Raw genomic sequence first — 56,934 nt, 5'->3', positions numbered from 1 at the left:
TGTCGGGGCGAGGGCCGCAACCGAGCCTGGGTGCCGGACGAGGGCAACGCTGACGCCGAGCTCGTTCATGCTCAGCAGGAGGTTCAAGGCGACCAAGGCGACCGCGTAGATGCCGAAGTCCTCTGGCGCAACGATGCGCGCGATGACGATGCCGGTCAGGAAGGAGCCCAGGCGTCCGACCAGGGTGTTCACCAGGCTCCAGCGCAGCCCATTTCGCACTTTCCGCTCAAGGAAGCCGGCGGTCTCGCCCGGGCGGTCGTCAGCGGGGTCCTCCACGACTCAGACCAGACGCTTCAGCACGTCGACGACCCGGATCTGCTGGGCCTCGGTCAGGTGGGGGAACATCGGCAGCGAGAGGAGCTGCGCAGCCGCCCGCTCGGCCACGGGGAAATCGCCCCTGGCCAATCCGAGGTGCCGGAAGGCGCCGGTCAGGTGAATCGGGGTCGGGTAGTGCAGCGCCGCGCCGATTCCTTCCGCATGGAGTCCGGCGAGGATGCGGTCGCGGTCCTCGACCCGGACGGAGTAGATATGCCAGTTGTGCACGTTCCCCGCGAGGGTGACCGGCGTTCGCACTCCGTCGACGTCGGCCAGCAGCTCGTCATACCGTCGTGCAGCCACCCGACGAGCCTCGTTCCAGGCGTCAAGCCTCGCCAGCTTGGACCGAAGGACAATCGCTTGGATCGAATCCAGCCGGGAATTGAACCCGAACTCGTCGTGCACGTACTTCTCGGTGCTGCCATGACTTGCGATGCGTCGCACCCGGGCGGCGAGATGGTCATCGCTGGTCAACACCGCACCACCGTCGCCGGCGGCGCCCAGGTTCTTGCCCGGATAGAAGCTCGTGCCCGCAATGCGGGACAGAGAGCCTGCGGGCCTTCCGTATCGAGTCGCGCCCTGCGACTGGGCGGCATCCTCGATCACGACGGCACCGTGCCTGCCCGCTACCGGCAGGATCTGGTCGACCGGTGCAGTCTGCCCATACAGGTGGACGGCCATGACGGCCGCGGTCTCATCCGTGATCGCGCGCTCCACCGTGGCCCGGTCGAGGAGGAGGGAATCGTCATCGACGTCGGAAAATCTGACCGTGGCTCCCGCACGAAGCACCGCCTCCGCCGATGCGATGAACGAGTTCACGGGCACCAGGACTTCACGTCCATCGACGATGTCGAGCGCCCGGAGCGCGAGCTCGAGCGCATCCGTCCCGTTCCCGACACCGATGCAGTGGGTCACCGCGCAGTAGGCCGCGAATTCGGCCTCGAAGGCGTCGACATGCTTGCCTCCGATGAAGGTCGCGCGCCTGAGAGTGTCGACGATCGCGGTGCTGATTTCGTCAAGGATCTCCCCCTGTTGCGCGACGAGATCGATGAACGGTACAGGGGCCGTCAGCGTTTCCACCGGAACTGCACTGGTGAGGACAGAATTCGTCATCGGGAGACGCTCCTTTCTGATTGAAGCTGAATGGATGCCAGGGAGTTGAAGTCGTCGCTCACGACCCCGCCGAGCCGGCGCCTGACCTTGCGCCGCATTTCGTAGCCGGTCACTGACAGATAGGGCGCCAACAGCCGGGATGGCGCACGGGGACTGGCCTTGCTGCGTGCTACCGCTCGAAGATAGAAATCCTCCAGGAGTTCGGCTGCGGCCGGGAGCCCGTAGCGGGACTCGACCGTGGCGCGCGAAAACGACCCCAGTTCAGCCCGGTGGTCTGCGTCTTCGAGCAGGGGGCGGAGCAGCCGGCCGAGCCTCGCGGCACCATCGCGCTCCTCGCCGGGGGCGCCGATGCCGAACCAGCCGTTCTCGGTGAAGCCGCTCAGCGAATCGGGCTCGAGTACCCGCCAGAATCCCTGTTCGCCCTGGACGATGAGGGGTTTCGTGAAGGCCATCGACCTGAGCGCTGAGCCCCCCATCCCAAGCGCAATGTCGGCCGCGTCGTAGACCGGGCGCGGATCGACGAGGGTACCCGTGAGCAGCACGGCCTGTGTTCCCGCTGCCGTGTTGGCGCGGAGCGCGGCGGCCTCGACCTCCGCACGGATCGGCCCGTCCCCGGCGATCACGAGCGTGACCGGGAACTCACGGGCGAGCGCACCGGCCGCCTCGATGGCAGTGAGGATGCCTTCCCGCTTGAGCTCCTTGGCCAGCCTGGTGACCAGGGAGACGACCAGGGTCTCGGGGGCGATCCCCAGTCGACGCTTCGCGGCAATCTGGTCTACCGGCCGATCATGCTCGGTATCCACCGGCGGCTCGAGCAGGATGACATCGGCCCGGTGGGCGCGTTCCGTCCGCAGGATCCTCTCCGTGCCGACGGTGAGCGGCAGCCAACTCGGCAGGAATGGCGCCACCGACATCGACATCACTGTGCACACGGCCGGCACGCCCAGCTTCCGGTCGGGCCCGAAGAGGGCTTCCAGAGCCGTCGGCCACTCGAATCCATGCACGACGTCGGCGTCCGCCGCCTCGACGACGGCACACAGCCGCTTCATCACGGCGAACGACGGGCGGATCCGAGGCAACGGCGCAAGCTCGTAGCGCAGTCCGCGCTCGGTGACCAACTCCACGAGCGGGCCTGGTGGACAGAAAACCGTCAGCTCATGGCCGCGCTCGCGCAACGCGGTCGCGATGTCGATCGCGTTGCGCTGGCTACCTCCGAATTCCATCGAATGCGGATAGATCACTATCCTCATGACCACGCCCCAGATCCGACAGCCCTGGGCGAATCGACCGGGCTGTCCGGCGTGGGCCGGCGGGATATTGGTCGAGCCGGCACGTTGAGCCAGGTTTCACCGGCCGGGACGTTCTGGAGAACGACCGCGCCCATACCGACCGTGGCCCCCCGGCCGACTTCGACGCCCTGCCGGACGGACGCGTTCATTCCGATGTAGCTTGCCTCGCGGAGCACGACGGCCCCCCCTAGGGATACTCCCGCGGCGATGGTGACAAAGTCGTCGACCACGTTGTCGTGCGTGAGCGTGACATTTGGCATGACGACGACATGGCGCCCTACGCTGACGTTGGCGGTCAGGACGACGCCGGCCAGCACGATGCTTCCCACGCCGACACGATTGCCGGTCGGAACGTGAGCGGCGGACGAGACGAAGGTGGCATACCGGTCGTCACCGACCCCCAGCCCGGCGAGGCGCTCGACCAGCCTCCGACGCCCCTGACCGGAGCCGACGCACACCAGCAGATCCGCTCCGTGCAGCACCGCGCGGTCGATCCCGCCGAGGATGGGGATGCCGGCCAACCGTCCCCCGTGGCGGGTGGAATCATCGTCCAGGATGCCGACAGGCCGGTACGCGTCTCCGAGGTCGGCCAATATTTCACGCGCCAGACCGCTCGCCGCCAGCAGCAGAAGGTCCTTCATTTCAGACCGTGCTTGGGGCAAGCGAACGCACGGCGGCGCGCACGGCGGCGATCACCCGGTCCTGGTCCGCGATCGTCAGCTGATGATAGAGCGGGAGGATGAGGGTGTTGTCCGTGAGGTGTTCCGTGACCGGAAGTGCGAGTCCTCCTGTGTCCCGGTCCCGGTAGGCGGGCTGGCGGTGGGCCGCCATGATCCCGCGCCGACCGGAGATATCCGCCGCCGCCAAAGCCTCGAGGACGCCATCACGCCCACCGGCCGGGCCTGGCTCTACCTCGATCCAGAACGACTGAAAGTTGCCCTGACCCCAGTCGGGGTCGCCCACACAGCGCACACCAGGGATGTCGGCGAACTCCAACGTGTACCGTGCGGCCAGTTCCCGGCGTCGTCGCACGATCTCGGCGAGCCGGCCGAGCTGTACGAGACCGATGGCCGCCTGCAGGTCCGTCATCCGGTAGTTGAACCCGATCTCGTCGTATTCCTCGGCGGGCGCCAGCACGCTTCCCTGTCGATCGCTCGCCGACACGCTCATGGAGTGTTCCCTCAGCCGCCGCGCTCGCGCCGCCCACTCACCGTTCGAGGTGGTCAGCATCCCCCCTTCCCCCGTGGTGAGCAGCTTGCGCGGGTGGAAGGACCACGCTGCGAGAACGGCCCCGGAGCCGACCGGCCGGCCACGGTAGCGTGATCCGGCACCGCAGGCGGCGTCTTCGATCACCACGATCCCGCGGGGGTCGCACAACTCGCGAATCGGGTCGAGGTCGACGGGCACCCCGCCCTGGTCGACGACGATCACGGCCTTCGTCCTGGAGGTGAGGGCGGCCGAGAGCGTTTCCGCAGTGACGTTGCCGGTCACCGGGTCCACATCGGCGAAGACCGGCCGGGCGCCCAGGTAGGTGGGGGCGTTCGCGGTGGCGATGAAGGAGAACGACGGCACAACGACGTCGTCGTCGGCCTCCACTCCGGCGACGATCAGGGCGAGATGCAGCGCCGTGGTGCAACTGGATGTGGCCACCGCGAAGTCGGCCGCCATGACCTCGGCGAAGGCCGCTTCGAACCGCGTGACGCGCGGCCCCTGAGCCACCCAGCCGGACTCGATCACCTCGGTCACCGCGAGGATCTCTTCCTCCCCTAGCCATGGTTTCATCACGTTTATTCTGCTCATGATGCGACCAGTGTGCGTCCGGCGGCGATCTCCGCACGGAGCGGTCGCCACCACCTGACGAGTTCGCGGAGCCCGTCGGCGAGGGACACTGTCGCGTCGAAACCGAGGTCATGGCGTGCCGCCCGCACGTCGGCGAGTCGCCGAGTGACGCCGTTGACCGCACGGTCCGGCCCGTGTTCAACGGGCAGGTCCGAATCCATCGCTTCCAGGAGCGCCTCGGCCAGGCCGAGCAAGCTCGTTTCCGTACCACTGGCGACGTTGTAGACGCCGTCCGTGACGGTGCTCGTCGCTGCGAGCAGATTGGCCCGAGCGATGTCCGTGGTGTACACGAAGTCCATGGTCTGCAGCCCGTCGCCGAAGATCAACGGCGGCTTCCCGTCCGCGATACGTTCCATCCAACGCACGAGCACCTCGGTGTACAAGCCGTGCACATCCATTCGCGGTCCGTAGACGTTGAAGTAGCGCAGGGCAACGTAGTCGAGCCCGTTCATGGCGCGGAAACTGCGAAGCATCCCCTCGTTGAAGGACTTGGCGGCGCCGTAGAAAGTGTCGTTGTTGTGGTGGTGGTGACGTTCGGAGGTGGGGAAGGTTTCGGCCAGGCCGTAGACGGATGCACTCGACGCGGCGACTAACTTGCCCACTTTGTTCGCCACGGCGGCCTCGATCACGTTGAAGGTCCCGTCGACGAGCACCTCGAGTGCAAGCCGAGGTTCCTCGGCGCATTGGGTGATCCTGATCGCTGCCTGATGGAAGACGACGTCCATCCCCCGGGTGACCCTGCCCACGACCTCCCGATCTCGGATGTCGCCCCTGACGAGCTGCACCCGTCCGGTCTCGAAGGCATCGGCGAGATTCGCCTCCCGCCCCCGGACGAGATTGTCCAGGACGGTCACGTGCGCGACGCCGGCATCGAGAAGTTGGTCGACGATGGTCGATCCGATCGTTCCCGCGCCGCCGGTCACCAGGACCCGTGCCCCATTGAGTGTTGTCATCAGAACTTCCCGACCGGCACGCGGTCTTCATTCAGTGCTATCGCGGCCCCGTTGGCCGCCAGACTCCCACTTGCCGCTTCCAGGACGGACAGTACACGCAGCCCCGCCTCGCCGTCGGTGCGAGGTGGACGCCCCTCTCGGATGCTCTCCGCAAACTCCGTCGCCATTGCCCCGAGAGCCTCACGCTCGGGCAACGCGGGCGACCAGGTGTCGCCAAGCCGATAGGAGATCGTCGCGGCCTGACGCTCGGCGCCGTCCAGTGCCTGCAGTTCCAGGTCGACGCCGCGGTCATAGACGCTGAGTCGTTGCTGCGGGTTGAGGTCGTCCCAGACCAGGGTCCGTTTGGTCCCCCCGACGATCATCTGGCGGATCTTCGTCGGACTCAGCCAGTTGACGTGCACATGGGCCATTGCGCCGTTGGGAAGCGGCAGAACGAGGTAGCCGATGCAGGACTTTCCGGACCCCAGAGGATCCGCACCGTTGGCCGAGACGCTGAGCGGTCGCAGCCCCCCGGGCAGGATGAAGTCGATGATGGAGAGGTCGTGGGGTGCGAGATCCCAGAACACGTCGACATCGGGTTGGATGAGGCCGAGGTTGATGCGCACCGAGTCGATGAACAGAATGTCGCCGAGGGCACCCTGCGCGATCAACTCTTGAATCTTCAGGACGGCCGGCGTGTAGCAGTAGGTGTGATCTGTCATCAGGACCAGGCCGCGCTCCGCGGCGGCGCGAACCATGTCACGCCCACGAGCACCGGTGTCCGCGAGTGGCTTCTCGACCATCACGTGCTTGCCCGCGCTGAGGGCGGCGCGGGTGATGCCGTGGTGGGTGCGCGCCGGAGTCGCGATGGCGACCGCGTCGACGTCATCGGAGGCGAGCAATTCGCTGAGTGAAGTCACCGCGCGAACCCCGCCGACCGTGTCGGCCAGTTTCTCGGCTCGATCGTGGTCGAGGTCGCAGACCGCCACCAGGTCCCAGTCCGGGCTGTTGCGGAAGTTCCGGGCCAAGTTTGGCCCCCAGTAGCCCGCTCCGATGACGGCGATTCTCAGCTTGGTATTCATCCTTGCCCCCAATCGGATTGTGTGCTGCCGGTGGTTGTGGAGTCTCGTTCGTGCCTGACTGGTTCGCTACGGCGTGGGGACGAAGTGCACGTCGACCCAGTAGTTGTGGCTGGCGACCCGATCCGGGAAGCCGGTCGAGTAGCTGTAGGCGCCCCCAGACGCGACGGTGGAGAGCGACCCGTTCGCGACCGACGCCGCAAGCCCATTCAGGTCGATAGCGTAGGAACCCGAGTTGGCGTAGTAGCTTGCGCGGTACTCGACGCCGGCCTGGATGGCGACGGGAGTCGCAAAGTAGAGGTCCTGCCATCCGCTCGCCGTCGCCGGGGCGAAGGTGCCCGTTGCCAGAACGGCACCGGTCGGGGACCACAGAGCACCCTGGTGGGCGCCCGTGTCGGTCGGACCTCGGTAGTAGCGGATGCCGGTGATGGTTCCGGTGGTCGACGCCATGAACCGCACTCCCAGCTGAACCGACCCCGGGTCTGCCCAGGAAAGGTTCGTCGGCGTGCTCGTCGACGAGAAGATCGACACGCCGGGGACGGGTGTCGGCGGCGGGGGCGGCGGGGTCACCGCGAACACCAGATCGACGAAGTAGTTGGTGGCGTTCCAGGAATAGGTGGGGAACCCTCCGGCGGCGCCGTACAGGTAGCGCCCATTGCCGCTCACCGGCGCCGTGAGCGGACCGCTGGTCTTGGCCTGGCTGAAGTACGCCGGAGTGGAGGAGTATCGTCCCTGCGGAGCCAGATAGGACACGATGTAGCTCTGTCCGGCTGACAGGGCGAGCGGGGTGCTGAGCTGCGCGGTCTGCCATCCGCTGGCTGTTTCATTGGCGAAGGTCACCGACGCCAGTCGCACGCCCGCCGAGGACCAGATGGACCCGGTGTGAGTGCCGTCGTTGCCGGCCCCCTTGAAGAACCGGATCGCGGACACTGTGCCGTCCTGCGACGGAGTGATGGAGACACCCAGTTCCACCGCGGAGGTGTCGCCGGAGGCCGAGAGAGAGGTGGGGACATCACTGCCGAACAGACTGTATGTGGTCGCTTGCCCACCGGCCGCAGCAACGGTGAACGACCAGGTCTGAGTGGCGAGCGCGATCCCCTGGGTCGAGGTCACGTTGCTCAGGCTCACGTTCACGGTGGCACCGTCGGGCAGGGGCTGCGCCGGCGTGAGGGTGATCGTCATGCCGTCGCCGGATAGCGCGGTCGTCCCGGCGATGGGCGTGCCCGCTCTGTTCGCGGTCAGAGAGAACCCGGTCTTGACGGCCGTGGAGAGTCGGGCGGCGATGGCAGACGCGGGGGCGACGCCCGTCGCACCGTTCGCGGGAGTCAGGCTGACGACCGTGATCGGGTCGGGGGCACGATTGAAGATGACGTCGACGAGGTAGCTGGTCGATGACCGCGAGGATGGGAAGGCATCCGCGTAGACGTACGAACCGGCGTTGGGGCCGGCGACGAGCGGGCCCTTGGTGATGCCCGACCCGCTGAAGACCCCCGGCGATGCCGAATACGTTCCGAGGGGTGCACGGTAGGACGCGATGTACTCGGTGTTCGGGGTGATCGTCACCGGGGTGCCGAAGTTCACGGTCTGCCAGCCGGAGGTACTCTCGCCGGTGAACGTGGCCGTAGCCAGCTGGGTGCCCGTGGACGTCCAAAGCGTCCCGATGTGGGTGCCGGTGTTGCCGGCGCTCTTGTAGAACCGAACGCCTGAGATGGTTCCAGCGGCGGTGCTCGAGAAACGAACGCCCAACGTCAGCATCGCGTTGTCAGAAACCTGCAGAATGGTCGGCACCGTGGCGTCGGTGAAGATACTGCACGGGCAGAGTCCGTCGGCCGCAGGTGGTCGCACGGTCGTGAATGTCCAGGTTCCGCCGGATGACAATGACAGCCCCGCGGTGTCCTTGGCGGTCAGGGTGACGGAATACGTGACGAATCCGTTCAGGGCAGTCGACGGCGTGAACGTGGCCGTTCTGGTGGCGGCGGTGTAGCCGCTGCTGCCGGCCACGGTTGCACCCAGCTGATCGACGAGCTTGAAGCTGATCGAAGCCGGGTCGGACTCCTTGGACAACACGGCGCTGATGGTCGTGCCCATCGGCACACTCGATGAGCCGGGCAAGGGCGACTGTCCGGTGGCCACCAGCGGTGAATTGTCGGTGGCGTCGAAGATGGCATCGACGAAGTAATTGCCCTGCCGGTAACTGTCGACGGGGAATGACCCGTTCGTGCTGTACACGCCCGCGGGCGCGGCGCCGAAACCGCCGGCGACGCCGAGGGGCGCACTGGTGACTCCGCGGTAGGACCAGTAGTACGACGCTGCCGCATAACGGCCCTTCGGCGCCGAGTAGGACACCGTATAGCTGGTTCCGGTCGTCACCTGCACCGCGGACGTGAAGGTCGCGCTCTGCCACCCGGAGGCACTCTCGTTCCCGAACGTCACCGTTGCCAGGCGCACGCCGGTCGAACTCCACAGGGACCCCGTGTGGGTTCCGGTGTTCGCCAGGCTCTTGTAGAAGCGCACCCCGGTGATGTAGCCGTTCTGGGTCGGCGTGAAGCGCAGCCCCAGCTCAACGGCCGACGTGTCGCCGGAATCCGGCAGGGAGGGAACCTGGGCTCCGAAGACGGAGTACGGTCCGGTGCTCGTGATCGCGACGAGCGTCGGAGTGGCCGGTCGGTTCAGGCTGTCGTCAATCGCGCGCACCTGGATGCTCTGCGCACCGACCCCGCGCTGGAGGTAGCTGTAGGACCACGTGGTGCTGCCGGTCGCCGGGTGCCAACTGGCACCTGCGTCGGTGGAGACCTCGACGCCGGCGACGACGCCGCCGGCATCGGCGGCCGTGCCGTTGAGGGTGACGGATGTCCCGTTGGCCACCGATGATCCCGACGCCGGCGAGGTCACGGTGACCGTGGGTGCTGTCGTGTCCGTGGTTGCGGTTGCCGCGATGAGTGCGTTGGAGAGCGTGGTGGGCTGGGCGCCCATGTCCGCGAGGAGGTTGACCTGTGCCTGTTGCATCCGTAGATCCGCGGCCGCGCCTGCACCGTCGTGGGTCTGGTCGAGGCCCCAGGACCACTGGATGCTCCCGGCCGAGAACACGAGTGCACCGCTGGCCGCGCGGTACATCGTCAGGTGGTGCGTGGTCGTTCCTGCGGCGACGGTGTTACCGAAGTCCTGCAAATATTCGGGTACGGCACCGGTGGTGGTCGACAGCCGGATCTGGCCGGCGGGCCGGAATCCGTTGTCGAGGTCTTCGTTGGATTCGTAGCCGATGGTGTGCGGGGCGAGCGCCGCGGTTGTCCCAGGGGCGAGACTGGTCAGACTGGTGTTCCGCCACAGTCGATTCTTGCCCTCTGCCGCCGACACCGTCACCGGAAGGTCGGAGAAGTTCGACTGGTACAACGTGCCGGACACCGCGTTTTCGGGCAGGCCGGCCCCGTTCGCCTGCGACGCGAAGCGAGGGTCCCGCCAGGTTCCCGTCCATTGAGGCGACGGGTCGATCTTGGCGCTGTCCTTGGTCTCCTTGTAGGTGACGAGGGTGCGGTACGGCGTGGCGCCCGCAACCGAGGGCTCAAAGCGCGTGCGCCAATAGGCCTCGTTGCCGGAGAGGAACTGCAGGTTCACCCCCGCGTCTCGCGCGGCCTCGATGTTGGCCCGCTGAGCACCGGACCAGTACTCATCGTGCCCGACCGAGAGGAATACCTTGTGGTTCAGCAGGGCAGAGCCGAGTCGGTCCGTGTCCACGTTGCTGAAGTACGAGACGTCGTAGCCGTTCTTCTCCAGAAACCGCACCAGAGGGTATTCACCGCTGAAGTAGAAGTCCCGGCCACCGCTCACACCACGGGTGGTGAAGGGGCGGTTGTAGCTGACCTTGTAGGCGCGACCGACCGGCCCACCCTGGTACAGGCTGGAGCCGCCGTAGTTGTTGTAGGCCTGCCAGGTCGAATCAGAGGTCTGGAAGAGCACCGCCGAACGGCTGGCCTCGTTGCGCACGACGAAGGTGATGTGACTCTGACCGCCGGTGTCGGTGCGGGTGAGCAGCGCGAAGTAGACTCCGGAGACGGCGTCGGCCGGTACCGGCCAGGAGGCTGAGACCGCCCAGTTGCCGCAATCGTACAGGCCCGTCGACGCGTCACTCAGGCACGCCGGTTGCGTCTGGGGCAGAGCAGCCGACGGGGTGACGCTGGCAACCTTGCGCGCACCGAGACCCTGGTACCAGCCGGTCCGATAGATGTCGACCGTGTAGGCCCGCGCACCGGTGAGCACCTTGAAACCGACCGTCGTGCCGACGTTGACGCTGATGTCGGTTGAGAATCCCTGGATCGTGGCATCGCCCGAATCGTTGATGTCCCAGACGGTGGGGCTGGTCCCCGGGAGCGCATTCTCGCAGACGATCGGATTGGCGGCGACGCCGCATCCGGTTGCGGCCGTCGCCGGGGCGGAACCCGTGAAGACGGCGACGACGAGCACCACAGCCATCAGGAATGCACTCGCGGTGAAAGATGTCAGTCGTTTCACCGGCGTTCGGGGCGCCAGCGTTTCGTGGAAGAATCCACTTTTCAAGGTCGACACACGTACTCCCAGGCATCCCGGGTGGCTGTGGCCGTTCGGGTAACGACCGCCGTTGCTGGACTCCGTCGGGGTAGCTAGGCGAAGTGGATGCCGATCCAGCAGGTGTTCGCGGAGACCGACGGAGGGTAAGTGCCGACGGTAAGTTGAGTTCCGCTCACAACACAGACAATGCCATAGGTCCGGGATACCCACACACCCCCATTCGGGGGCTAAATGGGGGGCCTAGAGTTCGGCGTCGCCGGCAGCAAAGGTATCGCAGGCGCCGGCGCCCTGTTCCAGGCCGGTGCTGAACCAGCGCTGGCGCTGTTCGCTTGAGCCGTGGGTCCAGCCCTCGGGGTTCACCTGGCCCTGGGTCGCGGCCTGGATCCGGTCGTCGCCGACCGCAGAGGCCGCGCTCAGGGCATCCCTCAGCTGCGCCTGGGTGATCGGCTTGAGGAAGGTCACCCCGTTGTCGTCCGTGTTCGTCGTGGCCGCGCCGGTCCAGGCGCCGGCGAAGCAGTCCGCCTGCAACTCGACCCGCACCGAATTGGAGGCAGCGCCGGTCTGGCCGTCCTGCGACTGGGCCAGCACGCCGGTCAGGTTCTGCACGTGGTGGCCCCACTCGTGGGCGACCACGTACATCTCGGCGAGCGGCCCGCCGGAGGAACCGAACCGGGTGCGCAGGTCGTCGAAGAATGCGGTGTCGAGGTAGATGGTCGCATCCGGCGGACAGTAGAACGGGCCGGTCGCGGCGGATGCTGCGCCACAGCCGGTGCCGGTGCTGCCGGTGAACAGCGCGACCGGCTGCGGCTGCTGATAGGCGACGCCGAGCCGGGGCAGCTCCTGCGCCCAGTAGGTGTCGAGCGAGGCCGCGGCACCCTTCATCCGGCATTCCACGTCGGCGTTCGCCTGCGCGCCGGTCGTGCACTCGGCGAGGTTGGAGACGCTTCCCGGCTCGGCGGCCGGCTGACCACCGGCGAGGCCGGTCAGGTCGGCGCCGAGGAACTGGGACAGCAGGAACAGGGCGATCACGCCCAGCCCGCCGCCGCCCACGGCGATCCCCGTGTTCCGGCCCCGTTTGCTGACCCGGCCGCCGCCGATGTTCGCGTTGTCGTTGAACGTCATGAGTAAAAAGTTACAGCGCGAAGCGGTCCGTCGCCTCAATGATCGCGTCCAGGTTTCCGGGCTCGTCGAACGTGTGGCCGGCGTCGGGGATCAGGCGGAAGTCCGCCTCCGGCCAGGCCTGGTGCAGCTCCCAGGCGGTGAAGGCCGGGGTGCACATGTCGTAGCGGCCCTGCACGATCACGCCGGGGATGTCTTTGAGCCGGTCGGCGTCGCGAATCAGCTGGTTCGGCTCGAACCAGCCCCGGTTGGTGAAGTAGTGGTTCTCGATCCGGGCGAAAGCGACGGCGAAGGACGGTTCGGTGAACCGGGCGATCGTCTCGGGCTGCTGGAGCAGGGTGATCGTCGACGACTCCCAGGTCGACCAGGCGACTCCGGCCCGTTCCCGCACGGCCTGGTCGGGGTCGTGCAGCAGCCGGCCGTAGGCCTCGATCAGGCGGCCGCGCTCGTCGACCGGCACCGGCGCGATGAACTCTTCCCAGAGGTCGGGGTAGATCGCGGCGGCGCCGCCCTCGTAGAACCAGTCGAGTTCGACCGGCCGCAGGGTGAAGATCCCGCGCAGCACGAGTTCGGTGACCCGGTCGGGGTGGGTCTCGGCGTAGGCGAGGGCGAGCGAGCTGCCCCAGGACCCGCCGCAGACCAGCCACCGGTCGATGCCGAGGTGCTCACGCAGTTTCTCGATGTCGGCGACGAGGTGCCAGGTCGTGTTCGTGGCGAGGTCGGCATCCGCTTCGCTCGCGTGCGGGGTGCTCCGGCCGCAGCCGCGCTGGTCGAACAGCACGATGCGGTACTTCTCAGGGTCGAACACCCGCCGCTGCTTCGGGCTCGAGCCGCCGCCGGGTCCCCCGTGCAGGTAGACCGCCGGCTTGCCGTCGGGGTTGCCGGATGCCTCCCAGTAGATGGACTGTCCGTCACCGACCTCGAGCATTCCGGTTTCGTAGGGTTCGATCTCTGGATAGAAGGTGCGCATTCCCTGAGCCTATTGGCCGCACCGGGCCGGAGCGAAACCGCGGATGCCGCCGGCTACTCCGTCGCAGCATCCGCCCGTCGCCGCATCCGCCCGTCGCGGCATCCGTCGCCGCGCCCGGTTCGGCAGCCCGCGCCCGCCGGCGCGGGCTGCCGGCGCGGCCTCGCCGTGCGCAACCGGGCGCGGCGTCAGCGGCCGACGAGACCGAGCCGGTAGGCGAGGATGACGACGTGCACCCGATCGCGCAACCCCAGTTTCGCCAGGATGCGCCCGACATGGGTCTTCACGGTGGATTCGGAGAGGAAGAACCGTTCGCCCAGCTCGGGGTTCGACAGGCCCTCCGCGATCGCGAGGAACACCTCCCGTTCCCGCTCGGTCAGCGCGCCGAGTCGGGAGGCGTCGTCGTCGTCCACGGCCGGCAGCTTCGACCCGAACAGCTCGAGCATGCGCCGGGTCACCCGGGAGGAGACCGACGCGTCGCCGGAGGCGACCGCGCGGATCGCCGCCGTCAGCTCGCTCGGCTGCGCGTCCTTGAGGAGGAACCCCCGGGCCCCGGCGCGCAGCCCGCCGAAGGCGTACTCGTCGAGGTCGAAGGTGGTGAGGATGATGATCCTGCTGTCGGGGTGGGCCGCGCTGATCTGCCGGGTGGCCTCGATGCCGTCGATCCCGGGCATCCGCACGTCCATCAGGATGACGTCGGGCAGCACGCTCGCGGCGAGCGTGATCGCCTCCGCGCCGCTGCCTGCCTCGGCCACGACGGTGAAGTCGTCCTCGGCCTCGAGCACCATTCGGAAGCCGGTGCGGAGCAGGGCCTGGTCGTCGACCAGCATGATCCGGGTCTGCGTCATTCCGGTCGGCGTCATTCCGGTCGGGGTCGTTCGGGCCTGGGTCATTCGGCTGCCTCCGGTTCGTCCACGTCCATCACGGCCCGCACCTGCCACCCGCCGCCGCCGGGGATCGCCCCGGCCTCCACCGTGCCGCCGTAGAGCGCGGCGCGTTCGCGCAGCCCGATGAGGCCGCGCCCGGGCGGCTGGGCCGGGCCCTCGACCCGGCGCCGGCCGTTGTCGGCGACGACGACCTCGACCCGGCCGGGCGTCGACGCCACGCGCACCGAGACGAGCGTGGCCGCGGCCGCGTAGCGCAGCGCGTTCGTCAGGGACTCCTGCACGATCCGGTAGATCGTGAGCTGCAGGCCCGGGTTCGCCGGGATCCGGCCGGTGAGTTCGAGCCGGGCCGGGAGCCCCGCAGGACGGAAGGAGTCGACCAGGTCGACCAGCTGGTCGGCTCCCGGCTGGGGGTTCAGGGGCGCATCCACTGACGCCGGGTCGGCCGGGTCTGGAGCGTCACGGCCGTCGTGATCCGCCGTGTCGGCCCGGTCGGCCCGGTCTGCCGGGTCGGCCCGGCCTGCCGGACCGGGCGGGTCGGCCCGGTCGGCCCGGCCTGCCGGACCGGGCGGGTCTTCGGCCAGCACCCCGAGCAGCCGGCGCATCTCGGTCATCGAACTCCGGCCGGTGGCGGCGACCTCGCGCAGCGCGGTCCTGGACCGTTCCGGGTCCTTGTCCAGCAGCGCGTCGGCGCCGTCGGCGAGCGCCACCATGACCGAGAGGCTGTGCGCGACGATGTCGTGCATCTCCCTGGCGATCCGCCCCCGTTCGGTGACCCGGGCGAGCTGGGCCTGCTGGTCGCGCTCCCTGGCCAGCTGGGCGGCCAGGTCGACCAGGGCGGCGACGTAGCGTTTGCGATCGCCGATCGTGACGCCGAGGAGAGTGGCCGCGAGCATGAGGATGGCGTACTGGCCGGCCACGCTGGGCCAGGCCGCGTAGGTCGCGCCATCGGCCAGGTACGCGCCGAGCGCCGCGACACCGACGCCGGCGATCAGCCCGAGCCAGGCGCTCCGCACGCCGCGGTAGACCGCGACCGCGTAGAGCGCGATCAGAACGGGCACCGTGTCGCCCTGCCCCTGGCTCGGGAAGGAGGCGAGCAGCCCGGCGCAGGTGACCCCGAGCACGAGCAGCGGGGCGTGCCGGCGGAAGAGCAGCGCGGCGGTGAGCAGGGCGGTCACGACGGCGGTCACGACGACCGCGGACAACCGGGCCGGGCCGCCGGGCGCCGCCAGGTCGATCAGCACGGTGATCGTCATCGGCACGAAATACCCGGCGGCGACGAGCGAATCGGTCAGCCACGGATGCCGCGCCCAGAACCGCCGGGCGACACCGGGCGGTGTGGGCAGGCGCAGATCACCCCCGGGTGGCCGGGAAGGCCGCCCGGGGGTGAGCTGCGCGTTTGTCATTCTGTGGACTCTACGCGTCCCGCCGCTTCAGCAGCACCGCTGCGCCGACCAGGCCGGCCGCGAGCCAGCCGAGAACGACGAGCAGGTCGACCCACCATTCGATCGGCACCTGGCTGAACGACATCAGCCCGAACATGTTGATGCCGGCGTTGGAGACCAGGTAGGGCAGCAGCGAGGTCGCCCACGCGGCGGGGATCATCTGCAGCACGATCGGCACAAGCAGCACAATGCCGAGGACGACGGCGATGCCGCCGGCGCCGCTGCGCACGATCGTTCCGATTCCGAGGGCGAAGACCGCGATCAGGCCCAGGTAGAGGGCCCCGCCGAGCACCGGGAAGAGCACGGCCGGATCGAACAGGCCGGCGTGCAACCCCTTGCCGGAGAGCACGGCCGAGGAGACCAGGTAGGACCCGACGGTGCTGACCAGGCCGACCAGGAAGGTCGTCACGAACAGCACGGCGGCCTTCGCCCAGAGGGCAGGCAGCCGGTTCGGCACGGCGGCCAGGGTGGACCGGATCATGCCGGTAGAGTATTCGCCGCTGATGGTCAGCACGCCGAGGACGGCGACGATCAGCTGCCCGAAGAACACCCCGAAGGTCGAGGCCTGGGCCACGAAGGTGGCCTGGTTCGCGGCCGGCACCATCGAGACGTCGGCGCCCTGCAGGTCCAGCGAGGCGGACATGATCGCGGCCAGTCCGAGGGAGAACACCACGAGCAGCGCGTACGACCAGACGGTCGAACGCACGCTGCGCAGTTTGATCCACTCCGAACGGATGAGGCCTGCCGCGCTCAGCCGGATGGCCGCCGCGTCCTTCCCCGGGCCGGACGGTGTCGCGTTCGGAGCGGCCTCGGGGGCGGTGGGCAGTGTGGTCGTGGTCATCGTGCTGCCTCCTGCAGTTCCGCGGAGCCTCCCGTGCGGTACTCCACCTCGTTGTGGGTGAGGGCCATGTAGGCGTCCTCGAGCGACGCGCCGATGCTGGTGAGCTCGTGCAGCACGATCCCCGCGGCGGCGGCCTGTTCGCCGATCTCCACGGCGGAGATGCCGGTCACGTCGAGCGTGTCCTGCTCGCCGGCCGTGACGGTCACGTCGGGCTGGGCGAGCAGGGTGGCCAGGCGGGTGGCCTGCGGGCTGCGCACCCGCACCGTGTTGCTCCCGGAGCCGCCGATGATGTCGGCGACCGGGGCATCCGCTATCACGCGTCCCCGGCCGAGCATGATCAGGTGGTCGGCGGTGAGCGCCATTTCGCTCATCAGGTGGGAGGAGAGGAGCACGGTGCGCCCCTCGGCGGCGAGGTGGCGCATCAGGCGACGCACCCACTGGACGCCCTCCGGGTCGAGGCCGTTGACCGGCTCGTCGAGGATGAGCACGGCGGGGTCGCCGAGCAGGGCCGCGGCGATGCCGAGGCGCTGCCCCATGCCGAGGGAGAAGCCGCCGACCCGCTTGCGGGCGACGGAGCCGAGCCCGGTGAGTTCGATCACCTCGTCCACCCGGCCGGCGGGGATGCCGTGGGTGGCGGCCAGGGCCAGAAGGTGGTTGCGGGCCGAACGGCCGGTGTGCACGGCCTTCGCGTCGAGCAGCACGCCCACCTCGCGGAGCGGCGCCGCGTGTTCGCGGTAGTGCTTGCCGTTCACGGTGACCGAACCGGCGCTCGGCCGGTCCAGCCCCACGATCATGCGCATGGTGGTGCTTTTGCCGGCTCCGTTCGGGCCCAGCAGGCCGGTCACCTTGCCGGGCTGCACGGTGAAGTCGACCGCGTCGACCGCCGTCTTGCTTCCGTAGCGTTTGGTCAGGGACTGTGCCTGGATCATCCGTCTCCTCGTTTTCGTCGCGGGGCCGTTGTCGCGTATCTGACAACGGCTACCAACGACGCTACGGGCGACGGATGCGGCGCGCATCGGCCGGGCGGCCCCACCTGGGCCGCCCAGCCTCGTACCTGGGTACGACCTGCTACTTCTTCTTCGCCGCCTTCTCGGGGGCGGGGGCCTGCCCGGACGCCCGCAGGGTGCGGTAGTAGTCGCGGGCCTCGTCCTGCCGGTCCTTCTCGGCGCCGCTGGCGATGCTCGATCGGAGGTGGTCCTGGCTGTAGCCGAACGCGTCGACGAGGTCGATCGCGTGCGGACGCAGCCGCGCGATGATCCGGTCGATGTAGGCCGTCACCGACTGGGCGCGCTGCGCCGAGAGCCTGCCGTTGATCAGGTACCAGGCCAGGTGCTTCTCGACCAGGCCGAGCCCGAAGAGGTCGCGCAGCCAGGTGAGCACCTGCCGGTTGCCCTCGTCTTCGGTGGCCTCCACGGCCTGGGTGAACGCCTCCCACTGCAGCAGCTCGCCGTGCGAACGGGCGGCCTCGATCAGGGCGTCCTGGTACGAGTTGAAGAGAGCGGCGGCTTCCTTCGCCGGGAGCTTCGCGGCCGGGCGCAACTTGCCGGCGATCTCGCCGATCATGGTCTCGACCCGGTCGGTGAGCAGCTCCCGCTGCACATTGGTCTCCCGGAGGGCGCCGACCGAGCGGGCGGTCGAACCGAAGTCGGACACGGCCTGCGCCAGCGTGCGGAGTCCGGTGCCGTGGTAGGCGCGGTCCGCGGCCTGGGCCACGACGTAGCGGGCGAGCACACCGGTGCCGGCATGGGCGAACTTGCGGCTGTAGTCGGTGAGCAGGCGCTTGGCGACGAGCTGCAGCAGCACGTTGTTGTCGCCCTCGAAGGTGGCGTAGACGTCGAGGTCGGCCCGCAACCCGACGAGGCGGTTCTCGGCCAGGAAACCGGCCCCGCCGCAGGCCTCGCGGGCCTCCTGGAGGGTGTCGAGGGCATGCCAGGTCGACAACGGCTTGAGAGCGGCTGCCAGGGTTTCCAGGTCCTGGCGGTCGGAGTCGGTGTCGGCCGTGCCGCTGAAGACCTGGTCGAACTTGACCAGGAACTGGTCGTGCGCGAAGGTCTGCGCATAGGTCGTGGCCAGGCGGGGCAGCAGGCGGCGCTGGTGGCGCTGGTAGTCGAGGATGACCTCTTCGTCGGTGTCGCTGCCGGCGGTGAACTGGCGTCGCTGGCTGCCGTAGGTGATCGCGATGGTCAGGGCCATCGCCGAGGCCTGGGTGGCGGCGCCGTCGAGCGAGACGCGCCCCTGCACGAGGGTGCCGAGCATGGTGAAGAAGCGACGCCCCGGGCTCGCGATCGCGCTGCTGTACTTGCCGTCCACGGCGACGTCGCCGTAGCGGTTGAGCAGGTTCTCCCGGGGGATGCGCACCTGGTCGAAGTGCAGCCGGCCGTTGTCGATGCCGTTGAGCCCGCCCTTGAGGCCGTCGTCCTCGCCCCCGATTCCGGGCAGGAACGCCCCGGTCTCGTCGCGGAGCGGCAGCCAGAACGCGTGCACGCCGTGGTTCACCCCCTGGGTGATCAGCTGCGCGAACAGCACGGCGGCGACGCCGTCCCTGGCGGCGTTGCCGAGGTAGTCCTTCCACGCCGCGCGGAACGGGGTGTGGATGACGAATTCCCGGGTTGAGGGGTCATACGTCGCGGTCGTGCCGATGCTGGCGACATCCGACCCGTGGCCGGTCTCGGTCATCGCGAAGACGCCGGGGGTCTCGAGCGTCATGATGCCGGGGAGATAGGCGTCGTGGTGCTTCTTGGTGCCGAGGTGCAGCACCGCCGCACCGAACAGGCCCCATTGCACGCCGGCCTTGATCTGCAGGCTCGGGTCGGCGGTGACGAGTTCCTCGAAGCCGGCGATGTTTCCGCCGTGGTCGTCCGAGCCGCCCAGGTCCTTCGGGAATGCGCGGTGCACGTGACCGTTGGCGGCGAGGATCTTCAACTGGGCGAGCACGCGGTCACGGTGCTCGGTCATCGACTGGCCCTCGATCCGGTGCAGGTCGGGGCGGGCGGTGAGTTCGCGGGCGAGCACCCGCACATCGGCCCAGGTGCCGAGCAGCTGGCGGTTCAGTGCGGCGATGTTCACGGTCGGGGCGCCGGGGTGACCGGCCACCGTGACCGGGCCGGTGTCGACGGCCGGAGTGGCCGGGGTTCCGGTCGTGTTGAGGGCGGTGTAGCGCTGGGCAGTGTCAACCATCATTGGTCCTTCGTCTTCGCGCGGAATTTTATTACACGCTAGGTCGAGGACCGGGCACACGGAAATGGTGCGTGACGGGGCTACAACAAAGCGTGCTGGCCCCGGCATACGTCTTGTAGGAATCCACAGCCGTATCACGCTTGGAGTCGGGCTAATCCACAAACGACCGTGCTCGGCTGTGACCGCCAGGGCCCTCTTCCCCGTCGAATTCGACGGAGATATTCCCGAAAATGCGGCTGCAGACCCCAAGAAACCGCCGAATCCTCAAAATCTCCGTCGAATTTGACGGGGGGCGAGGGGCGAGGCGGCGGGGATGTTCGCGGCGGACGGGTTACGACGGGTTACGGGCGATGATGTGGAAGACGTGCCAGTGCCTGGGACCTATCGCCGACTGGCCCGGGCGGTCGTCCTCGACGAGGCTGTGGATCTCCAGGCCGGCGAGCAGCGACTCGACCTCGGCCCGGTCGTGGAAGTTCATTTCGGCCCGGCCGGCCCAGTCGTCGTGCGGCCCGAACAGCTCACCGGCGAACCAGGCCCCCGGTTTTAACGCGGCACGGATGTCCGCCCAGAGCCCGGGGAACGCGGCCGGGTCGCAGAACGGCAGGGCGAAGCCCGCGTAGACGAGGTCGGCGGGAGGGAGCTCGGGCAGGTCCTCGAACCGGGCCTGGCCGAAGGCCAGCCGGCCCAGCTCCGCGGGGTGCAGGCCCCGCTGCACGAGGTCCTTCGCGCCGGGGTCGGCGTCGAACGCCAGGACGCGCCAGCCGGCCCGGAGCAGGTGCCGGGTCTCCGTGCCCTCGCCGCAACCCAGGTCGATCGCGGCACCGGCCGGGGTGTCCCCCCGACGCCGAAGGGCCTCGACCAGCACCGACCGGGCGGACCGGCCGGCCTGGGCGTCGTAGTAGGCAGGCCAGTCCATCGGCCCGGTCCCCGTCGGCTCGGCACCCATCGGCCCAGCACCCATCGGCTCGGCGCCCATCGGCCCAGCACCCATCGGCCCGGCACCCATCGGCCCGGCGCCCATCGGCCCGGCGCCCATCGGCTCGCTGCCCGTCGGCTCGGCGCCCATCGGCTAGGCGCCGGCCGTGACGACCTCGAGGATCGCTGCCCCGTAGGAGTCGAGCTTCTTGGCGCCGACTCCGGAGATGCCGTCGAGGTCGGCCAGGCTGGTCGGCCGGGTCGCGGCGATGGCGAGCAGGGTCGCATCGCCGAAGATGATGTACGCGGGCACCCCCTGCTCCTTGGATTGCACGGAGCGCCAGGTGCGGAGCGCCTCGAACAGGGTTTCCTGCTCGGGGCTGAGGTCCGCGGCGGCGGCCTTCGCCGCGCTCTTCCGCGCGCCGGCCGCCGGGCGGGCGGCCCGTTCGGGTTCGGTGCGCAGTTCGACGGTGCGGCGCCCGGCGAGCACCTCGGCGGCGGCATCCGTGAGCACGAGCGTGCCGTATTCTCCGGAGGTGGCGAGGAATCCCTGGGCCAGGAGTTGGCGCACGACCCCGCGCCACTGCTGGTCGCTGAGGTCGGCGCCGATGCCCCAGGTGGCCAGCTGGTCGTGGCCGTGCTGGGTGGTGCGCGGGGTCACCTTGCCGCGCAGGATGTCGATCAGCTGGCCGGCGCCGAAGCGCTGGTTGCGCTCGCGCAGGAGGCGCACGACGGTGGAGAGCAGCTTCTGCGCGGCCACGGTGCCGTCCCAGCCGACGGGGGGCTCGAGGCAGGTGTCGCAGTTGCCGCAGGGTTCGCTCGGCTGGCCGAAGTAGCGCAGCAGGTTCACCCGGCGGCAGCTCACGGTCTCGCAGAGTGCGAGCATGGCGTCGAGGTGCGCGGACAACTTGCGCCGGTGCGCGAGGTCGCCGGGCGACTCGTCGATCATGCGGCGCTGCTGCACGACGTCTTGCAGTCCGTAGGCAAGCCAGCCGGTCGACGGCAGGCCGTCGCGGCCGGCGCGGCCGGTCTCCTGGTAGTAGCCCTCGACCGACTTCGGCAGGTCGATGTGGGCGACGAAGCGAACGTCGGGCTTGTCGATGCCCATCCCGAACGCGATCGTGGCGACGATGACGACGCCGTCTTCGCGGAGGAACCGGGACTGGGTGCGGGCGCGGAGGCCCTGGTCGAGGCCCGCGTGGTAGGGCAGCGCGTTGACGCCGTTCTGGCGCAGGAACTCGGCGGTCTGCTCCACGGTCTTGCGGCTGAGCGCGTAGACGATCCCGGCGTCGCCCTGGTGCTCGGCGCGGATGAAGGCGAGCAGCTGCTTGCGCGGTTCGGCCTTGCCGACGATGCGGTACTGGATGTTCGGCCGGTCGAAGCTCGCGACGAAGTGGCGGGCCTGGCCCAGCTGCAGACGGGTGGTGAGTTCCTTGTGGGTGGCATCCGTTGCCGTGGCGGTGAGCGCGATCCGCGGCACGTCGGGCCAGCGGTCGGCCAGTTCGGACAGGGCGAGGTAGTCGGGCCGGAAGTCGTGCCCCCATTGCGACACGCAGTGCGCCTCGTCGATGGCGAAGAGCGCGATGGTGCCGCGGTCGAGGAAGCGTTTGGTGGCCTCGGAGGAGAGCCGCTCGGGGGCGACGTAGAGCAGGTCGAGGTCGCCGGCAAGATAGTCGCGTTCGACCTGGCCGCGGGCAGCGGAATCCTGGCTCGAGTTGAGGAACGCGGCGCGCACGCCGACCGCGGTCAGGGCGTCGACCTGGTCCTGCATCAGGGCGATCAGCGGCGAGATGACGATGCCGGTGCCCTCCCGCACGAGCGACGGGATCTGGTAGCAGAGGCTCTTGCCGCCGCCGGTGGGCATCAGCACGACCGCGTCGCCGCCCCCGATGACCTGGTCGATGATCTGCGCCTGTTCGCCGCGGAACGAGTCGTAGCCGAAGACCGTGCTCAGCGCTTCCGCGGCCGTGGCGAACTTCGCGGTGGCCCGACGGGGCGCGGCTACCGGGGGGCGCCCGCCGGAGGCATTTTCGGCCGAGCCGGATGCCCCGGTGAACGCGGCATCGGCGTCGCCCTCCGGCGGGGGCGGGGCGTCGAAATCGTCGGGTGGTTCGAACTCGTCAGGATCCCACGGTATTTCGGCGTTCCAACTCACCCGGCAACTCTACCTGCGACCTCCGACGGACTCCTCCTCCTCCTCTTCCGCTTCCGGGCCGGCGGCCGACGTCCGGCCGCGCCGGTTGACCACGAGCAGGGTGGCGCCGATGGCCAGGACGACGGCGCCCAGGGCGCCGCCGATCCAGGCCAGGTCGCCGAGGCCCGGGCCGGCCGGCGCGGAAGCGGGTGCGGTGGCATCCGCCCCGGTCTGCGCCGTGCCGCCGCAGCGGGGCAGCGCCGGTGACCCCTCGGCCAGTTTCTGGCCGGCGGCCGGCTGCCAGCTGAAGGTGTAGTCCTTCGACACCGCGTGCCCGTCGGTGGAGACGACCTGCCAGATCACGGTGTACTCCCCCGGCTGGCCGAGCTGGGCCGTGGTTTCGATGCTCGGCCCGAACAGGGTGACGCAGCCGTCGCCGTAGTAGAGCGGGGTGGCCGCGCCGGCAGGGCCCCGGATCGCCATGGCGTTCCCGGAGCCCTCGCTGTGCAGGTCGAGCAGCTGGTCGTTCGTCGTCACCGTGAAGGTGCCCGGCTGCTCGGTCACGATGGCGCCCTCGGCCGGCGACGAGCCGACCGGATAGTTGTGCGCGAAGGCGGGCGCGGCGGACCCCCCGACCAGTGCCGCGACGACGGCGGCGGCGCCGAGCACCCTGACCGACCAGCGGCGGTTCCCCGCGCCGTGCGTCTCCCTGTTGCGTCGCATGGGTCGAGCCTAGACCGACCGCTTGGTGCGTCGCCCGGTCACGGCCAGCACGATGCCGATCGCCCCGACGACGAGCCCGCCGACTCCGAGCACCCGGGCGAGCACGTCGTCGCCGGCGGCACCGGCCGACGTCGCCTCGGCATCCGTGGCACCGGCCGCATGGCCCTGCTCACCGCCTGCGACGGCGGCCGTCACCGCGACGGACGGCGCCGGATGCTCCGGCTCGGCCTCGCCCTCCACGGCGTGCTGGTCCCAGGCCGTCGACCCGGTGACACAGGTCTGCTGCACCGGGAACTCCAGGGTCTGCCCGGCCGCGTCGGCCGGGAGCGGCACGCTGAGGTCGAAGGTGGTGCGCCGTCCGTCTTCCATCGGGGTGATGGCCGTGTAGACGACCCGGCCGATCCGGGTGCTGATCGTGTTTCCCTCCGCGTCGGTGATCGGCTTGGCCAGGTCGACCGAGGTCTTCGCCACGGTCCAGTCGGGGTTGACCGTGGGGGTGACGCTGACGACGCTCTCCGGAATGCTGATGCTGATGCTCGTTGTCGGCGAGCCGTCGCAGCCGTGCGGCAGCGCGAAGCTGAGCACGGCGTGGGAGCCGGCCGCGGTGGACGACGGGTCGATGTCGAGGTGCGCGCTGGCCGCGAGCGGGGCGGCGAGAGCGAGGAAGGTGCCGGCGGCGAGGGCCGACGCGGCGAGGGCTGTTTTCTGGAACTTCATGGGGTGTCCTTGCTGTGGGGCGCGCCGGCGGGAACGCAGGACGAGGCCTGCAGAGGGTTCGGCGCGGTGGCGCAATCGGTCTGGTCTTGACGATGTCCGACGCGCGGGGCCGACTAGACGGGAGCGTCAGGCAGGCAGCGTCAGGCGGTCAGCGTCAGGCGGGCAGGGAGACCGGCGGGCCACGATGGCGCATGACCGAGAGGAGCACTCTCAGGTCCCGGGGCGTGAAGACCCGGGCGGTGGTCACCATGCGGCGCGGCGACCGCGGCGGCAGCACGAGGGGGTGCTGCGCGAAGAGCGCACGGATGATCGGGCACGCGTTCTCGAGGAGACCCCAGAACGCGCGTTCACCGAAACGGAGGGCGAGGATCGTCACGGCGGCGGCGGCGAGGTGGGCCAGCCGCATGGCGATGCCGTCGGCGGGGCCACCGGCCATTGCGCCGGTCATGGCGCCGGAGCCGAGGCGTCCGGAACCGGGCGCGGCGAGCAGCGCCGGGTCGGCCAGGACGGCGATCCAGCGGTGGTCGTGCGGCGCGGCGGAGGGCGTCGCCATCGCACCGCCCGAGCCGCCGAGCGAGAACAGGCCGTGGAAGATCAGCTGGCTGGCGAGCACGGACAGGCTCACCCGCCAGAGCGAGAGGGTGCGGCCGGCCAGTCCGACGCAGACGATGCCGGCGAAGGCGAGGGACAGCGCTACGGGCACGAGGCCGGGGCCGGATCCGCCGCCGAGGGTGTGTGAGAGCGCGGCGACGAAGGTCGAGAACAGGGCGGCGATCCAGCCGCGGGCGAACCGTGCCCACCGTGTGGTCATCGTCGCCCCCTCGGCCCGTTCGCTCCCACCCTACCCGGCGCCGGACGGCGGGCAGGCGGGACGGCGGGCAGGCGGGACGGCGGGCAGCCGGGCAGGCATCCGCCCCGGCTCCGCCGCCGCTCGCTAGGCTGGGCTTCTCATGCTCACCGCGGGACTCGGCCTCATCGGGGCGCTCATCTTCGGCAGCGCCGACTTCCTCGGCGGCCTGGCCGCGAGGCGGATGAGTTCCATGCTCGTGACCGCGGTCGCCGCGGCATCCGGTCTGGCCGCGCTGCTCCTCGCGCTGCCGTTCGTCGGCGGCGTCTGGTCGCCGCAGGCCGTGTTCTGGGGCGCTCTGTCCGGGGTCAGCGGCGCCATCGCCATCTCGCTCCTGTACGCCTGCCTCGCGATCGGGCCGATGAGCATCCTGTCCCCGCTCACCGCGGTGGTGTCCGCGGTGGTGCCGATGGCGGCCGGACTGGCCGGAGGCGACCGGCTCGCCCCGATCGGCTACTGGGCCCTGGGGCTGGCCCTGGTGGCGGTCGTGCTGGTCGGCTTCGTCCCGGAGAAGGGTGCGGTGCGGCCGAGCACGGTCGGGGTGCTGATGGCGCTCGGCTCCGGTGCCATGATCGGCGGGTTCATGATCATGATCGACCTGACCCCCGACGACAGCGGGCTGGTTCCGCTGGTGCTGAACCGCGCCGTGAACGGCACGATCATGTTCGTCCTGGTCGGCGTGCTGGCCCTGACCGGCCTGCGCCGACGACGGATGCCGGCCGTGCCGGCGACGGGCCGGTCACGGGCGGCGGGCACCCCGGGCCCTCGGGCCGCGCTGCCGCTTCGGCGCCCGACCCTGCTGGTGGGTCTCCGGCTGGCGGCGGCCTGCGGCGTGGTCGACGTCACGGCCAACTTCCTGCTGCTCCTCGGGATGCGGGCAGGGGACCTGAGCGTGATGAGCGTGCTCACCGCGATGTACCCGGCCGGCACGATCCTGCTCGCGGCCGTGGTGTTGCGGGAACGCATCGCGCCCGTGCAGTGGCTCGGCCTTGCCCTCGCGCTGGCCGCCGCCGGGATGCTCGCCGCCGCCTGATCCCTGCCGGCGGCGCGTGGCCGGGCGAATGTCGCTGTGGGGCGGCCACCCGAGGCAGCCCCACAGCAACTCATCGAGCGGGTCGTCGGCCACAAACCCGAATTGTGACGGAGAATCCGAACGGATGCCACGACTCGCGTGCGAGCCGCAGATACGAGCAGCATATTGCGCCGCGCCCGGCACCAGCGGCAGCAACACGCCGGTGAGCCGCGTCGAACTTGTCGGACGGGATCGTGATGGCGAAGTGATGAGACCCGGCCGGAGGCCTCCGCATCGTCCGACCAATCGACCGCCTCAGCCTGCGTAGGGGACGGCGGCGAGGATCTCGATCCGAACGCTCGGGTTGGAAGGGGTGGCGTACGTGACGGTGTCCCCTACAAAGGAGCCGATGATGGCCCGGCCCACCGGTGACGACGGGGAATACACATCGATGTCCACGCCGGGATCGAGCGAAGCGAGCTCTCGTTCCCCGAGCAGGAACACGGTCGCCCGGGTGTCGCCGGATAGCATCGCGGTGACCCGCATCCCGGGTTCGACCAGCCCGTCGTCCGGTTTGATCTCGGATTCGGAATGACGAAGGGTCTTTCGCAGCGCGCGGATGCGGTCGACCGTGGTGGCGTCGGGACTGGGGTGCGTGGCCAGTTGCGCGAGTTCCTCGATCATCGAGGCGAGCGCGCTGGGCGGGACCCAGACTGTTCCTGCGGTCATGGGATCTCTCCGTAACGTACGCGAAACGCTCGTGCGTTCCGCAGTGGTCAATCCACCATGCTACCGGCGAACCTCGCCGGGGGGTCGGGCGCGCACGTGGATGCGCTCTCCCTGCTTGCCGAACATGCTCAGGATCTCGACAGCCCCCGCGCCGGTCGACCCGAACCAGTGCGGGTTCCGGGTGTCGAATTCCGCGGCTTCGCCGGTTCCCATGATGATGTCGTGCTCCCCGAGGACCAGCCGCAGCCGGCCGGAGAGCACGTAGATCCACTCGTAGCCGGAGTGGGTTCGCGGCTCAGGGTCGCGATCCGTCGCGGGAATGGACATCTTGAACGCCTGCGGCTCGCCCTGGTGTACCGACAGCGGGGTGAGGGTGCGCCCGTCGGTGCGGGTGGAGTTCTGGAGCACTCGGGGGTCTTCGATCCTCGGCGGCGTCACGACCTCGTCGAAGGGCACCCCGAGGGCGGCCACGATCGGCAACAGGAGTTCGAGGCTGGGCTTCCGCTGCCCCGATTCGAGGCGGGACAGTGTGCTCGTGGAGATCCCGGTGGCCTTCGACAGCTCGGCCAGGGTCAGGTCCTTCTTCTGGCGGATTCTACGCAGCCGGGGCGCGATCTGGCTGAGCGCGGTCTCGATGCGTTGCGCAGTGCTCATGCGCCCATCGAATCAGCTTCTCCCTGTTTCGGCAACAAAACTTCCACTCGGCGCCACGGCGGTGGGACTCTACTTGCGGAGGTGGTGACAATGACCGAGAAGACACACCACGATGTGATTATCATCGGCGCGGGCGCCGCAGGCCTGAGCGCCGGACTGGTGCTGGCGAGGGCCCGCGCGAGCGTCCTGCTGCTCGATGCCGGCGAGCCGCGCAACGCACCGGCGGCACACATGCACGGTTTCCTCTCCCGCGACGGGATGCCGCCGGCCGAGTTCCTGGCCGCCGGCCGCCGCGAGGCGACTGCCGCCGGCGCCACGATCGAACCCGCGACGGTGAGAGGGATCGAGCGCCGCGACGACGGCGGATTCGACGTGACCCTGGCCGGCGGCACTGTCGAGGTCGCCCGGACCCTGCTGGTGGCGACCGGACTGAAAGACGAGCTCCCCGGCATCCCCGGAGTGAGCGAACGATGGGGCGCGCTGGTGCACCACTGCCCGTACTGCCATGGCTACGAGGTGCGGGACCGTTCGATCGGCGTGATCGGCGGGGCCGCCCGCGAGATGTCACTCAAGCAGGCCGGGCTCCTACGCCGGTACAGCGACCGGGTGACCCTCCTGACCAACAGCATCGAGCTGACTCCGGCCGAGCGGCACTACCTGGGGGCCTTCGGCATCCGGATCGTCGACGGCACGGTCTCCCGGCTCAGCGGAGAGGTTGACGGCCCCGTCGCGGTCAGCCTCGATGACGGACACTCCCTCGAGTGCGAGGCCGTGTTCATCGCTCCCGTCCCCCGCCCCACCGATGATCTCCTGCGCTCCTTGGGCTGCGAGGCCGACCCCCGCACCGGGCTCGTCGCCGTCGACGCGGCCGGCCAGACCAGCGTTCCCGGCGTCTGGGCCGCGGGCAATGTCGTCACGCCCAGCGCCCAGGTCATCACCGCTGCCGGCGCCGGAAGCGCCAGCGCCATCGCGATCAACGGATGGCTGCTCCAGCAGGACATCGTCGCCGCATCCGCCGGCCGGCAATCCGCCTGACCGAGCTCGATTCACGACCACTCTCAACTCACAACCACTGCATGACCCAGCGAAAGGCACAACCATGTCCATGTCCCAGCCGAACCAGAGCAGCCCCGCGTCAGCACCCCCGTCCGTGCACGTCAGGGCGATGATCACCTGGATCGCCATCTTCCCGCTCGTGACCCTGGGCTTCTTCGCGATCGCCCCGTTCGCGACCGGCTGGAACCCGGTTCTCCGGGCGTTCGTGCTGTCGATCGTCGTGGTGCCCGTCGCCGTCTACCTCGTGGTGCCCCAGCTGATGCGTGCCTACCGGGCGCTCCAGGGCCGCCGCCGCTGACCCGGCCTGCGGTTCTCAGTGACGGACGGCGGCGTTTCCTGCCGCTGGTCCCAGACGCGTGGCGCATGGAGACGTGCACGTGTTCGCGCGTGTTCGCCCGCCTCCATCGCACTGCTCCCGGGGTGTCTCACGACCAATGGTGAGCAGCCAGGGGATGCCAGATACTCCGGCCGCTCTGAAGTCCGGCGGTAGTGCCGCAGAGCCTGGGCAGGGTGCGGTCTCGACAGGCTCGACCACCGGGCGGCGCTGGTCGAGACTCGTGGCTCAGGTTGGAGAAGCTGGCGCACACTAGAACATCCGCCCGCTTCTCCAACCTGCGCCGCGACGCTCGACCACCGGGGCTCGATCACCCGACGGGTGACTTCGGGGGTGGGGAAGCGGTCAGTCCCGTCCGGTGAACACCGGCCGGCGTTTCTCCTGGAACGCGGCGAAGCCCTCCCGGTAGTCGTTCGTGGCGCAGAGCGCGGCCTGGGCGCGGTTCTCCGCCGCGACGCTCTCCCACAGCCCGAGCCGGTCGTCGCGGAGCGCCCGCACGAGCTCCTTGCTGGCCAGGAACGCCTGGGTGGCACCGGTCGCTGCACGCGCCGCGGCCTCCTCGGTCGCCGCCCGCACCGCGTCGGCCGGGAAGACCTGGCTGAACAGCCCGGCGGCCACCGCCTCGGCGCCCGACATCAGCCGGCCGGAGTAGATCAGGTCGAGGGTGCGGTGCGCGCCGAGCCGCTCCACGAACAGGGCGTGCCCGCCCGAATCGAGCGTGGCGCCGAGGTTGGCGAACGGGGAACCGATCTTCGCCGTGTCGGCGACGTAGACGACATCCGTCGCGATCAGCAGGCCGAGGCCCACGCCGAGGCAGGCGCCGTGGGCGACCGCGAAGGTGGGGGCCGGGAAGGCGCTCATCCGTCTGAGCAGGGGGGTGACGAGGCCGCCGAGGAACCCCATCACGTCGTCGCGGCGCGGGTCGACGCCGGCGATGTCGCGCCCGGCGCAGAACGCCCGGCCCTCGCCGCGCAGCACGAGTGCGCGCACCCCGGCCGTCTCCGCCGCCTCGTAGGCGGCGTCGAGTTCGGCGAGCGCGGCCGGGTCCAGCGCGTTGAGCTTATCGGGGGCGTTCAGGACGACGTGTGCGACGTCGTCGCGGATGGTCAGTTCGATCACGGCTGGTGGCCTCTCAACGATGGTCGGTCAGACGTCGTAGTCGACGACGACTTTGTCGGTCGTGGGGTGCGACTGGCAGGTGAGCACGTAGCCGCGGGCGATCTCGTCCGGCTCGAGCGCGTAGTTCTCGGTCATCATCACGTCGCCGCTGACCAGCTTGGCGCGGCAGGTGCCGCACACTCCCCCGGCGCAGGCGAACGGCACGTCCGGCCGCACCCGGAGGGCGGCGTTCAGGATGCTCTCCTTGGCGTTGACGGGTGTCGTCACCGTGGCGCTCTCCCCGTCAAGGGTGAACTCGATCTCGAAGGTCTTGTCCCCGGCCGCGACGATCACCGGGCGACCGGTGTCACCGCCGGCGTGGGACGGCTCGCCGGTGGTGAACAGTTCGAAGCGGATGTGCTCCGGCGCGACGCCGACGCTCTCCAGGGTGTCGCGGCACAGCTGCACGAGTTCGAACGGTCCGCAGAGGAACCACTCGTCGACCGCGGCCGGCCGGATGATGCTCGCGAGCATGAGCCGCAGCTTCTCCTCGTCGATCCGGCCCGAGAGCAGGGTCGAGGAGCGGGTCTGGCGGGACAGGACGTGGTGCAGCGCCAGCCTGGCCGGGTACTTGTCCTTGAGGTCGGCGAGTTCGTCGAGGAACATCACGTCGAGCGCGGTGCGGTTCGTGTAGACGAGGGTGAACCGGGAGGTCGCGGAGCGCTCGAGCACGGTGTGCGCGAGCGACATCAGCGGGGTGATCCCGCTTCCGGCCGCGATGCCGACGATGTGGGTGTCGTCGAGGGTATCCAGGGCGGTCGTGAAGGTGCCCTGGGGGCTCATCACGTCGAGCCGGTCGCCGGCGTGCAGCTCGGTGTTCGCCCAGCTGGAGAAGACGCCGCCGAGGTCGCGCTTGATCGCGACGCTCACCGAGCCGACGGTGCGCGGGCGGCAGATGGAGTAGCTGCGCCGCAACTCCCGCCCGTCGATGGTGGCGCGCAGGGCGAGGTGCTGGCCGGGGTCGTAGTCGTATTCCCCGTGCAGCTCGGGCGGCACGGCGAAGGTGACCTCGACACTGTCCTGGGTGAGCGGGCGCACCTCCGCCACGGTGAGGGTGTGGAACCGGCCGCGGCGTTTGCCGGCCGGCGCGCCGGGCGCGCCCTCGAGGGGTGCGTCATCTTGCGCCGGGTCGAGCCGGGCCGGGTCGAGAACGGTCGTGGCTGAATCGGAACTGCCGAGATTTCGTGCGGCCATGGTCACAACACCTTGAAGTAGTCGAACGGTTCGAGGCAGTCCCGGCACTCATAGAGCGCCTTGCACGACGTCGAGCCGAAGCGGGCGAGTTCCCGCGTGTTCAGAGAGGAGCAGCGCGGGCATTTGACTGCGAGCTGCAGGCGCACGGCGCCGGCCGGGCGAACACCGGAACGCCCGGTGGGGGCGGCGATGCCGTAGGTCACCAGCTTCGCCTTCCCCTCCTCGCTCATCCAGTCGGTGGTCCAGGCGGGGGCGAGCACGAGTTCGACGGTGACGTCGTCGTAGCCGGCGCCGCGCAGCACGGTGAGCACGTCGTCCCGCATGGCCTCCATCGCGGGGCATCCGCTGTAGGTCGGGGTCAGTGTGACGGTCGTTCGCGTGCCGTCGACCGTGACCGAGCGCAGCACGCCGAGGTCTTCGATCGTGAGCACCGGGATCTCGGGGTCGCAGACCCGCGCGGCCAGGTCCCAGGCCCGCTGGGAGGCCAGGTCGGCCGGCCGCGGGCGGGCGACGGATGCGCCGGGCGCCACCCTCGACTCGGTCACCAGGACGCCCCGGGGTGGGACCTCGCCAGCACCTGCATCTCGGCGAGCAGCGGGCCGAGGTTCTCGGAGTGGTCCCCGCGGCGGCCGCCGCCGGAGGAGATGAAGCCGCGCGGCTCGTCGAGCTCAGCCTCCCGCAGCACGGGGGCCATCGCCTCCCAGGCCGGGCCGCGCAGGGTGGACGGTCGCACGGCCACACCCTCCAGCCGGTCGATCAGCGGCTCGTCGACGAAGAGTTCGTCGACGAACGGCCACAGGTCGCCCAGCCCGGTGATCATCCGGGCCCGGGATTCGTCGGTGCCGAGGGCCAGGCGCAGCACCCACTGGGCGGCGTGGTCGCGGTGGTAGTCGACCTCCTTGACCGCCTTCGCGGCGATCGCGGCCAGGGTCGCGTCGGCCGAGCCGGCCAGCCGGCTGTAGAGCTCGAACAGGTAGTTCGCGGCGATGAACTGCCGGGCGATGGTGTGCGCGAAGTCGCCGTTCGGCTGTTCGAACAGGTGCGCCGAGCGGAACTCTGGTTCGGTGCGCCAGTAGGCGAGGTCGTCTTCGGTGCGGTTCGATTCGGCGCCGGCGTAGTGCAGCAGCGAGCGGGCGTGGCCGATCAGGTCGAGGGCGATGTTGCCCAGGGCGATGTCCTCCTCGAGCTCGGGGGCGCGGGAGATCCACCAGCCCAGCTGCTGGGCGAGGACGAGGGAGTCGTCGCCGAGCCAGAGCGCGTATTCGGCGACGTCGTGCGAGGCGACCGAGGGACCCTCGACCAGTTCGGCGGAGAGTTCGACGCCGTCGACCTCGACGTGGCCGTGGCCCTCGTTCTCGCCGTGGTCGTGGCCCCGGTCGGGGGCAAACGCGCCGGCGCTGGGGCCGGCATCCGTGCGGCTGGGGGTGCTCACAGGTGTTTCACCCCTTCGCTCTTGGAGTAGTAGCTGGCGTGGCGGTAGTTCTTGCCGGCGGGCGATTCGAAGAAGGCGCCCTTCGCATCCGGATCGCTGGTGGTGATCGCCTCGGCGGGCACGACCCAGATCGAGACGCCCTCGTTGCGGCGGGTGTAGAGGTCGCGGGCGTTGCGCACGGCGAGGGTGGCGTCGGGGGCGTGCAGCGAGCCGACGTGGGTGTGGCTGATGCCACGGCTGGAGCGCACGAAGACCTCCCAGAGGGGCCAGACCTCTTTCTCGGACGCACCGGGTGCGCTCATCAGGCGACCGCCGTCTCGGTCAGCGCGGTTCCGGTCGAAGCGTGGGCCTGCTTGCGGGCGTACGCGGCCGCGGCCTCGCGCACCCAGCGGCCGTTCTCGTGGGCGTCGCGGCGGCGCTGGAGGCGCCGGGCGTTCGCCGGCCCCCTGCCCTGGAGCACCTCGTGGAATTCGGTCCAGTCGATCTCGCCCATGTCGTACACACCCTTCTCTTCGTTCCAGCGCAGGTCGGGATCCGGCAGCGTCACGCCGAGGACCTCGGCCTGCGGCACCAGCATCCCGACGAAACGCTGGCGCAGTTCGTCGTTGGAGAACCGTTTGATGTTCCACTTCATCGACTGCGCCGAGTTGGGCGAGTCGTCGTCGGGCGGGCCGAACATCTGCAGGGCCGGCCAGTACCAGCGGTTCACCGATTCCTGGGCCATCGCCCGCTGGTCGTCGGTGCCGTTCATCAGCTCGAGCAGGATCTCGAAGCCCTGGCGCTGGTGGAACGACTCCTCCTTGCAGATGCGCACCATGGCGCGCCCGTATGGTCCGTAGGAGGCCCGGCAGAGCGGCACCTGATTGCAGATGGCGGCGCCGTCGACGAGCCAGCCGATCGACCCCATGTCGGCCCAGGTCGGGCTCGGGTAGTTGAAGATCGAGGAGTAGCGGGCCTTGCCGGCGATGAGGGCATCCGTCATCTCGTCGCGGGTGATCCCGAGGGTCTGCGCCGCGGAGTAGAGGTAGAGGCCGTGGCCGGCCTCGTCCTGCACCTTGGCCAGCAGGATGGCCTTGCGCTTGAGGCTGGGCGCCCGGGTGATCCAGTTGCCCTCCGGTTGCATGCCGATGATCTCGGAGTGCGCGTGCTGGGAGATCTGGCGAATGAGCGTCTTGCGGTACGCCTCCGGCATCCAGTCACGCGGCTCGATCCGGGAATCGGCCGCGATCAGGTCGTTGAACTGCTGCTCTTCCGGTGACAGGCCGGCGGCAGGGCTCGGGGCAATGTCGTAGGGAACTGGCGGGATTGTCATCATTGACTCCTGGTTTCGCGAACTTTTACCAACCGATCGTTCAGTTAGTATATGGTTTCCCTACTACCCCCACAACCATGCGTTGCGGCCAGCGGAACTCAATGAGGAGAACCAGATGACGGATGCTTCACCGCCCTCCAACGGCGCCATGATGCAGAATGACCGGGCATCGGCAGCACTCGGCATGGTCGTTCGCGCGGTGGAACCGGGCCGCGCGGTGGTGTCCATGGTCCTCCGGGACGACATGATGAACGGGTTCGACGTGACCCACGGCGGCATCGTCTTCGCCCTGGCCGACACGGCGTTCGCGATCGCCTGCAACGACGACCACCACGTCACGCTCGCGGCGGGCGCCGACATCACGTTTCTCAAGCCGACCGCCGTGGGGCAGACCCTCACGGCGACCGCAGTGCTTCGCACAAAAAACGGGCGTTCCGGACTGTACGACGTGCGCGTCACCAACGATCACAACGTGCCGGTCGCGGAGTTCCGCGGTCGAAGCCGCACCACCAACCTGCCCCTGCCCGGTACCGCCGCACCCTCTCGCTAGTTCACATTCAACCTGGAGGCCCCATGTCAACGATGACCAAGACCCGCTTGCACGCCCCCGCCCTCGATGAGCTCGACCCGGAGGAGCGCATGTCCCGCGACGAGCTGCAGGCCCTGCAGCTGCGTCGCCTGCAGAAGACCGTGCGCCTCGCCTACCAGAACGTGCCGTTGTACACCCGCAAGTTCGACGCCGCCGGAGTGCACCCCGACGACATCCGCACCCTCGAAGACGTGAACCTGCTGCCGTTCACCACCAAGGACGACCTGCGGGTCTCCTACCCGTTCGGCATGTTCGCCGTGCCGATGGACCAGGTCGCCCGCATCCACACCTCGTCCGGCACCACCGGCCTGCCCACCGTGGTCGGGTACACCAGGAACGACCTCGCCATGTGGGCCGGCCTCGTCGCCCGCAGCCTCCGCGCCTCCGGGGTTCGGCCGGGCATGCGCGTGCACAACGCCTACGGCTACGGACTCTTCACCGGCGGCCTCGGCGCGCACGCCGGCATCGAGGCGCTCGGCGCCACGGCGATCCCGATGTCCGGCGGCCAGACCAACAAGCAGGTCAAGATGATCCAGGACTTCGAGCCCGACGTCATCATGTCCACCCCCAGCTACCTTTTGACGATCACGGATGCCATGGTCGCCGCCGGCATGGACCCGCGCTCGTCGAGCCTCAAGGCAGGCGTGCTCGGCGCGGAGCCGTGGACCAACCAGATGCGGCGGGAGCTCGAGGACCGCCTCGACTTCGACGCCCTCGACATCTACGGTCTGAGCGAGGTGATGGGCCCGGGCGTCGGCAACGAGTGCATCGAGACGAAGGACGGCCCGCACCTCTGGGAAGACAACTTCCTGCCCGAGGTCATCGACGGCGACACCGGGCTCGTGCTCCCCGACGGAACCCAGGGCGAGCTCGTCTTCACCTCCCTGACCAAGGAGGCGTTCCCGGTCATCCGCTACCGCACCCGCGACCTCACCCGGCTGCTGCCCGGCTCTGCCCGGCCGGGCATGCGCCGGATGGAGAAGATCACCGGTCGCAACGACGACATGATCATCCTGCGCGGGGTGAACCTGTTCCCGACCCAGATCGAGGAGATCGTGCTCGGCATCCCGAGCCTGTCGCCGCACTTCGTGATCGAGCTGACCCGCCCGAACCGGATGGACGAGCTGACCGTGCGGATCGAACGGCACGAGCACGCCAGCGACGAGGCATCCGACATCGCCAGCGCGCTGCTGATCCACCGGATCAAGGACCTGATCGGTTCGAGCGTGAACGTGCTGATCGTGGAGCCGGGCACGCTCGAGCGCAGCACGGGCAAGCACAAGCGTGTCTACGACCTGCGGTAACAGCCGCCTGCCCGTCGAATTCGACGGAGATTTTGGCCGAATCACCCCAAAACGGGGCTTCCGGGCTCCAAAAAACGAAAATCTCCGTCGAATTCGACGGTAACGCCCATGAGAGACTTCTCCGTGATGTCTGAACAAGCTCTGACCCGGCGGGGCCGTCCCGGCTACGATCAGCGCGCCATCCTCGAGGTGGCGGTGGCGGCGTTCATCGAGTTCGGCTACGACGCCACCTCGATGGGCGTGCTCGCGACCCGTCTCGCCCTGTCCAAGTCGGCGATCTACCACCACTTCACGTCGAAGGACGAGCTGCTCGAGCTCGCTCTCGCCGAGGCCCTGGACGGCCTCGAGGGCGTGCTCACCGAGGAGAGCGCCCAGGTCGGCCCGGCGATCGACCGGCTCGCCCGGGTGTTGCGCGGGGCCGTGCGGGTGCTCACCGACCGGCTGCCGTACGTGACCCTGCTGCTTCGGGTGCGCGGCAACACGGATGTCGAGCGCTCGGCCCTGTCCCGCCGGCGCGCCTTCGACAGGGCCGTCACCACCCTCGTCACCAAGGCGCGCGACGAGGGTTCGCTCCGCGGCGACATCGACCCGCGCGTTGTCACCCGGCTGCTGTTCGGCATGGTCAACTCGATCGCCGAGTGGTACCGCCCGGAGGGCCCGGAGGATGCCGCCCAGCTCGCCGACGACGTGCTCGCCGTGGCGCTCGACGGCCTCCGCGTCAACCCGCGCGGCGGTCCGCCCGCGTCCGCCGACCTCGCGGCACCAAGCGCGGGCTGACTTGCGGACAGAACACCTTCGCGCGCGCGTCGAGGGTGCTTTTTCCGCAACTGAGCGTTCGCTCGCCCGGCTCGAGCACCGTCACCAGGAAAAGAGAAACGTGAACGACAGCTGGAAGATCACCCTCGGCGAGCTCGACCTGAAGATGGGCGTGACCATCCTCGAGCAGTCCGCCGAACGTGTCGTCGCGACGATGCCCGTGGAGGGAAACCGGCAGTCGTTCGGGCTGCTGCACGGCGGGGCATCCGTCGCCTTCGCCGAGGCGCTCGGCTCGTGGGCGGCCGTGATCCACGCCGGGCCGGGCCGGAGCGCCGTCGGCCTCGACATCAACGCGACCCACCACCTCGCGGCGCGGGAGGGCGTCGTGACCGGGGTCGCCACGGCCATCCGGCTGGGCCGCACCATCGCCTCCCATGAGATCGTGATCAGCGACGACCAGGGCCGCAGACTCTGCACCGCCCGAATCACCAACCTGATCATCGACGCGCCGCTACCTGACCCCACACCGGTGGACTAGTCTCCCCTACATGACCGCTGCGGACCCCGACCTGGAAAACCGGCCCACCCTCGGCAGCGACGCCCGGTGGACGTTCCTGACCAACCACGGGCACGTTCTCGTCACGATCGCGCGGGATCCGCAATGCCGGATGCGCGAGGTGGCGTCCCGGGTGGGAGTCACCGAGCGCGGCGCCCAGAAGATCGTCGCCGACCTCGTGGCGGACGGCTACATCACGAGAACCAGGGTCGGGCGTCGGAACAGCTATCAGATCGCCACCGGGAGACCGTTCCGGCATCCGGTGACCGACGGCCACGAACTTGACGAATTGCTCGCCGTGCTGGTGCCGATCCCACCCCGAACACTGGACGCATGAACTGGAGTTCACTAATCTGGGAGTGTCCTGATCGTTCTGCCATACTCGTCATCCAGTTCGGAGAGTCAGTAAGCCGTGAGCACCGAAGGCATCATCCCAGCAGGCACCCCGGAAGCCCCACCGTCCCCAGCGCCGGCAGGCAGCATCGTGGTCGGGCACGACGGTTCGACCGATGCGGATTACGCGCTCACCACCGCGCTCGGGCTCGCCGATCAGCTGCACGCCCCGGTCGTGATCGTGCGCGCGTGGTCGATCGACACCGCCCCCAAGCCCGCGAACTGGGAGTTCGGCTACGTCTCGTCGTTCGCCGAATACTCGGAGGCGGTTCGGGCCGCTGTGATCGAGGACACCGCAGCGTCGGTGCACGCATTCCCCGGCGTGAGCGTCGACTACCGGGCTGTGCACTCCGGGGCGGCGAAGAGTCTGATCGAGGCCTCGCGGGAGGCGCGCATGCTCGTGGTGGGCTCCCGCGGCCGCGGCAACCTGGCCGGCCTCCTGCTCGGCTCGGTCAGCGACCAGTGCGCCCGGCTCGCGGTCTGCCCGGTGCTGGTGACACGCAAGCGCCCGGGACGCTGACCCGACCGGATGCCCGCCCACCCACAGGCGGCGGCAGCCGCCGAGCACGCCGCCTGGCACACACTGTCGGCCGCTGAAACCACCGCGGCTCTCGGAGTCGACTCCGGGACCGGGCTCGCGGCATCCGTCGTCGATGACCGACGGCGGCTCCACGGACCGAATCTGCTGGTCGAGCCGAACCGAGTGCCGACCTGGCGCAAGATCGCGCACCTTCTCGCCGAGAAGATGACGATCGTGCTGCTGGTGGCCGCGGTCGTGAGCGCCCTCGTCTCCCGGGAGCTGGAGACGCCGATCGTGATCCTGGCCGTGATCATCCTGAACACGGCCTTGAACTACGTGCAGGAGCGACGGGCCGAGAGCAGCCTCCAGGCGCTCCAGAAGCTGTCGGAAGGCAAGGCCGTCGTTCGCCGGGACGACACCGATCTCGAGGTCCTGCGTTCCGACCTGGTGCCGGGCGACATCGTGCTTCTCGACGCCGGGGACTCCGTTCCGGCAGACGGCCGCCTCATCGTCAATGCAGGCCTGCAGGTGGCGGAGGCGACCCTGACCGGCGAATCCGAGCCGGTCGGCAAGACGATCCCGTCGCTGAGTGATTCCGGCTTGCCGCTCGCCGACCGCACCAACATGCTCTTCATGAACACTTTGGTCACCCGTGGCCGGGCCACCATGGTGGTCACCGACACCGGCATGGGCACGGCGGTCGGCGGCATCGCGGCACTCCTGAGCGAGGTGAAGAACGACAAGACGCCGTTGCAGCGGAGGATCAACCAGCTGGCCCAACTACTCACCGTTGCGGCACTGGTAGTGGTGGCGATCGTCTTCGTGCTGGGTCTCGTGCGCGGCGAATCCTGGTCCGAGCTCCTGATCACCGCCGTGTCGCTGGCCGTGGCGACCATACCGGAGGGCCTCACCGCGGTGGTCGCGTTCACCCTGGCGATGGGTGCCTCCCGGCTGGCCGCCCAGGGTGCCATCATCAAGCAGCTCTCGGCGGTGGAAACCCTCGGCAGCGTCAGCCACATCGCCACAGACAAGACCGGCACGCTGACCATGAACGAGATGACCGCCCGCCGGCTGCACACCCACGGCCGCGATTTCCGCATCACCGGCGAGGGCTACGCCACCGACGGCAGGATCCTCACCGGCGACGACCGGCCGATGCCCGACCTCACAGAGGCGTTCCTCACCATGGCCCTCTGCAACGACGCCGTGCTGAACGACGGCGTGCTGGTCGGCGACCCCACCGAAGGGGCTCTGGCCGTGCTGGCCGAGAAGGGTGGCGTAGACGTCGCCGGCGCGCGGCGGGCCCACCCGCGGGTGGCCGAGGTCCCCTTCGACTCCGACTACAAGTTCATGGCCACGTTCCACCGGATGGCGGAGCCGGCGGCAGGTCCCCCGCGACCGCCCGAGCTCCGCTGCTTCGCCAAGGGCGCACCGGGCGCTCTGCTGCCCCTGACCGACTCGGTGCTGACCGACGACGGCATCCGTCCACTCGACGACACGCTGCGGCAACGGATCCACGACGCCGTCCAGGAGCTGGCCGGAGAGGGCCTCCGCACGATCATGATCGCCGGACGCACGCTTGACACCGGAACCGTTCCGGGAGACGACTCAGGTCGGTCACTGGTCACCGGACTGACCCTCTACGCCGTCGTCGGAATCGTCGACCCCCCGCGGGTCGAGGCGGCCGAGGCCATCGCGGTGGCGCTCGGCGCCGGCATCCGGGTTCACATGATCACGGGCGACCATCTCGTCACGGCCTCGGCGATCGCCCGCAACCTGGGCCTGCCGGGCGAAGCCGCGGCCGGTCCCACGCTCGACGACCTCGACGACCTCGAGCTCGCGGCCCGCGCCGCCGACTATGGTGTGCTCGCCCGGGTCACCCCGGCCCACAAGATCCGGGTGGTCAGGGCGTTGCAGGCCGGTGGCAACGTCGTCGCCATGACCGGCGACGGCGTCAACGACGCACCGGCCCTGAAGCAGGCCGACATCGGCATCGCCATGGGCATCACCGGCACGGATGTCTCAAAGGGCGCCGCCAACATGATCCTCACCGACGACAACTTCTCCACGATCGTCGCCGCGGTGCGGGAGGGTCGCGGCATCTATGCCAACATTCTGAAGTTCGTCCGGTTCCAGCTCACCACGGCGTGGGGCTTCGTGCTCATCTTCCTGATCGCGGGCGTCACGGGGTGGGCCGCCGGTGCACCGTTCACCGCGCTCCAGATTCTCTGGGTCAACATCATCATGGACGGGCCTCCCGCGCTCGCGCTCGGCGTTGACCCGGCCGAACCCGGAACGATGAACCGGCCGCCTCGCCCGTCTGACGAACGGCTGCTCACCCGGGAGCGGCTGCTCCGGATTCTCGGGCTCGGCCTCGTCATGGCCGCGGGAACCCTCACCGTTCTCACCCAGGCGCCGGCGCTCTTCCCGGACAGCGCGGGGAACCCTGCCTTCGCCAGCACCCTCGCGTTCACCACCTTCGTCTTCTACCAGGTGTTCAACCTGCTCAATGTGCGCTCGGACACCCACTCCGTCTTCTCGCTCCAGACCTTCACCAACCGCAGCATCTGGGTGGCTCTCGTCGCCGTGATCATCCTGCAGATCCTCGTGGTGCAGGTCGACGTGCTGCAGGCACTTTTCGACACCACGTCGCTCACGGCGACCCAGTGGGGCCTGGCCGTGCTGGTCGGCTCCTCGGTGCTCTGGATCGAGGAAACAGGGAAGGCCATCGCGCGCGCGGCCGGCCGCCGCGCGGCCCGCCGCTGACGCCGCCTGCCGGGAACGAGGGAGGGGCACCCACCGGTAACGGTGGATGCCCCTCCCAGGTCGTGCTGCGGCTACCGCTGCCTAGCTGTCCGCGAGGTCGCGAACGGCCGCATCGCCGGGGGCGGCGCTGGTGAAGCTGGCCTCGATCTCGGCGCGGCCGAGCAGCTCGTCCATGCGGCGGCGACGCTGCTTCGGGATGAGCGTCACGACGGTGCCGGACTTGCCGGCGCGGCCGGTGCGGCCCGAGCGGTGCAGGTATGTCTTGTACTCGTCGGGGGCGTCGGCCTGGATGACCAGGTCGATGTCGTCGACGTGGATGCCGCGGGCGGCGACATCCGTGGCGACCAGCACGTTGACGCGTCCGCTGGTCAGCATCTGCAGGTTGCGGGTGCGGCGGGCCTGGTTCAGGTCGCCGTGCAGGCTGGTCGCCTTCACGCCGGCGTCTTCGAGCTGCTCGGCGAGCTGCTCGGCGTAGGCACGGGTGCGGGAGAAGATCAGCGTCTTGCCCTGGCGGTCGACGAGCTGGCCGATGATGGCGCTCTTGTCACGGTGTTCGATCATGAGCACGCGGTGGTCGATGGTGGAGGAGGCCTGGTCTTCACCGGCAACCTCGTGCACGGCCGGGTTGGTCAGGAATTCCTTGACCAGCTGGGCGACGCCCTTGTCCAGGGTGGCCGAGAAGAGGAGCTTCTGGCCGCCCTTCTTGGTCAGGCGCAGGATGCGCTGAACCGGCTCGAGGAAGCCCAGGTCGCACATGTAGTCGGCCTCGTCGAGGACGGTGACGACAACCTCGGACAGGTCGAGGCGACCCTGCTCGATGAGGTCTTCGATGCGGCCGGCGGTGCCGATGATGATGTCCACGCCGCGCTGCAGGGCGCTGACCTGGCGGTACTGCGGAACGCCGCCGTAGATCTGGGTGGTGAAGAGGCCGACGCTGCGGGCGATGGGCTGGATGGTTCGGTCGATCTGCAGGGCCAGCTCACGGGTCGGAGCCAGGATGAGCGCGCGGGGCTTGCGAGCCATCTTGCGGTCCTTGGCGCCGTTGTTCTCGAGCAGCTTCTCCACGAGCGGAGCACCGAAGGCAATGGTCTTGCCGGAACCGGTCTTGCCGCGGCCGAGCACGTCGCGGCCGGCGAGGACATCCGGGATGGTCGCGGCCTGGATCGGGAACGGGGTAGCGGCGCCGAGGGTGGCCAGCTCGCGAACGATGTTCTCGCCGAGGCCCAGATCGCCGAAGGTCACCCCGACGACTTCAGCCGCCGTGGTCGCGATGGCTTCGAGGCGCTCCAGAACCACGTCGTCACCGGCGGCGAAGTGCGCCTTGGTGTCGCGGCTCGGGTAGAAGTTGCTGGAGTGGCCACCGTCGTCGTGCGAACGGTTCGGGCGGTCGGAGTGCGAGCGCTCGGGGCGGTCCCCGTAGGAGGGACGCTCGGTGCGGGCCGGACGGTCGCCGTAGGACGGACGATCGGAGTTGGAACGTGCCGGACGGTCACCGTAGGACGGACGATCGGAGTTCGAGCGGGCCGGACGGTCACCGTAGGACGGACGATCGGAGTTCGAGCGGGCCGGACGGTCGCCATAGGAGGGACGGTCGCTGTTGTACGCGGGGCGGTCCGTGCGGGGAGCGCGGTCGCCGTAGGACGGGCGGTCGTTGTTGTAGGCGGGGCGGTCGGTGCGCGGAGCACGGTCGCCGTAGGCCGGACGGTCCGTGCGGGGACGGTCGTTGTTGTAGGCGGGCCGGTCCGTGCGCGGAGCACGGTCGCCGTAGGCCGGACGGTCCGTGCGGGGACGGTCATTGTTGTAGGCGGGGCGGTCCGTGCGCGGAGCACGGTCGCCGTAAGCCGGACGGTCCGTGCGGGGACGGTCGCTGTTGTAGGCGGGCCGATCGGTGCGCGGAGCACGGTCGTTGTAGGACGGACGCTCGGTGTTGCTGTGCGTCGGGCGATCCGTGCGCGGGGCGCCGTTGTACGACGGGCGGTCGTTGTTGTAGGCGGGACGGTCCGTGCGGGGACGGTCGTTGTTGTACGCCGGACGGTCGGTGCGGTTCGGGCGGTCACCGTAGGCGGGACGTTCCGAGCGCTGGCCGTAGGCCGGGCGGTCGTTGCCGTAGGCGGGACGGTCGTTGGCCGGGCGGCCGGCGGCGCGGTCCGCGCGCTCTCCGGCATTCCAGCGGGCCTTCTTCGGCGCCGCGGCGTCGTCGTGGTGGCCGCGGTGTCCGGGGCTCTTGCTGCCCGGGGCGCTGCCGCCGCGTGCGGGTCCGCCCTTGGCGGAGTACTTGGGATCGTAATTCTTATTCGAACGGCCGACGGCCGGATTCTTGCTATTAGGCATAGAAAAGTTCCTGGGTTGTGTTGAGTACATGGCAGAACGACGACGCACATGCGCGACGCAACCTGAGAACCCGGGCAGTCTATGGCCGGGGCCGTTCACATACAGTGATTTTTCACCAGCGGATTACTGGGAAACCGGCCCATCCTGACTTACAAACCCATCCGCGCACACGTAAAAATTGCGCGGTGTCAAGAGCCGACTTACCTACGTTACCCGATCGATGCTCTTAAGTCACGGAGTGCTTTCTCCGTCTAGTCTGATTCCATGCTGACGACCATCGCGATCGAGTCGCCGAGGCAGCCCGGGATCGCCGCCCTGCTCCGCCAGAGCGCCGAGTACGCGCAGTCCCTCTACCCGCCCGAAAGCAACTTCCTGCTCGGCGTCGACGAGCTCGAACTGCCCGGCGTGACCTTCTACGCGGCGCGGGACGCATCCGGCCTGGCGCTGGGCATCGCCGCGCTCGTGAGCCAGGGCGACGGCACTGCCGAGCTGAAACGGATGTTCGTGCTCCCTGACGCGCGCGGCCGCGGCGTCGCCGGCCGCCTGCTCGCCCGGGCCGAAGCGGATGCCCTGGCCGCCGGCATCCGTCAGGTCGTGCTGGAGACCGGACCGCAGAGCGACGCCGCCCTGGCGTTCTACCGACAGTGCGGCTACCGGGAGATCGCCCCGTTCGGACAGTACGTGGGTGAGGAGTTCAGCGTCTGCTTCGCGAAAGACCTCACCGGCCCCGGAACCTCGGCGGCCGGCCCGAGCCGCGGGGCGGACTCCCCGTGACACGGTCGGTCGCACGTCCGGCGCGCACCGCCATTTCCTGGCTGGGCACGAGCGCCACCAGCCCCAAGCTTGTGCAGGCGCTGAAGGCCGCGGTCGCCGTGGCGATCGCCTGGTCGGTGGCGCCGCTCCTGCCGGGCGTCGCCGAGGGGTACCCCTACTACGCACCGCTGGGCGCGCTCGTGAGCATGTACCCCACGCTGATGAGCTCGGTGAGGAACGCCCTGCAGACCCTGGGCGGGCTGGTGGTCGGCATCCTCCTGGCGGCCGCGGTGCTCATCTTCAGCGAACCCAACGTGTTCACGATCTCGCTCGCGGTCGGCATCGGCGCCGTGATCGCGGCCACCGGCTGGTTCGGCGCGAACCGGGAGTACATCCCGGTGACGGCCCTGTTCGTGCTCATCATCGGCGGCCCGAACGCCGACGGTTACTCGATCGGGTACCTCGAGCAGATGAGTCTCGGGATCGTGATCGGGCTCGCCGTCAACCTCCTGGTGCTGCCGCCGCTGGCCTTCGACGCGGTCGGCCTGCAGCTGAAGCGATTCCGCACGAGCCTGGCCGACCATCTCACCGAGATCTCCCAGGCGCTGACCGAGGCCTGGCCTCCCGAGCGCGACGGCTGGGCCACCCGCAACCGGGCGCTCGTGGAGCTCGGCCGCGAGGTCAGGACCGCGCTGCAGCACGCCGACGACAGTCGGAAGGGCAATCCGCGGGCGCGCTTCCACCGCCGCGACCTTTCCGCGGACTACGACGACCTGTCCGCCTTCGAGACGGTCACCTTCCACGTGCGCGACCTGACGGATGTCCTGGCCGGCGCCGTCTGGGGAACACCCGTCCCCCTCGAACTCCGCCCGGAGCTCCGGCCCGCCGTGAGCGCCACCCTGGCCGCGGTCGCCGCAGCGCTGACGGAGTGGGACCCGGACGCCCCCGAACAGGCGGCGATCACCGAGGCGGATGCCGCAGTCAAGGCGCTGATGGCCGAGCTCGACGAGCGCAGGGACACCGCCCCGATCACGTCGATGGCGGTGGCCTCCTCCATCGCGATGGACGTCAAGCGCATCCTGGCCGCCCTCCGCCCGCGCCTCGAAGGCCCCGAAGAACCCGAAGAACCTTTCGATGCCCCGGCAGAACCACCGGTGCGCCCGCCGTCCTCATCCTGAACGGCGGGCGCGCGGGGGCGCCGCTCGTCACCCCCGAACGGGATTCGCCGCCCGGTGGAAGACGACCTATTCTCAAAGGCATACCCCCGCACTTCGGAGCACTCGTGAAAACCCGCCTTCCCCACACCCGATTCGCCACCCGGCGCGCCCGCCTGCTCACGGTCCTGACCGTCTTCGCCGTCGCCCTCGTCGGCACCGCCGGCCTGGCCGGGTTGCAGTCGGGCACGACAGTCCCCGACGCGACCATCGCCGCGTCGAAGGGCACCGCCGTCGGAGCGCCCAGCGCGTCGATGCTCGGCATCCGCACGTTCGCCAAGCCGGAGGGCGTGACGGTCACGGCCGACGTCGTCTACACGACCGAGGCCGACGGCACCCCGCTCGCCCTCGACGTGTGCTCCCCTGCAGGATCGACCCCCGGCACCCCCGGCGCCGCGGCGCTGCCCGCAGTCGTGTCCATCCACGGCGGCAGCTGGACTCGCGGCGACAAGGCCAACGACGACTGGCGCGGGGTCTGCGAATGGCTCGCCTCGGAGGGGTTCGTCGCGTACTCGGTCGACTACCGGCTCGCGCCCGCCTCGGTGTTCCCCGCCGCGATCGACGACCTCGCCACGGCCGTGGAATGGATCCGTCGGCCCGACAACGCGGCCCGGTTCGGCATCGACCCGGCCCGGATCGGCGCATTCGGCGGTTCGGCCGGCGCGAACCTCGCCCTGCTCCTCGGCACCCGAGGCTCGGGCCCGCTCACCGAGGGGTCACGCGTCGCCGCGGTCGCCGAACTCTCCGGTCCGACGGACCTGACCGGCCAGGCCCTCGCCACCGACGGAGCCTCGGAGCGGCTGCAGGACCTCGTGCTCCGGTACCTCGGCTGTTCGTCGCTCGCCGACTGCCCCCAGGCCGTCGCCGCATCGCCGGCCCGGCGACTCGACCGCACCGACCCGCCCGTCTTCATCGCCCAGTCCGACCACGAGTTCATCCCCCTCGCCCAGGCCACCCGGTTCAGCACGAACCTCGAACGCCTCGGCATCGACCACGAGCTGGTCGCGGTGCCCGGCGCGGTGCATTCGATCGGCATCCTCGACGAGGGCATCCGCGCACGGGTCGCCGCGTTCCTGCATGGGGCGCTCGGACACTGAGCCTCGATGCACCGGATGGGCGTAAGAATGGAGCATGTCGTCCGTCCGCGGCGATCGAAGTGGAGCCCCGCATGACTGAATCCGAGCTCATCAACCTGTGGGTCAAGACCCGCTGGCACATCATCGTGTCCCAGGTCGCCCCCACCTTCCTGCTCACGGCGCTGGTGGGCTTCCTGGTCCTGGGCCTGGCCACAGCCGACCCGAGCGTGCGGGTCGCGGCCGCCGGGGTGCTGCTGGCCTCCGGCATCCTCGGCGCGCTGGTGCAGATCAACGCCGCCAACGAGGCCCTGGCCGTCATCGCCGACCTGCGCGCCGTGGGCGGCATGTCGGCCGTCACCCGGCGCATCCTGTCGGCGGCACCCTGGGTGAACGTGGTGCGGTTCGTGACGCCGGCCGTGTTCGTCGTCGTCTACGTTGCCCTGCTGATCGCCCTGTTCGCCGGCTGAGGCAGCTTCGGGGGCGGATCGAGGCTCCGGGAGCGAGCACTCAGCCGGACGGACGCCCGCGGATGCGGCGGGAGAGTTCCGCGGCGGTGCCGGCCAGTTCCGCGGCGAGGGCCGGCCACTCCGCCGGCGCGATCCGTTCTCGGGGGAAGGTGACCGCGATCCCCGCGGCCGGCCAGCCGGCGTGGTCCCGCACCGCCACGGCCACGGATGCCATCCCCGCCGTGATCTCGCCGTCCTCCTGGGCGAACCCGTCGGCCCGCACCCGCTCCAGCAGCCGGCGCAGCTCACCGGAGGTGCGGGGACCCTGCCCGTCGCGGGCGGCGAACGCCGCCGCGTTGGGATACAGCGCGCGCAGCTGGGCATTCGGCAGCGCCGCGAGAAGGGCGCGCCCGCTCGCGGTGAGGTGGCTGGGCAGGCGCACGCCGACATCCGTCACGAGCGAGGGCCGGCGCGGCGCCCGCTCCTCGATCAGGTAGACCACGTCCCGGCCGTGCAGCACGACGAGGTGCGCGCTCTCGCCGATCCGGTCCACGAGCGCGGCGATCAGCGGGCGGCCGAGGTGGGAGAGCGGCTGCTGCCGGGAGAAGCCGGAACTCAGCTCGAAGGCGGCGACGCCCAGCCCGTAGCGGCGCTCCTCCGGCAGGTGGAGCACGAAGCCCCGGTCGGCGAGCACGGCCAGGAGGTCGTAGACGGTCGACCGCGGCAGGCCGAGCGCCGTGGCGATCGCCGAAGCCGGCACCGGACCGCGCTGCCCCGCCAGATGGGAGAGGATGCGCAGCGTGGCCTCCGCCGCCGGAACCTTCGAGCCGGCCATGCGACAACTTCCTCTCCATGTCCGGGATCCCGGACAGCAGCCAGTCTAAACGAGTGGTGGCATGGCCCGCACTGGTGTCCAATCGGAGTATGTCCCTCAGCCACGCAGCCCCCGCAGTCGTCAGCCCCGCATCCGACGGCCACGCAGCCCCCGCAGTCGTCAGCCCTGCGGTCGTCACCGTGGGCGCCGGCCCGGTGTCCTTCACCGACCTGGTCGCGGTCGCCCGACTGGACGCCCCGATCGTGCTCGACCCGGCCGCGCTGGACGGAGTCGCCGCGACCCGGCGGATCATCGACGGCCTGGCCGTCGACGTCAACCCGCACTACGGCATCTCCACCGGCTTCGGCGCCCTGGCGACCACCTTCATCACGAGCGATCGCCGCGCCCAGTTGCAGGCCAGCCTGGTGCGCTCGCACGCCGCCGGCAGCGGCCCCGAGGTGGAGCGCGAGGTGGTGCGCGCGCTCATGCTGCTGCGACTGTCCACCCTGATGACCGGCCGCACGGGCGTGCGCCCGGTCACCGCCGAGACCTACGCCGCCGTGCTCAATGCCGGGATCACGCCCGTCGTGCACGAATACGGGTCGCTCGGCTGCTCGGGCGACCTGGCCCCGCTCGCCCACTGCGCCCTCGCGGTGATGGGCGAGGGCCGGGTGCGTGACGCCTCCGGCACGCCGATGAGCGGCCAGGCTGCCCTCGCCGCGGCCGGCATCGCGCCCGTCGTTCTCGCCGAGAAGGAGGGCCTCGCCCTGATCAACGGCACCGACGGCATGCTCGGCATGCTGGTGCTCGCCCTGGCCGACCTGACTCGGTTGCTCACGACGGCCGACATCGCCGCCGCGATGAGCGTCGAGGCTCTGCTCGGCACGGATGCGACCTTCGCCGCCGACCTGCAGGCCCTCCGCCCCCAGCTCGGGCAGGCGGCGAGCGCGGGGAACCTGCGCGCGCTGCTGCACGGCTCCCCACTGCTCGCCAGCCACGCCGGCCCGGACGACCCCACCGTTCAGGACGCCTACTCGCTGCGCTGCTCCCCGCAGGTGCACGGCGCCGCCCGCGACACGGCCGACCACGCCGCGCTGATCGCCGGGCGCGAGCTGGCCAGCGCGGTCGACAACCCCGTCGTCACCCTCGACGGCCGGGTAGCGTCCAACGGCAACTTCCACGGCGCCCCGGTCGGTTACGTGCTCGACTTCCTCGCAATCGCCGCTGCCGACGTCGCCAGCATGAGCGAACGCCGCACCGACCGGCACCTCGACGCGAACCGCAACAAGGGGCTGCCGCCGTTCCTGGCGCACGAGGTCGGCGTCGACTCCGGCCTGATGATCGCGCAGTACACCGCCGCCGGGATCGTCTCCGAGCTCAAACGGCTGGCGGTGCCGGCATCCGTCGACTCGATCCCGTCGTCGGCGATGCAGGAGGACCACGTGTCGATGGGCTGGGCCGCGGCCCGCAAGCTGCGCCACTCGATCGATGGCCTGCAGCGGGTGCTCGCGATCGAGATCATGACCGCCGCGCGCTCCCTCGACCTGCGCGCCCCGGTGCGGCCGGGCGCCGCGACCGGAGCCGTGCGCGACCTGGTGCGCACCGTGGCAGAGGGCCCCGGCCACGACCGCTTTCTCTCCCCCGAGATCGAGGCGGTCGTGGCCCTGGTGGCATCCGGCGCGGTGATGGATGCCGCGGCCTCCGTCGCCGGGCCCCTCCGCTGAGTCCAGCGGGCGGAAATAGGCACGACTGCACCAGAACGGACCCTCCGCTAGTCCCTGAACGGGGGCGGGCGGGCGCGTGGACCGCACCGCGAACCGGGCGCATAATGAAGCTCACCACCGGCCGCCCGGCCCCGAATCCGGGCGCGCCGGAGAAACCCAGTGACGTGAACCGCGCCACCGACTCCCCGCCCAAGGAGTGACATGATCCGGATCCTCATCGTCGACGATCACAATACTTTCGCAGAGCTCCTGGCCGAGGCTCTCGATCGCGAAGCGGACCTGTGCACGGTCGGTTTGGCGAACAACGGCCGCCGGGCGATCGAGCTGTGCGACACGCTGCGGCCGGACCTCGTCGTGTTGGACTACCACCTGCCGGACGAAAGCGGCCTGAGCGTCGCCGCCCTGATCCTGGCCCAGGCTCCCGCCACCCGGATCGTGATGCTCACGGGTGATCCCACCCCGGAAGTCCTCGAACGGGCGGCCTCGATCGGGGTGTGCGCGTTCCTGCCGAAGGACGGGTCACTGATCGGAATGCTGGACACCTTGCGCCACGCCAGGGTCGGCGGATTCATGGTGCACCCGTCGCTGGTCGCGCAACTGAGTGCGCAGTGGCGTCTGCACGAGTACAACCCCGCCGTGCAAGCCCTCACCCGGCGCGAGCTCGAGGTGCTGCACCTGATGGCCCGGGGAAACGACGTGCGGGCCAATGCCCTGACCCTCGGGATCTCCGAGAACACCTGCCGTGGCTACGTGAAGTCCATCCTCGCGAAGCTCGAGGTGCATTCCCAACTCGAGGCGGTCGTGAGCGCCACTCGGCTCGGCCTGGTCGGGGTGAACGAACGTGTCTGAGCCGACGGCGCCGGGGAATGTCTAGGCCGACGACCCTGGCTGCCGACCCATCGCTCCTGGGCGACGGGAGGTCAACCGAGCGCTCCGAGGTGCGCGCGGAGGTCACCCGCTTCCTGCTACTCGGACTCCTCACCCTGGTGGCGATCTCCGTGCCGGTGGCGCTCTGGATCCGTGGCCAGGCGGAGCGCCACATCCTCGCGTCCGCCACCGAGCACACCCAGGAGCTCGCCGACCGCACGGTCGCCCCTCTCATCACGGAGCAGCTCCGCGCCGGCGAACCCGCCGCCCTGCGCATTCTCACCCGCACGCTCGCACCCTGGCTGGCCGAGGGCTACATCGTGCGGGTGAAGGTGTGGGACCCGAACGGGCGGATCATCTACTCCGACCTGCCGTCGCTGATCGGACGCAGCTTCCCGCTTCCCCGCTGGAGCACCGACCTGCTGGCCGGGGGTGCGGAGCGAGCGTCGTTCGGCACCCAGCGCGAGGCCGACAACGAGCAGGACTACGCCCTGGGCGAGTTGGTGGAGATCAATGTACGCTCGGCGGATGCCGCAGGCCGGCCGATCATGTTCGAGGCCTACTTCGATGATGAGGCAGTGCGGGAGGAGCAACTGGCTCTGACCGAGGAGATCACCCCGGTCTTCGCAGTGTCGCTGCTCGCGCTACAGCTCGCACAGCTCCTGCCCGCGACCAGGCTGGCCCGACGCATCCAGGCCGACCAGGCATCCCGTCGGCGGCTGCTGCAGCACGCCATCGCGGCCTCGGATTACGAACGAAGGCGGATCGCCCGCGAACTGCACGATGAGGTCATCCAGGACCTGGCCGGTCTCTCCTACGCCTTCGCGGCGGAAGAAACGCACGGGCCGCCGGGAGAACGCCCACTCTTCGGCCGCGCCCGCTCGATCCTGCAGCGCAACCTCGGCACCCTCCGCGGAATGACGACCGAGCTGTATCCGCCCGACTTCGCGCTGCTGGGCCTGACCAAGGCCCTGCTCGGACTCACCGCGCCTCTCGCCGGCCAGGAAATCGAGGCCATCGTCTCGCTGCCCGAACGGATCGAACTCGACCGGGACCGGGCCGCGATGCTGTACCGCGTGGCCAGGGAGGCCCTCGCCAACACGGTCAAGCACGCCGGCGCCTGCGTGGTCGAGCTCGCGCTCGTGCAGAACAAGGATCGCACCACGCTGACGGTGCGCGACAACGGGCGCGGCTTCGATCCGGACAGCCCATCGCCCGACGGTCATCTGGGCCTCCGGATCATGCGGGACACCGTGCGGGTGGTCGGTGGTGACCTTGTCATCACCTCTCGGATGGGCGAGGGCACCACCGTCGTGGCCACCCTCCCGCGGGTCTAGCCGTGCCGGCCCTGACGATGCCGCAGATCGGCCGAATCCGCGACCCCCGAATTTTGGGGAGCCGGGCATCCCTCACCTGCGGCTTACTCACGATCGACATGGTCGGCAGTCTGGAAGCCAATCCGCTATTGGAGGCCGTCATGGAAAGAACACATGGCTCATCCGGGCCAACATTCGAAACACCTCCCGGCCGCGTCACCATCCAGATCCTCGGCAACCTGCGAGTCTGCCGGGGCGGCGCCGTCCTCGGCGCCCATCACCTTGGCGGACCCAAGCCCCGGCAGATCCTCGAAATCCTGCTGCTCCAGTTGGGGACCCCGGTATCCAAGGAGCACCTGATCGATCTCCTCTGGGGCGGCAACCCGCCCGTTGAAGCGCAGCCCACCCTGGAAAGCTACGTCTGCGTGTTGCGCCGGAACCTGCAGCCGGGCGCCGGCAAGCGCGGTCCACTGCAGACGGTCAACGGCGGCTACGTCATGGACAAGGCCCTGGTCGACCTTGACCTTGATCGGTTCGACACGCTGCTCCGCCTCGCCCAGCATTCCGGAGCCGCGGATGCCCTTCCGTTGCTGAGCGAGGCCCTCGGCCTGGCGGTCGGGCCGCTGCTCGGCAGCGAACTGCTGCCCGCCTGGGCTGCCGATGAACGTTCCCGCCACGCTGCCCGGGTCACCGAAGCGAGGATCCTCGCCGCGGAGTCCGCCTCTGCCCTCTTCCGGCCGGGGGAAGCGGTGGGCTGGGCCGGCCAGGCCGCCGACGGCGACCCGCTGAACGAGCGCGCCTGGACCGCCCTGATCCTGGGAATGGAGCTGGCCGGCCGGCCGGCCGACGGCCTGGCGGCATTCGACCGATTCCGCCGGATTTTGGACCGAGAATTGGGCTGCGCGCCCGGTCCCGACCTCCGCCATGCCCAGGTCAGGATGCTGCACGCCACCGCCGACGGTGAGCTTTCCGACGTCCTCTCCGCGCTGATCCTGCTGCACGATCGGCTCCACCGCGCCGGAGCGCCGAATGGGACTGTGGCGTCGCCGGCGTCGCTCGCCCCCGAATCACTCCGGGAGGCCGGCCTGGTGATCGATTCGTTCCTGCGTCGCGCCCTCGTGGCGGTCTGAGATGGCCTCCCCGGCGCCCCAGCCCGCACCTCCCGGCCCGCGCAACCGGATGCTTGTGCCCCCCGCCCGCGCGTGTAATGATGGCCGGACGCTGACCCGTTCCATCTGGCTGTCCATTACCCGAACATGGATTGCATAGGCTCATGAGCTCACTACGAAGTGTTCGTCGAACCAGTCGCCCCGGAAACCCGCATCGGTCCCGGCGATTGGCGCTCCCGCTTGCGTCGATCGTGATCGTCGCGCTGGCGATCGTGGGCGTACCGACGTCGGCGCACGCCGATGATGGGCAAACCGTGGTCGCGGTGGAGGTCCCCGCCCCCCTTCCGGCCTCGGATCCCGCACCGGCACCCGCACCAGCACCCGCGCCCGAGCCCGCCCCGGCACCGGCACCCGCCCCCGCACCCGCCCCCGCACCGGCGCCAGCGCCAGCGCCAGCGCCCGAACCTGCGCCCGCGCCAATTCCCGCACCCGCCCCTGCGCCCGCCCCCACGCCGACTCCCGTCGTGACGACTCCGGATCCTGCGCCCGACCCCACCCCCACGCCCGACCCCACCCCGTCACCGACACCGACACCGGACCCCACGCCCGACCCCGACCCCACACCGACACCGGCGCCCACCCCCACACCCGACCCCACACCGACACCGGACCCCACCCCCACTGCCACGCCCACCCCGACGCCGGCGCCGACGCCGACGCCGACGGTCGCGGCTCCGGAGCCTCCACAGGTCTTCGGCCCAACGGCACCGAAGGTGTCCACCGCCGCACGGCAAGCCGCCGCCGCCGCGGCCGCTAACGCAGCCCGCGCCGCCCGGGCCGGGACTGAACGAGCCTCCGCGGCAGCCTTCGCCGCCGCCTCCGCACGCCACGCCGCCTCCGCACGCCACGCCGCCGCCGTCGCAACGGCCCAGGCCCAGCTGGGCGCTGCACGGACCATCCTGGGTAAGGCGAATCTCGCCTACGCCTCAGCCAAGGCCGACTACGAGGCCGCCGCCAGCCGGGCCGACCTCGTGCACGCGCTGAGGGAGAAGGCGGTCACCACGGCCGACGCGTCCCGCCGGGTGCTGGCGATGCTCGTCCGGGGGCTGATGCAGCAATCCGGCACGGCCACCGTCGACGTGCTGTTCGACGACACGACCGGACGCGATCTGCTCTTCCAGCTCGGCACGCTCGACGCCCTGTCCAGGCTCACCGCGAACCTGGACGAGGTGCGCGCGCGGGTCGCCGCCGACACCGAGCGCGAGCAATCGCTCGAGAAACAGGATGACGCGGCCCAGGCCGTGATGGCTGCGGTCCCGGTCGCCGACACCCTCGCTGTCGTCCAGGTCGCGCAGGCCGACGTCGACGCGGCATCCGCCGACCTCGCCGCCCTCGCCCTGACCACCCCGGCCGCCGCCGTGGTGAGCGAGCTGAGACCGCTCCCGGCGATTCCGCCGGTTGCCGACACCGGGCGTCTCAGCGACCAAGGGTGGGCCAGGCCGGCCGCCGGGCGCATCACCGACTCATTCGGACCGCGTCTCGTGCACCCGGTGCCCGGGGTGAGCGACTTCCACCGCGGCACCGACATCGGCGCCGGCTGCGACGCGGCCATCTACGCGGCGACCGACGGCATCGTCGAGTCCGCCGGCGCGCTGGGCACCTACGGCAACTGGATCCTGCTCGACCACGGCAACGGCATCGAGACCGGCTACGCACACATCGCCGCCGGGGAGATCCTGGTCGGTGTCGGCGATCGGGTGAGTGCCGGCCAGGTGATCGCCGGGGTGGGCAGCACCGGCGCCTCGACCGGCTGCCACCTGCACTTCGAGGTCAGGATCGACGGGACCGCCGTCGACGCCGTGCCGTTCATGGCCCAGCGCGGCGTGAACGTCGGCAACTGACCGACCGACCGCAGCCGGCGCCGGTCAGGCGGGCGTGATCACGATGGCCACCGACTCCGTCGCGGAACCGCTCAGCCTCCGAGCACTGCGGATCGCCCGGTAGGCCAGACCGTACTTGCCCAGCAACGCCGCCTCGAGCGCGGCGATCGTGGCCTCATCGGCGCGAACCTCCGCCTGCGCAGTGACGGTCACCGCGGCGTCCGTCACGACCCCGCGCGCATTGCACGCCGCGAGCTCGATCCGGGCGGTATGCCGCAGCCGCTTGACCTTGGCCGAGGAGGATGCCGTCGTCACCAGCAACCGGTCGGCATCGACAGCCACCCAGACCGGCGTCTTCACAGGGTCTCCGGTCTTGCGGAATGTGGTCAGGAGCACGAACTTCTCGGCCCCGAGGGCGAGCAGAGCCTCAGTCGTCATGACTGATTATCCCGCCCACGGCTGGGACCGCGATCGGAACGCAGCCATTCTCCGGCCACCCTCCGGTCGATGAGTATTGCCAGCCAGTGGCATTCGTGTTTTACTGAATGGAATAATTAAGGCAAGGGAGCAACATGGCCGAGTCGTCCACCCGCACCGTGGAGCGCGCGCTCGACCTGCTCGCCGTGATCTGCGACGGAGACGGGCTGACCCTCTCGGAGAGCTCGCGCGCCGTCGACCTCTCCCCCAGCACCGCCCTTCGTCTGCTGCGCACCCTCGAGACGCGCGGCTTCGTGCGCCGCGGCGACGACGGAAGCTACGGGCCGGGCAGCCGGATCATCCAACTCGGGGCACAGTCGCTGAGCAGCGAGTCGCTGGTGACCCTGTCCAGGCAGGCGATGGAAGACCTCGTCGCCCTGACCGGCGAGTCCGCGTATCTCAGCGTGGAGGGCCACGACCGTTCGAGCCTCTACATCGCCATCGCCCCGGGCACCCACTCTGTGCGGCACGCCAACTGGGTCGGCCGCACCGTGCCGCTCGAACGGTCCGCGGTCGGCCAGGTGCTCACCGGCCACACCCCGGCGGTCGGGTACGTCGTCGTCGAGCGCGGCGTCGAAACGGATGTCACGGCCATCGCCGCCCCGATCCGCTCCGAGCAGCGGGTCGTGGCCGCCCTCAGCCTCGTCATCCCGAGCTACCGGGTCACCCCGGCCGACCTCGACCGATACGGTCCCCTGCTCGTGCGCGCCGCAGGCACCGTGTCGGCCGGGCTCGGCAAGACCGCCCCGGCCCCGCCTGAACCCCGCGAGCACGCCTGAGCCCGACCACGACTGGCCGGCCCGGTCCGCCGAGTCGCCGACCGTCACCCATCCAGAACAGCCACGAGCCAGAGGAACCAGTCATGAACGAATCCCGTCCCGTCCGCGCCGCGCGCGGCACCACCCTCACCGCCAAGAGCTGGCAGACCGAGGGCCCGCTCCGGATGCTCATGAACAACCTCGACCCCGAGGTCGCCGAGCATCCCGAGAACCTCGTCGTCTACGGCGGCACGGGCAAGGCCGCCCGCAACTGGGAGGCCTACGACGCGATCGTGCGCACCCTGACGACCCTGGAGAAGGACGAGACCCTGCTGGTGCAGTCCGGCAAGCCGGTCGGCGTGTTCCGCACCAACGAGTGGGCGCCGCGGGTGCTGATCGCCAACTCCAACCTCGTCGGCGACTGGGCCACCTGGCCGGAGTTCCGCCGCCTCGAGGCGCTCGGCCTGACCATGTACGGCCAGATGACGGCCGGCTCGTGGATCTACATCGGCACCCAGGGCATCCTGCAGGGCACCTATGAGACCTTCGCCGCGGTCGCCGCCAAGCTCGCCGCCCGTCGGGGCGGGCTTGACGAGCACGGTGGCGGCACCCTGGCCGGCACCCTCACCCTCACCGGCGGGGCCGGTGGCATGGGCGGCGCGCAGCCGCTCGCCGTCACCATGAACGACGGCGTCGTGCTGATCGTCGACGTCGACGAGACCCGGCTGCGGCGCCGGGTCGACCACGGCTACCTCGACTGCCTCACGACCGACCTCGACGATGCCGTCGAACGCGTGCTCGCGGCGAAGGCCGAGAAGCGCGCCCTCTCGGTGGGCCTGGTCGGCAACGCCGCGACCGTGTTCGCCGAGCTGCTCGCCCGCAGGGTGCCGATCGACATCGTCACCGACCAGACCAGCGCGCACGACCCGCTGTCCTACCTGCCGGAGGGCGTGACCGTGGCCGAATGGCACGCCTACGCCGCGGCGAAGCCGGAGGAGTTCACCCTGCGCGCCCGCGCCGCGATGAGCAAGCAGGTCACGGCGATGGCCCGATTCCAGGATGCCGGCGCCGAGGTCTTCGACTACGGCAACTCCATCCGCGCCGAGGCGCAGCTGGGCGGCTGCGAGCGCGCGTTCGAGTTCCCCGGGTTCGTGCCCGCCTACATCCGCCCGCTCTTCGCCGAGGGCAAGGGACCGTTCCGCTGGGTGGCGCTCTCCGGCGACCCGGCGGACATCGCGGCCACCGACAAGGCCATCCTCGAGCTGTTCCCGGAGGACGAGCACCTCCGCCGGTGGATCACCAAGGCCCAGGACCTGGTGCACTTCGAGGGCCTGCCGGCCCGGATCTGCTGGCTCGGCTACAAGGAACGCCACCTGGCCGGCCTGAAGTTCAACGAGATGGTCGCCTCCGGCGAACTCTCCGCGCCGATCGTGATCGGCCGCGACCACCTCGACTCCGGCTCGGTCGCCTCGCCCTACCGGGAGACGGAGGCGATGTTGGACGGCTCGGACGCGATCGCGGACTGG

52 protein-coding genes (2 of these 52 only partly in view) are annotated in these 56,934 nt (G+C 69.9%); 21 read left to right on the top strand and 31 right to left on the bottom strand.

The genetic code is table 11. The features are described 5' to 3' along the window. The 20 genes from E3O48_RS14825 to E3O48_RS14730 form a co-directional block, all read right to left on the bottom strand. Positions 1–276, bottom strand: partial view of an oligosaccharide flippase family protein gene (locus E3O48_RS14825; RefSeq protein ID WP_134539942.1) — the start only. It extends 1,242 nt beyond the left edge of the window; 276 of the gene's 1,518 nt are visible here — the first part of the coding sequence; the start codon lies at positions 274–276; its stop codon lies beyond the left edge, outside the window. A 3-nt stretch (positions 277–279) separates the two neighbouring features. After that, entirely contained in the window at positions 280–1,428 is a 1,149-nt protein-coding gene (locus tag E3O48_RS14820) for a DegT/DnrJ/EryC1/StrS aminotransferase family protein (RefSeq protein ID WP_134539940.1), read from the bottom strand. Then, complete coding sequence (locus E3O48_RS14815; RefSeq protein ID WP_166788714.1) at positions 1,425–2,651, bottom strand: glycosyltransferase family 4 protein; 1,227 nt, start codon at positions 2,649–2,651, stop codon at positions 1,425–1,427. Before E3O48_RS14815 ends, E3O48_RS14820 begins: the two co-directional genes overlap by 4 nt. A gap of 23 nt (positions 2,652–2,674) precedes the next feature. Next, positions 2,675–3,358, bottom strand: coding sequence for a NeuD/PglB/VioB family sugar acetyltransferase (locus tag E3O48_RS14810; RefSeq protein ID WP_134539936.1), 684 nt, complete (start codon positions 3,356–3,358; stop codon positions 2,675–2,677). Between the two features lies 1 nt (position 3,359). Next, positions 3,360–4,517 carry a DegT/DnrJ/EryC1/StrS aminotransferase family protein gene (locus E3O48_RS14805; protein ID WP_134539934.1) on the bottom strand — a complete coding sequence of 386 codons (1,158 nt, stop codon included), beginning with the start codon at positions 4,515–4,517 and terminating at the stop codon, positions 3,360–3,362. Then, positions 4,514–5,509, bottom strand: coding sequence for an NAD-dependent epimerase/dehydratase family protein (locus E3O48_RS14800; protein ID WP_134509378.1), 996 nt, complete (start codon positions 5,507–5,509; stop codon positions 4,514–4,516). Before E3O48_RS14800 ends, E3O48_RS14805 begins: the two co-directional genes overlap by 4 nt. Next, positions 5,509–6,570 (bottom strand): Gfo/Idh/MocA family protein, encoded by a 1,062-nt coding sequence (locus tag E3O48_RS14795; protein WP_134539933.1) that lies wholly within the window; start codon positions 6,568–6,570, stop codon positions 5,509–5,511. Before E3O48_RS14795 ends, E3O48_RS14800 begins: the two co-directional genes overlap by 1 nt. A gap of 66 nt (positions 6,571–6,636) precedes the next feature. Next, positions 6,637–11,034, bottom strand: coding sequence for a DUF4082 domain-containing protein (locus E3O48_RS14790; RefSeq protein WP_134539931.1), 4,398 nt, complete (start codon positions 11,032–11,034; stop codon positions 6,637–6,639). Positions 11,035–11,349: 315 nt separating this feature from the next. Then, positions 11,350–12,231 carry a neutral zinc metallopeptidase gene (locus E3O48_RS14785; protein ID WP_134539929.1) on the bottom strand — a complete coding sequence of 294 codons (882 nt, stop codon included), beginning with the start codon at positions 12,229–12,231 and terminating at the stop codon, positions 11,350–11,352. 10 nt (positions 12,232–12,241) lie between these two features. Next, the gene (pip, locus tag E3O48_RS14780; RefSeq protein WP_134539927.1) at positions 12,242–13,198 is read right to left on the bottom strand and encodes a prolyl aminopeptidase; all 957 of its coding nucleotides are present in this window, start codon (positions 13,196–13,198) and stop codon (positions 12,242–12,244) included. A 185-nt stretch (positions 13,199–13,383) separates the two neighbouring features. Further along, positions 13,384–14,088: a response regulator transcription factor gene (locus E3O48_RS14775; protein WP_241982563.1), complete on the bottom strand. Its 705-nt coding sequence runs from the start codon at positions 14,086–14,088 to the stop codon at positions 13,384–13,386. Next, entirely contained in the window at positions 14,085–15,485 is a 1,401-nt protein-coding gene (locus E3O48_RS18095) for a sensor histidine kinase (protein ID WP_241982562.1), read from the bottom strand. Before E3O48_RS18095 ends, E3O48_RS14775 begins: the two co-directional genes overlap by 4 nt. 10 nt (positions 15,486–15,495) lie before the next feature. Continuing rightward, positions 15,496–16,365, bottom strand: coding sequence for an ABC transporter permease (locus E3O48_RS14765; RefSeq protein WP_134539925.1), 870 nt, complete (start codon positions 16,363–16,365; stop codon positions 15,496–15,498). Continuing rightward, complete coding sequence (locus E3O48_RS14760; protein WP_134539923.1) at positions 16,362–17,294, bottom strand: ABC transporter ATP-binding protein; 933 nt, start codon at positions 17,292–17,294, stop codon at positions 16,362–16,364. The genes E3O48_RS14765 and E3O48_RS14760 overlap by 4 nt, the downstream gene beginning before the upstream one ends. Positions 17,295–17,433: 139 nt before the next feature. Continuing rightward, positions 17,434–19,542 (bottom strand): acyl-CoA dehydrogenase, encoded by a 2,109-nt coding sequence (locus E3O48_RS14755; protein WP_134539996.1) that lies wholly within the window; start codon positions 19,540–19,542, stop codon positions 17,434–17,436. A 331-nt stretch (positions 19,543–19,873) separates the two neighbouring features. Next, positions 19,874–20,608 carry a trans-aconitate 2-methyltransferase gene (locus E3O48_RS14750; protein ID WP_241982561.1) on the bottom strand — a complete coding sequence of 245 codons (735 nt, stop codon included), beginning with the start codon at positions 20,606–20,608 and terminating at the stop codon, positions 19,874–19,876. A gap of 3 nt (positions 20,609–20,611) precedes the next feature. Further along, positions 20,612–22,612: a DNA helicase RecQ gene (recQ, locus tag E3O48_RS14745; RefSeq protein ID WP_134539921.1), complete on the bottom strand. Its 2,001-nt coding sequence runs from the start codon at positions 22,610–22,612 to the stop codon at positions 20,612–20,614. 9 nt (positions 22,613–22,621) lie between these two features. After that, positions 22,622–23,314 carry a copper resistance CopC family protein gene (locus E3O48_RS14740; RefSeq protein ID WP_134539919.1) on the bottom strand — a complete coding sequence of 231 codons (693 nt, stop codon included), beginning with the start codon at positions 23,312–23,314 and terminating at the stop codon, positions 22,622–22,624. A 9-nt stretch (positions 23,315–23,323) separates the two neighbouring features. Next, complete coding sequence (locus tag E3O48_RS14735; protein WP_134539917.1) at positions 23,324–24,031, bottom strand: YcnI family protein; 708 nt, start codon at positions 24,029–24,031, stop codon at positions 23,324–23,326. 154 nt (positions 24,032–24,185) lie between these two features. Next, positions 24,186–24,842: a hypothetical protein gene (locus E3O48_RS14730; RefSeq protein ID WP_134539915.1), complete on the bottom strand. Its 657-nt coding sequence runs from the start codon at positions 24,840–24,842 to the stop codon at positions 24,186–24,188. Between the two features lie 139 nt (positions 24,843–24,981). Here E3O48_RS14730 and E3O48_RS14725 point away from each other — a divergent pair, with 139 nt between their 5' ends. Then, entirely contained in the window at positions 24,982–25,911 is a 930-nt protein-coding gene (locus E3O48_RS14725) for an EamA family transporter (protein ID WP_134539913.1), read from the top strand. Between the two features lie 294 nt (positions 25,912–26,205). Here E3O48_RS14725 and E3O48_RS14720 read toward each other — a convergent pair whose 3' ends face one another. Together E3O48_RS14720 and E3O48_RS14715 are read right to left on the bottom strand one after the other, a co-directional pair. Further along, positions 26,206–26,619: a GreA/GreB family elongation factor gene (locus E3O48_RS14720; RefSeq protein WP_134539911.1), complete on the bottom strand. Its 414-nt coding sequence runs from the start codon at positions 26,617–26,619 to the stop codon at positions 26,206–26,208. A 60-nt stretch (positions 26,620–26,679) separates the two neighbouring features. Continuing rightward, entirely contained in the window at positions 26,680–27,273 is a 594-nt protein-coding gene (locus E3O48_RS14715) for a helix-turn-helix domain-containing protein (RefSeq protein WP_134539909.1), read from the bottom strand. 90 nt (positions 27,274–27,363) lie between these two features. Here E3O48_RS14715 and E3O48_RS14710 point away from each other — a divergent pair, with 90 nt between their 5' ends. Next, positions 27,364–28,308 (top strand): NAD(P)/FAD-dependent oxidoreductase, encoded by a 945-nt coding sequence (locus tag E3O48_RS14710; RefSeq protein ID WP_134539907.1) that lies wholly within the window; start codon positions 27,364–27,366, stop codon positions 28,306–28,308. A 64-nt stretch (positions 28,309–28,372) separates the two neighbouring features. Continuing rightward, complete coding sequence (locus tag E3O48_RS14705; RefSeq protein ID WP_174774813.1) at positions 28,373–28,627, top strand: hypothetical protein; 255 nt, start codon at positions 28,373–28,375, stop codon at positions 28,625–28,627. Positions 28,628–29,008: 381 nt separating this feature from the next. Here E3O48_RS14705 and E3O48_RS14700 read toward each other — a convergent pair whose 3' ends face one another. Genes E3O48_RS14700 through paaA form a run of 6 tightly spaced genes read right to left on the bottom strand, consistent with a single transcriptional unit; the run spans position 29,009 to position 33,759 of the window. Further along, complete coding sequence (locus E3O48_RS14700; protein WP_134539905.1) at positions 29,009–29,782, bottom strand: enoyl-CoA hydratase/isomerase family protein; 774 nt, start codon at positions 29,780–29,782, stop codon at positions 29,009–29,011. Between the two features lie 27 nt (positions 29,783–29,809). After that, a complete protein-coding gene (gene paaE / locus E3O48_RS14695; RefSeq protein WP_134539904.1) occupies positions 29,810–31,015 on the bottom strand; it encodes a 1,2-phenylacetyl-CoA epoxidase subunit PaaE in 1,206 nt (401 codons plus the stop codon). A gap of 2 nt (positions 31,016–31,017) precedes the next feature. Beyond that, positions 31,018–31,545 carry a 1,2-phenylacetyl-CoA epoxidase subunit PaaD gene (gene paaD / locus E3O48_RS14690; protein WP_134509436.1) on the bottom strand — a complete coding sequence of 176 codons (528 nt, stop codon included), beginning with the start codon at positions 31,543–31,545 and terminating at the stop codon, positions 31,018–31,020. Positions 31,546–31,556: 11 nt separating this feature from the next. Then, the gene (paaC, locus tag E3O48_RS14685; RefSeq protein WP_134539902.1) at positions 31,557–32,447 is read right to left on the bottom strand and encodes a 1,2-phenylacetyl-CoA epoxidase subunit PaaC; all 891 of its coding nucleotides are present in this window, start codon (positions 32,445–32,447) and stop codon (positions 31,557–31,559) included. After that, the gene (paaB, locus tag E3O48_RS14680) at positions 32,444–32,749 is read right to left on the bottom strand and encodes a 1,2-phenylacetyl-CoA epoxidase subunit PaaB (protein WP_134509343.1); all 306 of its coding nucleotides are present in this window, start codon (positions 32,747–32,749) and stop codon (positions 32,444–32,446) included. The genes paaC and paaB overlap by 4 nt, the downstream gene beginning before the upstream one ends. Beyond that, complete coding sequence (gene paaA, locus E3O48_RS14675; protein WP_134539900.1) at positions 32,749–33,759, bottom strand: 1,2-phenylacetyl-CoA epoxidase subunit PaaA; 1,011 nt, start codon at positions 33,757–33,759, stop codon at positions 32,749–32,751. The genes paaB and paaA overlap by 1 nt, the downstream gene beginning before the upstream one ends. Positions 33,760–33,874: 115 nt before the next feature. Here paaA and paaI point away from each other — a divergent pair, with 115 nt between their 5' ends. From paaI to E3O48_RS14640, 7 genes are all read left to right on the top strand, one after another. Next, complete coding sequence (gene paaI, locus E3O48_RS14670) at positions 33,875–34,309, top strand: hydroxyphenylacetyl-CoA thioesterase PaaI (RefSeq protein WP_198413078.1); 435 nt, start codon at positions 33,875–33,877, stop codon at positions 34,307–34,309. A 32-nt stretch (positions 34,310–34,341) separates the two neighbouring features. Next, entirely contained in the window at positions 34,342–35,652 is a 1,311-nt protein-coding gene (gene paaK, locus E3O48_RS14665; RefSeq protein WP_134539988.1) for a phenylacetate--CoA ligase PaaK, read from the top strand. A 126-nt stretch (positions 35,653–35,778) separates the two neighbouring features. After that, positions 35,779–36,429 (top strand): TetR/AcrR family transcriptional regulator, encoded by a 651-nt coding sequence (locus tag E3O48_RS14660; protein WP_134539898.1) that lies wholly within the window; start codon positions 35,779–35,781, stop codon positions 36,427–36,429. A 145-nt stretch (positions 36,430–36,574) separates the two neighbouring features. After that, positions 36,575–36,946, top strand: a complete 372-nt coding sequence (locus tag E3O48_RS14655) for a hotdog fold thioesterase (RefSeq protein ID WP_134509430.1) — start codon at positions 36,575–36,577, stop codon at positions 36,944–36,946. A gap of 10 nt (positions 36,947–36,956) precedes the next feature. Beyond that, on the top strand, positions 36,957–37,301 hold the full coding sequence (locus E3O48_RS14650) for a helix-turn-helix domain-containing protein (protein WP_134539896.1): 345 nt from the start codon (positions 36,957–36,959) through the stop codon (positions 37,299–37,301). A 75-nt stretch (positions 37,302–37,376) separates the two neighbouring features. Further along, on the top strand, positions 37,377–37,877 hold the full coding sequence (locus tag E3O48_RS14645; protein WP_134539894.1) for a universal stress protein: 501 nt from the start codon (positions 37,377–37,379) through the stop codon (positions 37,875–37,877). A gap of 9 nt (positions 37,878–37,886) precedes the next feature. After that, positions 37,887–40,643, top strand: a complete 2,757-nt coding sequence (locus tag E3O48_RS14640; RefSeq protein WP_134539892.1) for a cation-translocating P-type ATPase — start codon at positions 37,887–37,889, stop codon at positions 40,641–40,643. A gap of 81 nt (positions 40,644–40,724) precedes the next feature. On the opposite strand, the gene E3O48_RS14635 is transcribed toward E3O48_RS14640, so the two are convergent. Continuing rightward, complete coding sequence (locus tag E3O48_RS14635; protein ID WP_134539890.1) at positions 40,725–42,974, bottom strand: DEAD/DEAH box helicase; 2,250 nt, start codon at positions 42,972–42,974, stop codon at positions 40,725–40,727. Positions 42,975–43,238: 264 nt separating this feature from the next. Between E3O48_RS14635 and E3O48_RS14630 the strand changes: the two genes are divergently transcribed. The 4 genes from E3O48_RS14630 (at position 43,239) to E3O48_RS14615 (ending at position 46,484) form a co-directional block, all read left to right on the top strand. After that, the gene (locus E3O48_RS14630; protein WP_134539888.1) at positions 43,239–43,748 is read left to right on the top strand and encodes a GNAT family N-acetyltransferase; all 510 of its coding nucleotides are present in this window, start codon (positions 43,239–43,241) and stop codon (positions 43,746–43,748) included. Further along, positions 43,745–44,905: an aromatic acid exporter family protein gene (locus E3O48_RS14625; RefSeq protein WP_241982559.1), complete on the top strand. Its 1,161-nt coding sequence runs from the start codon at positions 43,745–43,747 to the stop codon at positions 44,903–44,905. The genes E3O48_RS14630 and E3O48_RS14625 overlap by 4 nt, the downstream gene beginning before the upstream one ends. A 104-nt stretch (positions 44,906–45,009) precedes the next feature. Next, on the top strand, positions 45,010–46,038 hold the full coding sequence (locus tag E3O48_RS14620) for an alpha/beta hydrolase (RefSeq protein WP_134539886.1): 1,029 nt from the start codon (positions 45,010–45,012) through the stop codon (positions 46,036–46,038). A 71-nt stretch (positions 46,039–46,109) separates the two neighbouring features. After that, positions 46,110–46,484 carry a hypothetical protein gene (locus tag E3O48_RS14615; RefSeq protein WP_134539884.1) on the top strand — a complete coding sequence of 125 codons (375 nt, stop codon included), beginning with the start codon at positions 46,110–46,112 and terminating at the stop codon, positions 46,482–46,484. 40 nt (positions 46,485–46,524) lie between these two features. Here E3O48_RS14615 and E3O48_RS14610 read toward each other — a convergent pair whose 3' ends face one another. Further along, the gene (locus E3O48_RS14610; RefSeq protein WP_134539882.1) at positions 46,525–47,298 is read right to left on the bottom strand and encodes an IclR family transcriptional regulator; all 774 of its coding nucleotides are present in this window, start codon (positions 47,296–47,298) and stop codon (positions 46,525–46,527) included. 89 nt (positions 47,299–47,387) lie between these two features. Here E3O48_RS14610 and hutH point away from each other — a divergent pair, with 89 nt between their 5' ends. From hutH to E3O48_RS18090, 5 genes are all read left to right on the top strand, one after another. Next, the gene (gene hutH / locus E3O48_RS14605; RefSeq protein WP_134539880.1) at positions 47,388–49,001 is read left to right on the top strand and encodes a histidine ammonia-lyase; all 1,614 of its coding nucleotides are present in this window, start codon (positions 47,388–47,390) and stop codon (positions 48,999–49,001) included. A 201-nt stretch (positions 49,002–49,202) separates the two neighbouring features. Continuing rightward, positions 49,203–49,850: a response regulator transcription factor gene (locus E3O48_RS14600; RefSeq protein ID WP_134539878.1), complete on the top strand. Its 648-nt coding sequence runs from the start codon at positions 49,203–49,205 to the stop codon at positions 49,848–49,850. A 17-nt stretch (positions 49,851–49,867) separates the two neighbouring features. Then, positions 49,868–51,205, top strand: coding sequence for a sensor histidine kinase (locus tag E3O48_RS14595; RefSeq protein ID WP_134539876.1), 1,338 nt, complete (start codon positions 49,868–49,870; stop codon positions 51,203–51,205). A 140-nt stretch (positions 51,206–51,345) separates the two neighbouring features. Continuing rightward, positions 51,346–52,314: a BTAD domain-containing putative transcriptional regulator gene (locus E3O48_RS14590; RefSeq protein WP_134539874.1), complete on the top strand. Its 969-nt coding sequence runs from the start codon at positions 51,346–51,348 to the stop codon at positions 52,312–52,314. A gap of 503 nt (positions 52,315–52,817) precedes the next feature. Further along, positions 52,818–54,194, top strand: coding sequence for a M23 family metallopeptidase (locus E3O48_RS18090; protein WP_241982558.1), 1,377 nt, complete (start codon positions 52,818–52,820; stop codon positions 54,192–54,194). 24 nt (positions 54,195–54,218) lie between these two features. Here E3O48_RS18090 and E3O48_RS14580 read toward each other — a convergent pair whose 3' ends face one another. Continuing rightward, a complete protein-coding gene (locus E3O48_RS14580; RefSeq protein WP_134539870.1) occupies positions 54,219–54,611 on the bottom strand; it encodes a PPOX class F420-dependent oxidoreductase in 393 nt (130 codons plus the stop codon). Positions 54,612–54,745: 134 nt separating this feature from the next. Between E3O48_RS14580 and E3O48_RS14575 the strand changes: the two genes are divergently transcribed. Both E3O48_RS14575 and hutU read left to right on the top strand, forming a co-directional pair. Further along, positions 54,746–55,429 (top strand): IclR family transcriptional regulator, encoded by a 684-nt coding sequence (locus tag E3O48_RS14575; RefSeq protein WP_134509312.1) that lies wholly within the window; start codon positions 54,746–54,748, stop codon positions 55,427–55,429. A gap of 83 nt (positions 55,430–55,512) precedes the next feature. After that, positions 55,513–56,934, top strand: the 5' portion of a protein-coding gene (gene hutU / locus E3O48_RS14570) for a urocanate hydratase (protein ID WP_134539868.1). 267 nt of this gene lie beyond the right edge of the window; the window shows 1,422 of its 1,689 coding nt (coding positions 1–1,422); it begins with the start codon at positions 55,513–55,515; its stop codon lies beyond the right edge, outside the window.

Origin of the sequence: Cryobacterium sp. HLT2-28 (genome assembly GCF_004402495.1) — a bacterium.
GTDB classification, from domain to species: domain Bacteria; phylum Actinomycetota; class Actinomycetes; order Actinomycetales; family Microbacteriaceae; genus Cryobacterium; species Cryobacterium mannosilyticum.
Note: the sequence above shows the minus strand (reverse complement) of the source record. Positions and strands in the feature narration are given on the sequence as shown.

Coding starts and splice junctions, on each gene's coding strand:
- E3O48_RS14820 (WP_134539940.1), bottom strand. CDS start 1,428: ATGACGAATTCTGTCCTCACCAGTGCAGTTCCGGTGGAAACGCTGACG.
- E3O48_RS14815 (WP_166788714.1), bottom strand. CDS start 2,651: ATGGAATTCGGAGGTAGCCAGCGCAACGCGATCGACATCGCGACCGCG.
- E3O48_RS14810 (WP_134539936.1), bottom strand. CDS start 3,358: ATGAAGGACCTTCTGCTGCTGGCGGCGAGCGGTCTGGCGCGTGAAATA.
- E3O48_RS14805 (WP_134539934.1), bottom strand. CDS start 4,517: ATGAGCAGAATAAACGTGATGAAACCATGGCTAGGGGAGGAAGAGATC.
- E3O48_RS14800 (WP_134509378.1), bottom strand. CDS start 5,509: ATGACAACACTCAATGGGGCACGGGTCCTGGTGACCGGCGGCGCGGGA.
- E3O48_RS14795 (WP_134539933.1), bottom strand. CDS start 6,570: ATGAATACCAAGCTGAGAATCGCCGTCATCGGAGCGGGCTACTGGGGG.
- E3O48_RS14790 (WP_134539931.1), bottom strand. CDS start 11,034: ATGGCTGTGGTGCTCGTCGTCGCCGTCTTCACGGGTTCCGCCCCGGCG.
- E3O48_RS14785 (WP_134539929.1), bottom strand. CDS start 12,231: ATGACGTTCAACGACAACGCGAACATCGGCGGCGGCCGGGTCAGCAAA.
- pip (WP_134539927.1), bottom strand. CDS start 13,198: ATGCGCACCTTCTATCCAGAGATCGAACCCTACGAAACCGGAATGCTC.
- E3O48_RS14775 (WP_241982563.1), bottom strand. CDS start 14,088: ATGACCCAGGCCCGAACGACCCCGACCGGAATGACGCCGACCGGAATG.
- E3O48_RS18095 (WP_241982562.1), bottom strand. CDS start 15,485: ATGACAAACGCGCAGCTCACCCCCGGGCGGCCTTCCCGGCCACCCGGG.
- E3O48_RS14765 (WP_134539925.1), bottom strand. CDS start 16,365: ATGACCACGACCACACTGCCCACCGCCCCCGAGGCCGCTCCGAACGCG.
- E3O48_RS14760 (WP_134539923.1), bottom strand. CDS start 17,294: ATGATCCAGGCACAGTCCCTGACCAAACGCTACGGAAGCAAGACGGCG.
- E3O48_RS14755 (WP_134539996.1), bottom strand. CDS start 19,542: ATGGTTGACACTGCCCAGCGCTACACCGCCCTCAACACGACCGGAACC.
- E3O48_RS14750 (WP_241982561.1), bottom strand. CDS start 20,608: ATGGGCGCCGAGCCGACGGGCAGCGAGCCGATGGGCGCCGGGCCGATG.
- E3O48_RS14740 (WP_134539919.1), bottom strand. CDS start 23,314: ATGCGACGCAACAGGGAGACGCACGGCGCGGGGAACCGCCGCTGGTCG.
- E3O48_RS14735 (WP_134539917.1), bottom strand. CDS start 24,031: ATGAAGTTCCAGAAAACAGCCCTCGCCGCGTCGGCCCTCGCCGCCGGC.
- E3O48_RS14730 (WP_134539915.1), bottom strand. CDS start 24,842: ATGACCACACGGTGGGCACGGTTCGCCCGCGGCTGGATCGCCGCCCTG.
- E3O48_RS14725 (WP_134539913.1), top strand. CDS start 24,982: ATGCTCACCGCGGGACTCGGCCTCATCGGGGCGCTCATCTTCGGCAGC.
- E3O48_RS14720 (WP_134539911.1), bottom strand. CDS start 26,619: ATGACCGCAGGAACAGTCTGGGTCCCGCCCAGCGCGCTCGCCTCGATG.
- E3O48_RS14715 (WP_134539909.1), bottom strand. CDS start 27,273: ATGAGCACTGCGCAACGCATCGAGACCGCGCTCAGCCAGATCGCGCCC.
- E3O48_RS14710 (WP_134539907.1), top strand. CDS start 27,364: ATGACCGAGAAGACACACCACGATGTGATTATCATCGGCGCGGGCGCC.
- E3O48_RS14705 (WP_174774813.1), top strand. CDS start 28,373: ATGTCCATGTCCCAGCCGAACCAGAGCAGCCCCGCGTCAGCACCCCCG.
- paaE (WP_134539904.1), bottom strand. CDS start 31,015: ATGGCCGCACGAAATCTCGGCAGTTCCGATTCAGCCACGACCGTTCTC.
- paaB (WP_134509343.1), bottom strand. CDS start 32,749: ATGAGCGCACCCGGTGCGTCCGAGAAAGAGGTCTGGCCCCTCTGGGAG.
- paaA (WP_134539900.1), bottom strand. CDS start 33,759: ATGACAATCCCGCCAGTTCCCTACGACATTGCCCCGAGCCCTGCCGCC.
- paaI (WP_198413078.1), top strand. CDS start 33,875: ATGACGGATGCTTCACCGCCCTCCAACGGCGCCATGATGCAGAATGAC.
- paaK (WP_134539988.1), top strand. CDS start 34,342: ATGACCAAGACCCGCTTGCACGCCCCCGCCCTCGATGAGCTCGACCCG.
- E3O48_RS14660 (WP_134539898.1), top strand. CDS start 35,779: ATGTCTGAACAAGCTCTGACCCGGCGGGGCCGTCCCGGCTACGATCAG.
- E3O48_RS14655 (WP_134509430.1), top strand. CDS start 36,575: ATGGGCGTGACCATCCTCGAGCAGTCCGCCGAACGTGTCGTCGCGACG.
- E3O48_RS14650 (WP_134539896.1), top strand. CDS start 36,957: ATGACCGCTGCGGACCCCGACCTGGAAAACCGGCCCACCCTCGGCAGC.
- E3O48_RS14640 (WP_134539892.1), top strand. CDS start 37,887: ATGCCCGCCCACCCACAGGCGGCGGCAGCCGCCGAGCACGCCGCCTGG.
- E3O48_RS14635 (WP_134539890.1), bottom strand. CDS start 42,974: ATGCCTAATAGCAAGAATCCGGCCGTCGGCCGTTCGAATAAGAATTAC.
- E3O48_RS14630 (WP_134539888.1), top strand. CDS start 43,239: ATGCTGACGACCATCGCGATCGAGTCGCCGAGGCAGCCCGGGATCGCC.
- E3O48_RS14615 (WP_134539884.1), top strand. CDS start 46,110: ATGACTGAATCCGAGCTCATCAACCTGTGGGTCAAGACCCGCTGGCAC.
- E3O48_RS14610 (WP_134539882.1), bottom strand. CDS start 47,298: ATGGCCGGCTCGAAGGTTCCGGCGGCGGAGGCCACGCTGCGCATCCTC.
- hutH (WP_134539880.1), top strand. CDS start 47,388: ATGTCCCTCAGCCACGCAGCCCCCGCAGTCGTCAGCCCCGCATCCGAC.
- E3O48_RS14600 (WP_134539878.1), top strand. CDS start 49,203: ATGATCCGGATCCTCATCGTCGACGATCACAATACTTTCGCAGAGCTC.
- E3O48_RS14595 (WP_134539876.1), top strand. CDS start 49,868: ATGTCTAGGCCGACGACCCTGGCTGCCGACCCATCGCTCCTGGGCGAC.
- E3O48_RS14590 (WP_134539874.1), top strand. CDS start 51,346: ATGGAAAGAACACATGGCTCATCCGGGCCAACATTCGAAACACCTCCC.
- E3O48_RS14580 (WP_134539870.1), bottom strand. CDS start 54,611: ATGACGACTGAGGCTCTGCTCGCCCTCGGGGCCGAGAAGTTCGTGCTC.
- E3O48_RS14575 (WP_134509312.1), top strand. CDS start 54,746: ATGGCCGAGTCGTCCACCCGCACCGTGGAGCGCGCGCTCGACCTGCTC.